Below are 42,440 nucleotides of genomic sequence, written 5' to 3'. Positions count from 1 at the left end.
TATTGGACTCGGGCGCCGGGCCACCGCCCCAGCATCGCCGCGGCGACGAAGGCCACCGCCCATTCCGGGCGGTTGCGCATGGCGATGGCGACCCGATCCCCTGGTTCCAGGCCCTGAGCATGCAGCCAACTCGCCAGCGCATCTGCCTCGGCGAAGAAGCGCGTAAAACTCCAGCGCTCTCCCTGATAGACGATGAAGGTCTTGTCACCGTGAACGCGGCTGGCCCCGATCAAGGCGGGCAGGGAGACCGGCGCCTGACGAAACACCGCCAGGGGTTGCCCGTTCACTTCAACGTCGGTTAGCTCGAAAGGGGCGCCGGGACCGGTCAGCTGTGCTTTCAGAGCAGCAATATCGATGGTTGTTGTTTGCTCGTTTATCGTTTCCACGTCGAACCTCACAGTACGTCGGGTCGTTGCTAGATCGGATCCGGTCAGGCAGACGTTGGCGTCGTGCCTGCTGGGTAAAAGTTGTCGATGTCGCTGCGCTGTCGCCGAATGAGACGCCCCTCGCGACGCAGCCAGTTCAGGTGGGCAATCGCTTCACCCAAGGCCATGAGTTGTTCCATGGCACTCAGCTGCTGAGGGAAAAGGCAGTTCATCGCCTCAAAGGCGGTAAAGCCCGGCGAACGCACCGCCAGCGCCATCACAAGATCGAATTGCCGTGAATGGTGCTCGCGCAACTGCTGCAGGCGCTCAGGCAGCTGGCGGAACACCTCGCCATGGGACGGCATGACCAGGGTGTCTGGGGCCAGGGCATCGAGCCGGTCCAGCGACGCCAGCCAGTCTTTCAAAGGGTCTGCCTCGGGCTGAATATCGCTGACCAGTACGTTCGAGCTGATTTCCGGCAGCACCTGATCGCCGGCAATCAATAGCTTGTCTTCGGCGCAGTACAGACAAACATGCTCCGGAGAGTGCCCTCCGCCCACTATCACGCGCCAGCGACGGCCACCGATACTCAGCTCGTCATTCTCGCGCAGCCGGCGAAAGGCTTGCGGGCAAGGCGGATTGAAAGGGTAGTTGCGCAGCTTTTCGAACATGTGGTCGATGTCGGGGGCAGGCATCCCGGCGCGGGCGAAAAATCCTTTCTGATCATCCTGTATGGGAGCCGCCTTGTCGCTAGCCAGGGCGCGCATGGTGAAGTATTCACCGTAGCTCATGTACAGCGGCAGATTGAAACGCTCCATCAGCCAGTGGGCAAGCCCCGCATGGTCATGGTGGAAATGGGTGCACACCAGGGCCTTGAAGGGTAAGCCATCGATCTGCTGGGCGGCAATCAGCTCCCAGGCCTGCTGACTCTGCTCGCTGTTCAAGCCCGTATCGATCAGCCACCACCCATCGTCGTCGCGCAGCAAGTAGACGTTGACGTGGTTCAAGGCCATGGGCATTGGCATTCTGGCCCATAGCACGCCCTTGGCCACCTCCACTACCTGGCCACTGGCTTGCGGTGTCGAAAAAGGAAAGGACAAGGCCTCTTTTTCCCGGCATTTGCGCTGGGCGCGTTCCCTTTGGCTGACCGCCATCGTCTCTCTCCTGATTGACCGCTTCGCTTGCCTGTTTATCGCTTCGCTTACCTATGACCACCTCGCTTGACCGTGCGGGGGAAGGCAAGTCGTTATCCCGGGCTGTAAGAACAATCTAGAAGCCGAAGGCACTCTTCAATACGTCCAAAAGGACGATGTTGGCGCTCGGCCTGCCATCGAGGATGGCCGAACAGTGGCATGGCGTTTTCACCACCACGCCGACAACGACACAATCACAAGGTGACCCATGGCAGTTTCTTCCACCACGGAACCCGCTGGCCGACACGCTCATCTGAGCCTTTTGTTGCTGGCGCTGATCTATGTCTTCTCGTTCATCGATCGCAACGTGATCGCCATCGTAATCGAACCCATCAAACAGGAGTTCGGCGCCTCGGATACGGTGATGGGGCTATTGACGGGTATCGCCTTTGCTCTGCTTTATGCGCTGCTCGGTGTGCCCCTGGGACGGATGGCGGATCGGGGTGCGAATCGTCGCAATATGGTGGCGATCTGTTGCGGGCTGTGGAGCCTGGCCACCATGGCCTGCGGCATGGCTCAGCAATTCTGGCAGCTGCTGTTGGCGCGCATGACCGTGGCCGTTGGCGAAGCCGGCGGCATGGCGCCTTCGGTGTCCATGGTGGCGGATCTCTATCCCAAGGAGCGTCGCTCCCTGGCGATGAGCCTGTTCATGATGGGGCCGCATTTGGGACTGCTGGTGGCCATGATGCTTGGGGGATGGCTGGCGCAAACCTATGGTTGGCGAACGACCTTCGTTGTCTTTGGCGCACCGGGACTGCTGTTGGCCCTGTTGCTGCTGACCATCACTCGGGAGCCGCGTCGCGGTGCTTATGACGCACCGGGCATCACCCAGGCAACGGAAGCCTCCTTGTCCGGCCAGATTCGATCGCTGCTGAGAATTCGTGGTTTTACGCTACTCTGCCTGGGCTGTGGGCTGGCCGGTGTTGCGGGCTACGGCTATGGCATCTGGGCGCCGACCTTTCTTTTAAGAAGCCACGGCCTGACGCTGGCTCAGGCGGGGCTGCTGTTCGGCTTTGCCAGCGGTCTGAGCGCCATGGCCGGCGCGCTGTTCAGCGGCTGGTATTGCGATCGACTATGCGCCCGGGATTCCCGCTGGCAGATCGGCCTGCCCTTGCTCGGAGTCTTGATCAGTATTCCCATGGGTCTTGCGTTCCTGCTCTGGCCGGCGACCGGTCTCTGGCAGGTAGGCGGATTGACGATTCCTCATGCGATGCTGTTCGCCGCTGGCTTCGGCTTCTTCAACAGCTGGTGGCCGTCGCTTTCCTACGCCGCCATCAGTCACATGCTCACCGCCAATCAACGCGCTCTTGGCGCAGCGCTGCTCAACTTGTGCATCACGCTGCTGGGCGCCGGCTTCGGGCCGCTGATATCCGGCGTGCTGAGCGATGTCTTCACCACCACTTTCGGGGCGGATGGCTTGCGCTATGCCTTGGCCTGTGTGCTTTGCCTGCTGCTGCTGACTGCGCTGCTCTTTACCGTTGCCCTGGCCCACTATCGCCAGCGCCTGGATCAGCTTACCGGCGAGACGATGAGCGGCGCTCAGCCGGCGACGTCCTAGACGTCATTCACTTTCTCTGCCCGTCCAGCGATATCGTCCAAACAGGGGATGAGTGCGAACGGACCAGGCTCGACAATCACAAGAGTATCAATCCCATTCGAGGAGGAACCGATGGCAACTTCCCAGGATTATCGGCTAGGCGACTACACCTTTCCCCGTGGCTGGTTCATGATCGCCACCGCCGACGAGATCAATACGCACAAACCTTTGGCTGTGCGCTATTTCGGCCGAGATTTCGCGCTCTATCGCGGTCAGGAAAGCGGCCGTCCGGTGTTGCTAGACGCCTATTGCCCGCACATGAAGACGCACCTGGCCGCCCGTAACGACACGTCTTACGTGATCATCGACGGCGGCGGCACCAACGTCGAGGGCGACAGCATTCGCTGCCCCTACCATGCCTGGCGCTTCGGCCCGGACGGTCAGTGCAACGACATTCCTTATCACGACGGCCCGATCCCCAAGACCGCCTGCGTCAAGTCCTGGCCGGTGGTGGAAAGCCTTGGCGCAATATGGGTCTGGCATGACCCGGAAAACGGCGAGCCGGAATGGGAGCATCCCTCGCTTCCGGAATGGGACGATGCGGGCTGGGTCAACTGGAAGTTCGACGATCTGGGCGTCCTCGAACAGCACCCTCAGGAAGTCATCGACAATATCTGCGACTACGGCCATCTGGGTCCGATTCACGGCTCCACGGTGCAGCGCTACGAAAACGAATTCAACGGCCATCTCGCCACGCAGCGCCAGGCCGGCCCGCACCGCACCCTGGTCAACGCGGACGGTGGCAGCCCGATCCTGCACACGGACACCACCTACCACGGCCCGGGGGTGCTGATCTCCTATCTGACCGGCTATTACGACAGCGTCTTGATGATCAACCATACGCCGATCGAGGACGGCAGCATCAAGGTCTGGCACGCGCTGCTGGTGAAATCTCCCAGCGGCAGCAGCCCGGTCACCACCCAGGACGAGATTGCCGCTCGTCAGTTCCAGCACGCAAGCCTATTGGCCTTCATGCAGGACTTCGAGGTGTGGACCAACAAGGCGCCCTGCCTCAACGGCATGTTCATTCCCAGCGATGGCCCCTTCATGAAAGCGCGAATCTGGTACAAGCAATTTTACAACCCGCGGGAACGGGCGCATGAGTTTCGCGACCAGTGTGACGGGATTTATGTCCCCCGCGGTGCAGTGGCCTACAGTGAAAGCGAAAGCGCCTGACGGAAAAGCGGATGGATTCAATACGCCGGGATAGCCACGCCATCCCGGCGTTTTTTTATTGCAAGGGCACGGACATCGCTGGCTGGCCGATGACGTTGTAGAGCGTCGATATTGATGATAGCGACTTGTCTATTTCAATTCATGCTAAAACGCTAACTTTATAGTCTAATCGGACGACGTAATGCTAATAAAAGCATTTTATCATACAAGATAATCACCACGTTTTGTTCGACCTGTATGTTCCCAACGGGAGGAAACATGAGCAGAAAGTATCCAGCTCTCGTGTTCAGTTCATTATTCACTCTGGCACTTTTTCCAAGTATTACTCAGGCTGCTGTATCGGCTCAGGAAGTGCAGAAACTGGGTAATGAATTAACCTGTGTCGGAGCAGTGTCAGCAGGTAATAAGGAAGGCACCATTCCCCCTTTTTCAGGCAAATGGCTAGGAACACCCTCGGGAATGAACTACGACGAGAATGTTGGTCAGCATCCAATAAACCCCTACCGCAACGACACTCCCATCTTCGTGATTACCGGTGACAATTGGCGCGAGAACTCGAACAAACTAACGCCAGGGCAACAAGCTATGTTCGAGCAATATCCACAGACGTTCGAAATGCCGATCTATCCGGGCAGACGCGATTTTCGCTATCCCCCGCAAGTCTGTGACATCGCCAAGCGCAATGCCCTGGAGGCGGAGTTAACCGATGGCGGATTAGGCTTTTCGGGCTACAAGGGTGCGGTGCCTTTTCCCGTAACGGAGCAACCGCTGGAAGTACTGATGAACACCTATTTCCTGTATCGCGCCTACACCGAGAGTATGCCGAAGCGGGATATCGCTGATATCAGTGCCAGCGGTAACATTACCTGGGGTCAAACGAAGATCGATGGTCTTAATGTAGTGACTCGTCCAGAAAATATGGGCGAGCCGATAGAAGGGGTGATGGCGTACTACCGCTCGGAGGTCCTACTGCCGACCCGCAATAAGGGTTCCATCACTATCTCTTCGGAGCCTACGAACTTTGTCGAAGGTGATCGACTTGCTTGGAACTATAATCCCGGCACTCGTCGCGTCAGGCAGATGCCAGAATACGGCTTCGACAGCGCCGCCGATGGTACCAGTGGGAAGGTTACCATCGATCAAGACCGGCTTATGAACGGCTCGCCCATTCGCTATAACTGGTCGCTCAAAGGCAAAAAAGAGATCTACATTCCTGCCAATGCCTATCGCATTCATTCAAATGACGTCAGTTACGACGATCTGTTGATCAAACATCATGCCAACCCAGATTACATGCGCTATGAACTGCGCCGGGTCTGGGTATTGGAAGGAAGTCTCAAGCAACAGTATCGCCATAAATACGGTAAAAGAGTCATGTACATCGACGAGGATACTTGGCACGGCATTGTAGCCGATTACTACGACACTCGTGATCAGCTAGTGCAGCATGCTTTCATCAACTACTACTATGCATTCGATGCGAAGGCTTGGCATGCGGGCACGAGTTTTTATCATGATCTGGCTACTGGAGGCTACGTAGCCTTTAACCTTTTCCAAGACCTGGACAAAGGCCCCATTCTCAACAAGGGAGGCTTGAGTCCGGATATGTACACCCCGGCAGCGCTACGTGCCTCGGGTTACTAAAGAGAAATTGCAAACTTTTACCGTTGCTATTCCAGCGCAACAACACAGCTTGATTCAGCCGCTGGGCGATAAATTTAAAAATTTTCTTGCCTAGTCTCAATGGACGACGTTGCTCCTCATACGCTGCGCAATGATTGAAGCACAAGCAAAACAACGCGCTCGATCTCTGTCCCAAACCTTCCCGGTAGGAGGAAGCATGATAAACAGGTATCTGTTAGTCCCCGTCACTTCTGTACTTGCGCTGTCGTTCGCCATGAGCACGGCCCATGCCAAGGTGTCTTCCCAAGAGGCCCAGAAACTCGGCAGTGAACTCACCTGTGTGGGTGCCGAGGCATCCGGCAACGCGGATGGCACCATCCCGCCCTTTACCGGGGAGTACATGGGCAAGTTGCCAGGCAACGTCAACTACACCCCGCATGTGGGGCAGCACCCGGTGAACCCCTTCGCCAACGAACAACCCAAGTTCGTGATCAACGGCAGCAACTGGCGGGACTACCAGGACAAGCTTTCCGAAGGCCAGCAGGCGCTCTTCCAGCGCTACCCGGATAAGTTCGAGATGCCGGTGTATGAGAGCAAGCGAATCTTCAGCTACCCGCAACAGGTGTGCGATATCGCCAAGCGCAACGCGACGGAAGCGGAATTGACGGATGGTGGCCTGGGCTATTCGGGCTACAAGGGCGGCACGCCTTTCCCCATTCCCAGCGGCCCGGACGAGGCCCTGCAGGTGCTGTTCAACCTGACCTTCCCCTATCTCGCCTATACGGAAGTCATGGAGAAGCGTGACATCGCCGAGGTGAGCGCCAGCGGCAACATCACCTGGGGGCAGACCAAAAATACCGGTCTCAACATGACCACGAAACCCGAGGAGATGGGTAAACCCGTAAGTGGCGTCATGGCCTATTCCAACACCGGAACCCTGAAGCCGACTCGAGACAAGGGCACGACGACAGTCTCCTCCGAGCCTGTGAACTTCTCCAATGACCGTCTCGCTTGGACTTATAACCCAGGGACACGTCGCGTTCGCCAGCTACCGGAATACGGCTTCGATAGTCCGGCCAAAGGTACCAGTGGCAAGGTCACCATCGACCAGGACCGGCTGATGAACGGCTCGCCCATCCGCTACAACTGGACGCTCTTGGGCAAGAAAGAGATGTACGTGCCTATCAACACTTATCGTTTACACACCGAAGACGTGAGTTATGACGAACTGCTACAGCCCGGCGTTCCTAACCCCGACTTCATGCGCTATGAGCTGCGCCGAGTCTGGGTACTCGAAGGTGCTCTCAAGAACAACTATCGCCACAAGTATGGCAAGCGCGTGCTGTATATCGACGAAGATAGCTGGCACGGGCTTATGGCCGACTACTACGACACTCGGGGTCAGCTCGTTCAGTATGCCGCCTCCAACTATTACTACACGCCGGATACTGAAGCCTTCCATGCCGGTACCAGCTTCTACTACGACCTGAGCGGCGGCGGATACGTGGCCTATAACCTGTTCCAAGACCTGGACAAGGGCCCGATCCTGAATGCGGGTGGCTTGTCACCGGACATGTACACGCCTGCTTCCTTGCGCGCAAGAAGTTTCTAAGTTCGATTCTGTCAAGGGAACACAACGACAATGAATAATAAATTTCGTCTAAAGCCTCTCGTGGCGGCCCTGCTAGGTGCAGGGCTCTCTCAGACCGCCTTTGCAGGAGAAACCATCGATCTAGGCAAAGGTGTCAATCTGGATTGGCAGGCCACCGCCACTTATACCTTGTCTACCCGCCTGGAAAATCCCGATTCAGAGCTTGAGGACTTTACAAGCGGCAATGACGGCAACAACAATTTCGATCGAGGCGACCTGACGGCCAATCGTCTCAGCCTGTTGCTGGAAACGCGTCTTTACAAGGGAAACAGCGGCCTCGTCGCCTCTGCCAGCACCTTCTACGACGATGTCTATCACAATTCCACCGACAACGACGGCCCGGTCAACTATCCGGGAGATCCGGATGAGTTTACCGACGGCGCCGAGCGCTATCACGGTGGCTATTCGCGGCTTCTGGATTTTTATGGCTACACCACCCAGACCTTCGGCGACGACGTTCTCGCCAATTTTCGTCTAGGTAAGCACGTCGTCTCCTGGGGCGAGGCGTTATTCTTCCCGGGCATTTCAGGCGCTCAGGGGCCTGCGGACGGCACCAAATCGGACATCCCTGGCACCGAGGTCAAGGATATCCTGCTGCCGGAAGACCAGGTCTCCATGCAGATGCAGATCGGCAATGACTGGTCGCTGCTGGCTCATGCGCAATATGGCTGGCACCGTACCATCGTGCCGGAGCCTGGTGCCTTTTTGAGCACCAGCGATGTCATCGGTCGCGGTGGCAAATGCCTGGGTCCTGTTGTGGGAGGCACCTGTACCTTTGCGCCTCGCGGATCGAACGACGAGCCGGACGATTTCGGCCAGTGGGGGGTCGGTGCACGCTATCGTCTTAGCCTAAATACCGAGGTGGGCCTTTACTACCTGAACTATCACGACCGTATCCCGTTGACGGAGGTCAATCCCTTGGCCAATGGGGGTCTGGGTAGTTACAACGTGAACTACTTCGACAATATCGATCTGATCGGCGCCACCTTCACCACGGCCATGGGCAAGGCTTCCATCGCTGGCGAAGTATCCTATAAGGATGGTGCCCCAACGCTGGTCAGCACCGAGATTCTGGGCGCCAACGGCAACTACAACACCATTGCGTCGGCCACCGAGGCCAAGATACTTCAAACCAACCTGAACACCCTGTACAACTTCGGCCGCACCCCCTTTGCGGACGGCGTGCTACTGGCTGCGGAGCTGGCCTACGTCAACGTGCTGGATGCGGACAAGCGTCGCCTGGCCGGCGCCGACAACCTGCCCGAAACCGTGGCGCCAGAAACCGACGATCTGTACTTCTCCAATCACGGACTTGCCTTTTCCACCACACTGACATTGGACTATCCGGGCTTTACCGAAGACTGGGATCTTAGCGTGCCGGTAAGCTACTCCCAGCAGCTCAGCGGTCGTACTCTGACCGGCGGCGTAGGGGGTGAAGGTGACATGCGTGGCAGCGTCAGTGCCAACTTCACTCATCGCACCGGCTTTCAGGCGGGGCTGACCTACGTCGGCTTTTATGGCGGATCGGAAACCGATACTCCAGAAGAACAGCGTCTTCTCACCGACCGAGATTTCGTGGCGCTGGTGTTGAAGAAAGCCTTCTAATTCACGTTAGGCATGGCACTTGATGCCCATCGGCTCAGGCCGATGGGTTTTTTTATGGATGTTTTAATACAGACATGGCCTGAAAAGAAAATGGCTCTTCTCGAGAGCCATTTTGCGAAAAAACCCATCATTTCAATTCAAGAACTTGTGCAAGGCCGCTCGCGCCTCAGGGGTATGCAAATACTCTTCGAAGACATCGAGTTCTTCCTCGACGATCTGACGCAAGCGCTCACGTTGATGATCCCGCAACATGGCCTTACCCTGCCGGACCGCCGCCTGGGGCAACGCGAGAAGCCGTTTCAGGCGTTGCGCAAGCGCGTCCTCTATATCCGCCGCCGACAGTACCGCGTTGACCAGCCCCAGCTGCTGGGCGGTAGCGGCGTCGCAGGTCTCCCCCATTACCAGCAGTTCGAAGGCCTTGAGGTGGCCGATCAGCTGCGGCAGCAGCAGACTACTGCCGCCTTCCGGCACCAGCCTAATCGAGTGAAAGGCAACAGGAAACGCGCCTCTTCCTGGCAGAGCACCAGATCGCAATGCAACAACAGCGTAGTGCCGATACCGACCGCATGACCCTGTACCTTGGCGACCAAGGGTTTGGAGAATGCCGTAAGAATTTTGAACAGGCGCCGGGAGGCAGCGAGCGGGTCGTCGGCTACCAGGAAATCCTGCAGATCGTTGCCGGCACAAAAGCTATCCCCCGCGCCGTCGATCACTACCACTTGAACGGCCGAGTCCTCATCGGCTTGAGCGAGAGCCTCGCTCAGCGCCGCGTACAGGGGGCGGTTCAAGGCATTCTTGCTCTCCGGACGATTCAGGGTCAGGCGTAACACACCTTGCGCTTGCTGGCTGATCAATAGCTGACTCATGCAGGACCTCGTTCGAGCTTTTGTATGGGCACGTCAATCCGGCACGACCTGGGCTTTCATGGCGGCCAGAAAGCCATCGTCGTAGGGCGGCAGCACCCCCCATTCGGCTCGCGGGTCTATCGACGGCGCCTTGAACACCGTGCGCATATGGCTGAATTCACGAAAACCGTCGAAGCCGTGATAGTGCCCCATGCCCGAGGCGCCCACCCCACCGAAGGGCGCCTCGTGCATGGCCGCGTGCATCAAGGCGTCGTTGATCGTTACGCCTCCGGAGAGCGTGTGCTCGAGCACCTGACGCTGTTCGGCGGCGTCTTCGCCAAAATAATAAAGCGCCAAAGGCCGACTGCGATGATTGATATCCGCAATCACCTCATCGATCCGGTCATAGGGCAATACCACCAGCGCCGGGCCGAAGATTTCTTCCTGCAGGATACGGCTGCTGCGCGGCGGATCGACGATCAGATGCAGGGCGCGTCGGCGGCTACTCTCGTCCTCGGTGGTATCCTCCGGGGTAATTTCGATGCGTCCTCCCGCCTGGCGTACTTCATCGATATACCCTTCGATGCGGGTCAGGTGCGCGTCGTTGATCACCGAAACGACGTCCGGGTTCTCCGCGACGCTTGGGTAGAGACTCGCAAAAGCCTGCTTGAGACCGGTAAGCGCTTCCTCCAATCGCTCCCGGGGCACGTATAAGAGGTCTGGACTGATGCATATCTGGCCGCCATTGGTGGACTTGGCCAAGGCGATTCGATGGGTGGCGGCATCCAGGTCGGCGCTACGCCCAAGGATGGTCGGCGACTTGCCCCCCAGCTCCAGGGTGACCGGCACCAGGTTCTCCGCGGCGGCGGCCATGATCTTGCGCCCCACTTGGGTACTGCCGGTGAACACCAGATGATCGAAAGCCTGGGCGGCAAAGGCGGCGCCCACTTCGGCATCTCCAGTGACCACATCGATGATGTCGGGATCGATACGTTCGGCGAAGGCGTTGGCCAGCACCTCGGCAGTGCGCGGTGCGATCTCGGAGGGCTTTAATATCGCTCGATTACCCGCGCCCAATACGCAGGCCAAAGGGCTGAGCAAGGTGAAGACCGGCGCGTTCCAGGTGCCGATAATGCCTACCACCCTTTGGGCTGATACATCACCCAGGCTTCGGCACCCAGCTGATCGTAGGGAAAGAACGGCGGCCGCTTGTCTGCCTGCATCCATTTTTCGAGATGGTCCCGGGTATGCTTGAGCGAGCCCAGGGTGCCGAGGATATCGTTCATGATCGAATAGCCTGGGTGGCGACCGCCGAAATCCTCGCCCATGGCATCGGCGAGCGGCTCGTGATAAGCCACCAATAGATTGATCACCTGTTGCAGGCGGGCGCGGCGCTCCTCGACGCTGACCTCGCCGGCGGCGGTGAAGGCCGCTCGTTGCTGCATGAGTCGCTGTGCTATGTCTTCAGCGTGATTGCGTGTATCCGCCATGTGAAAGCCCTTTTATCGTCATGTTCGTCAATGACTCCCTTGTTAGCCCATCACAATGCTTGAAGCGTCGTCCAATCGGACGACGAGGGGAACCGAGGCGGTGGGAATTCAATTTGAACCTCGCGCAGGATGGGCGCCCTGCCCCCGGCATTACTCACCTTCCTGTTGCCGGCACTGAGATAAAGCCGTAGTCCGGAAAGACGATGAGGCATCGGCAACGGCACAGGATACTGCCAGCAAGACAATAAGGCAGGAGCCCTCGCGATGAGCCAAAGCAGCTTCGATACCCGCGCCTTTCGAAGTGCCCTGGGTACGTTCACCACTGGTGTCACCATCATTACCGCTCAGGCGGAGGACGGCACCCCGGTGGGCATCACTGCCAACAGCTTCAACTCGGTCTCCATGGATCCCCCTCTGGTGTTGTGGAGCCTGGCCAAGAATGCCCAGAGCCTACCGGTGTTCAACTCCACGGATCACTGGAACGTGCATGTGCTGTCGACGGAGCAGGAAGCGCTTTCCGGGCGTTTTGCCTCTCGCGGCGAGGACAAGTTCGCCGAAATAGTGCTGGATGAAGGCATTACTCCTGCCCCCTTGCTGCACGACTGCACCGCCCGCTTTCAATGCCGTACGGTCTTTACCCACGACGGTGGCGATCACCTGATCTTCATTGGCGAGGTGCTGGCCTTTGATCAAAGCGAACTGCCGCCACTAGTGTTTCAGAGTGGACAGTATGCATTCACCGCCCGCAAGCCCCGGGAAACTCCGCGTCTGACCACCGGCACGCCGGCACCGGAATGCGGCTATACCGAGGACCTGGTCGGTTATCTCTTGGGCCGCGCCCATTTCCAGATGCTCTATCAACTGCGCCAGCAGCAGAGCAAAACCTTCAAGGACAAGTTGTTCTACATCCTGTCGGTACTCATCGTGCGCGATAACCAGACCCTGCAGGAGCTAAACGGCTATATCGGCTATACCGGCGATCCGGTGACCCAAGAGGATCTGGATACCCTCGAGACAGAGGGCTGTATCGTTGCCGAGGTTGAAGGTGGCATTACCCGCTACCGTCTTACCGGAGAAGGCCGGGACATTTCCCTGCACCAGATCGCTGCCGCCAAGGCGGTCGAAGAAGACCTTCTGGCCAAACTGGGCCCTGGCGACACCCTGGCCCTGAAGCTGCTGCTCAAGCGCTTGATCAACGACAGCGACCCGGGACTGCCGGATCTATGGTCGACACCTGAAACGATAGGAGACACTCAATAATGACAACGCTTCTGGATCGCTTCTCGATGGAAGGTCAAGTGGCTGTGGTCACCGGCGCCGGTCGTGGGCTGGGCCGCGCCATCGCCCTGGCCTTCGCCGATGCCGGTGCCGATGTGGCCTGCTCGGCGCGCACCTTGGCGGACGTTGAAACCGTCGCCGACGAGATTCGCTCTCGGGGCCGACGTGCCCTGGCGTTGAGCTGCGACGTCAACGACCCCGAACAGCGCCGCATGCTGGTAGCCCGTACCAGAGAAGAGCTGGGCGGTATCACCCAGCTGGTCAACAACGCCGGCGGCTCCGGCCCCAACAGCCCCTTGAAGATGACCCCCGAGGAACTCGATCGGGTGCTGCACTTCAACGTTACCTCCGCCTATGCCCTGACCCAGCTGTGCGTACCGCACATGCGTGAAGCCGGCGCTGGCAGCGTCATCAACATCACCTCCGGAGCGGCCCGTTACGTGCAGCGGCATTTCAGCGCCTACGGCACCGCCAAGGCGGCCTTGACCCACATGACGCGGCTGTTGGCTCAGGATTTTGCGCCTCAGGTGCGGGTCAACGCCATTGCGCCGGGGCCGATTCTTACCGCCGCCCTGGAAAATGCCGCTTCCCCGGAAATGCTGGAGGCCATGGCCAACAACACGCCATTGAAGCGCCTGGGCCAGGTTGAAGACATCGCCGCCGCCGCGCTTTTTCTGGCCACTCCCGCGGCAGCCTGGATCACCGGCAAGGTCATTGAAGTGGATGGCGGCGCCGAAGGCAGTGTCTGGCCGGGTTGAGTCGAGAGACGTCAAAGAGAGAGCCGAGGAGAACCAAGGAGAGCCGCCGTGCATCAAACATTAATTGAATCGTTGGGGGATGAGCTATTTGCCGCCCTGCAGGACGGCCATACGCTGGCGCCCCTGACCAGTCGCCATCCGGAAATCGATATCGACGCGGCCTACCGGATCTCGCTGCATGCGCTGAAACGCCGCGAGGCATCAGGTGAGCGTGTGATCGGCAAGAAGATCGGCGTGACCAGCCAGGCGGTCCAGGACATGCTGAACGTGCATCAGCCGGATTTCGGTTTCCTCACCGATCGCATGCACTACTCCGCCGATACCTGCGTTTCCCTGAACGAAGCGCGCCTGATCCAGCCCCGGGCCGAAGGCGAGATCGCCTTCATGCTCAAGGCCGATCTTCAGGGCCCGGTGTTACCCGGGACGACGTATTGAATGCCACGGAGTGGGTCGCCCCCTGTTTTGAGATCGTCGATTCGCGCATCGAGAACTGGAAGATCCGCATCGAGGACACCGTGGCGGACAACGCCTCCTGCGGCATCTTCGTGATTGGTGAGAATCGGGTCTCCCCGGAGGGGCTGGATCTGGCCGCTCTGGAGATGACGGTATGGCGCAACGGTGAGGCCGCCGGCAGCGGCGTGGGCGCCGCCGTACAGGGCCATCCTGCGGAAGCAGTGGCCTGGCTGGCCAATACCTTGGGGGAATATGGCATTCCCTTTCGCAAGGGCGAACTGATTCTCTCCGGCGCTTGGCACCGCTGGTACCCGTCGTTTCAGGCGATCGATTCCAGCTGCGGATTCGCGGCCTGGGCGACTGCTCCATTACGTTTGGCTAAACATCGGCGAGTGCCCTCGCGTCCCATTTAATAAAGGTAGCCCCATGAACAAGATCAAGTGTGTCCTGATCGGCTCCGGCAACATCGGCACCGACCTGCTTTACAAGCTTGCTCGCAGCTCTCTGCTCGAGCCGGTGTGGATGGTCGGCATCGATGAAAACTCAGAGGGGCTGGAACGCGCCCGACAAATGGGCTTGAAGACCACGGCGGAAGGGATCGACGGACTGCTACCCCACGTCAAGGAAGATGGCGTGCAGATCGCCTTCGATGCCACCTCCGCCTACGTGCACGCGGAAAATTCTCGCAAGCTCAATGCCCTGGGGGTCCTGATGATCGACCTGACCCCGGCGGCGGTCGGGCCATTCTGCGTACCCCCGGTGAATCTGGAAGGCCATCTGGGCAACGGCGAGATGAACGTCAACATGGTGACCTGCGGCGGTCAGGCCACCATCCCCATGGTCTACGCGGTTAGCCGCGTGCAGCCGGTGGAATACGGCGAGATCGTCGCCACCGTGTCGTCCCGCTCCGTGGGACCGGGCACCCGCCAAAACATCGACGAGTTCACCCGCACCACCGCTGGCGCGGTAGAGAAGGTCGGCGGCGCTCAAAAAGGCAAGGCGATCATCGTCATCAATCCCGCCGAGCCACCCTTGATCATGCGCGACACCATTCATTGCCTGACCGTGGACGAGCCGGATCAGCAAGCCATTACCGACTCCGTGCGGGCCATGATCGAAGAGGTGCAGCAGTACGTGCCGGGCTATCGGCTCAAGAACGGGCCGGTCTTCGATGGGCGCAAGGTCTCGGTGTTTCTGGAGGTCGAGGGCCTGGGAGACTACCTGCCCAAGTATGCGGGCAATCTGGACATCATGACCGCCTCTGCCCTGCGTACCGCGGAGTTGTTCGCCAAGGAACTGGTCAGCGGCAATCTGGAACTCACCCCCGTCACTGCCTGAGGAGCGCGACATGAATCTACAAGGAAAGCACGTCACCCTGCACGACATGTCTCTGCGCGACGCATGCATGCCAAGGGTCATCAGATCAGCCTCGAGGAGATGATCGCGGTGGCCACCGGCCTGGACCGGGCCGGCGTGCCGCTGATCGAGGTCACCCACGGCGATGGCCTTGGCGGCGCTTCACTCAACTACGGCTTCCCCGCCCATAGTGACGAGGAGTACCTGCAGGCGGTGGTGCCGAAAATGGAGCAGGCGCGAGTCTCTGCCCTGCTGCTGCCGGGCATCGCCACCCTGGACCATCTGCACATGGCCAAGGATCTTGGTGTCTCGACGATCCGCATCGCGACTCACTGCACCGAGGCGGACGTTGCCGAGCAGCATATCGGCATGGCCCGCAAGCTGGGCCTGGACACCGTGGGCTTTCTGATGATGGCTCACATGATCGAGCCGGAGAAGCTACTGGCCCAGGCCAAGCTGATGGAGTCCTATGGCGCCAACTGCATCTACTGCACGGACTCCGCGGGCTATATGCTGCCGGACGATGTGACCGCTCGGCTGGGGCTGCTGCGCAGTGAGCTGCAGCCGGAGACCGAGATCGGCTTCCACGGCCATCACAATCTGGGCATGGGCATCGCCAACTCCTTGGCCGCCATCGAGGCCGGTGCCGCTCGTATCGACGGCTCCGTGGCAGGGCTTGGGGCCGGGGCGGGCAACACGCCGCTAGAGGTGTTCGTGGCGGTACTCGAGCGCATGGGCGTCAAGCACGGGGTGGATCTGTATCGCATCATGGATGTCGCCGAGGATATCGTGGTGCCGATGATGGACCAGCCGATTCGCGTCGATCGGGACGCCTTGACCCTAGGGTACGCCGGCGTCTATTCGTCTTTTCTACTGTTCGCTCAGCGCGCCAGCAAGAAATATGGCGTTTCTGCCCGGGACATTCTGGTGGAGCTTGGCAAGCGCGGCACCGTGGGCGGCCAGGAGGACATGATCGAGGACACCGCCATGTCCATGGCTCGTGAGCGTCAGGTCGGATAAGCGCCGATGACCCACGCCCCTGCGACCATCTCGCCCTGGCGGCGCCATGCGCTGCTGCTGGTACTGACGCTGCTGTACACCGACAATTTCATCGGTCGTCAGGTCCTGGCGGTGATGATCGAGCCGATCAAGCAGGAGTTCGGGGTCAGCGATAGCGCCATGGGCTTGGTATCAGGGCTGGCCTTCGCCGGCGTCTACGCCATCTTCGGGCTTGCCGGTGGGCACCTGGCAGACCGGGTCTCGCGCACTCGATTGCTGGCGATCTGCGCATTGTGCTGGGGGGTGGCCACCATCCTGTGTGGCTTCGCCGTGGGCTTTTATGTGCTGGTGCTGGCACGCATGCTGGTGGCGGTGGTCGAGGCGCCGGTAACCGCCTCATCGCTTTCGATGATCGCCGACCTTTATCCACCCCAGCGGCGCTCTTTCGCCATTAGCTGCTTTACCACCGCGCCTACATTGGCCGCCATCGTGGCCTTGAGCCTGGGGGCCTGGCTGGTGGAGCTGCAGGGCTGGCGATTTACCTTCATGCTGGTGGGCGTCCCGGCATTGGTGCTATCGCTGCTGCTGGCCTTTCTGGTTCACGAACCCCAGCGCGGCGCCTGGGATCCTGCCCCTAGCCTTGAGGTTCCGGTACAAGGCATGCTAGGGAGCGCCCGCTCGCTATGGTCTCAGCCTGCCTATCGCACCCTGATCATCGCCAGCGCTGTCACCACCCTGGGGGCCAACGCCTATGGCATGTGGAATGCCACGTTCCTGGTCAGGATTCACGATCTGGAACTGCGCGAGGCGGGTACGCTTGCCGGTATAATCGGCGGTGGCTCCGCGGCACTGGGCATGCTGTTCGGCGGCTGGCTGACGGATCGCTTCGTGCGCCGTCATCCCTCCTGGCAGCTTCGCATTCCTCAGATCGGCCATCTGATAGGCATTTTCGCCATGCTCAACTATCTACTGTGGCCCAGCGACTGGGTCATCCTGATCGGCGGTTTTCCTGTACCCGCCGCCATGCTGTGGTGTGGTGTCAACGGTTTCTTTGCAGTGTGGTGGGTGGGGCCATTGCTGGGCTACATCACCCAGCTGGTGACGCCTCACACTCGGGGCACTGCCCTGGCAATTCAGACCATCATGGTCACTCTGTTCGGTGTCGGGCTGGGACCGCTTTCCATCGGCATACTCAGCGATCTCTTGATTCCCTATTTCGATGAACAGTCGCTGCGCTACGCCCTGCTCTTCTGCGTATTCACCACCATAATCGCCATGCTGTTGATCTGGCGAGTGATGCGCATGGCGGCTCAGACGGATTCGGAAAACGCCGTCGACGATAGACTAACGGGTCGGCAGCAACCTGAAACCTCTTAGAGGATGTTTACAAATTACTGCGCTAGGTCACGCTGTGTTGAAATCAGTCTCAAAATGCTCATTTACGCCCAGTAAACTCCGCTTTTTCGACTGATTTCGCCTTGCCTGACCGTCGCTCGTGACTTTCGTAAACACCCTCTTAGATGAACCTGACTTTCTCAACAACACAAAAAGGAGATCGACCATGCCTATCACTGCAGTCACCGGCGCCGCTTCGGGTATCGGCAAAACGGTATGCGAAACATTGAAAGCCGCGGGCCATCGCATCATCGGCATCGACCGCAACAATGCCGATATCAACGCGGATCTTTCCACCGCCGAGGGCCGGGAATTGGCAGTTTCCGCCACCCTCGAGCAGTGCCAGGGGCGGCTCGACGGCCTGGTGTGCTGTGCCGGGGTCGGGGTCACCTTTCCCAGCGACATGATCGTCGGCGTCAACTACTTCGGGGTAACGAAGCTGCTGGAAGGCTTGCAGGATGCCCTGCAACAAGGCGAGCAGCCGGCGGTACTGGTGATTGGTTCCGTGGCGGGCAATCAAATGGTCGGGCGCCCTCACGAGATGGTATCCGCCATGCTGGATGACGACGAAACCGCCGCCAGGCGTATCGCTTTGGATCTCGCCGAGCCCCATACCGCCTACGCCGCCTCCAAGTACGCCGTCAGCAGTTACGTGCGCCAGCAGGCCCCCGCCTGGGGCAAGCAAGGCCTGCGCGCCAACGTGATTGCCCCAGGGGCGGTGGAAACCCCTCTTCATCAGGCCGCCAAGGACGACCCGCGCTTCGGCGAGGCGGTCAAGAACTTCGTCGCTCCGCTGGGTCGCGCCGGCACGCCTCAGGAAATCGCCAATGTCGTCGCCTTCCTGCAATCCGATCAGGCAAGCTTCATCCACGGCAGCGTGTTCTTCGTCGACGGCGGTATGGATGCGATGGTGCGACCAGGACAGTTCTAGCTTTCGAGAATGAACGGGATTGTCGATGTCGTTTTTCCAGGCACTTTTGTCGACGATGCGAAAACGCTGCCCATGTCATGATGAGTCACGACATGGGCAGCGTTTCATGCATCGTACCTCTGACACCCTGCGCATTTGCGTTGACCGGCCAAGCCCCGAATATCAGCCCGGCATGATCCAGCGCGTCAGCATGACCCCCGCCCAGGCGGAAAATCCGGTCAATACCGTACCCCAGACCATATCCGTGGCGACCATTTGCCAATGCCAGCCCTTGAGCACCGAAAACGCCGTGAACTCGAAGGTGCCATAGGCAATCGCTCCAAGAATCGCGCCGTTCAACAATGCCATCATTGGGGCGTTGCCCCGCAGTGCGGGTACCGACACGAAGTAAAGCAGCCCCGCCACGTAGATCAAATAGAAAATCGTTGCCGCCACTATCTGTACATCATCGCGCAGCATGCTTGAGATGTGCGTTTCGAACAGCGGCCGCATGATCTTGCTCAAGCCGACGGCGTCCAGGCCGAGAAATATGACAGCGGTGATGGCATAAAGAACCAGGATCTGCATGATCATCGATCTTCCTTGGTTGGTATGGAACAAGTGCTGACCATACAGCATGTTCTCTCTTCACATTGGCGAACCGCTGAATTACATCGCCTATACAAGATCTCGCGGGATTTCCTCGTCCCAGGACTTGGAGAATATGCGACTCTCCCCTTCATAGGCATCCAGGGTTGCCCGCATGCGAAAGTGCTCGGCGTTTGAGGTCATCAGCGTGCGGGCCACGGTGCGCACCTGCCAGTCGCCCCGGCGGAAGGTGCGCTTCCATTCGGTCCAGCCGCTCAGGCTGTCGTAATGGCCATAGGCATAGCTATAGCGCTCGGTCACCTTGGCGGCGATGGTGAGATCGATATTATCGAGACGATAGCTGCCTTCATCATTGATTACTTCAAGGGTGGTCTTGTCATTGGCCAGATCGCGAATCACCCGCCACTCTTCCTGACTGGGCTGAATCAGGGTACGGGCAAGCGCCGGGGCGCCTTCCGGCTCACCAAAGGCAGGTAGGGCCGCCTCTTCTTCGGGCTGAGGGGCGCGACAGGGTAGAATCAGGTGGCTGGTAGCGGGGTGGATAGTCAATTTGACCGGCACCGGTGCCGGCCAGGCCAGCGGCCAATAGCTGGTGGACAGCGACAAGCGAATGGCATGGCCGGCGGCGAACTGCTGGGCAATATGCTTGAGTTTGACGCGCACACGATAACGCTTGCCCGGCTCGAGCGCCTCGGGAAACTCATGCTGTCGCGGTGAGTCAGGTTGAGCAGCCCATAGGACACCCGGGTGGCTTTATCATCCGTTGCAATATCGCTCAACCGCAGGGCCACCATGGCCACCGGTTGATCGGCTTCGATATCGAGCTCGACTTCGCACTGACCGCAGATCTCCAGCGCCTCTTCGAGCCGTGCGGTCTGAAAGATCAGCGAGCCCCCGTCTTCATCGCGCTGATCGTGGGGCAGATCCGGCGGCGCATTGTAAGAACACCATTTGCCCGCATATAGTCCCACGGAAAGCGGCGAGCGTACCGTCAATGGCACATCGTCGACGGCTTGCATCGCGGGTGCATCCGCCGCTTCAGGCAATAGATCGTGACCGCTGGTCAAGCGAAATATCTGCGACGCGATGCGCGGCGATGGCCAGGTCGGCTCGCTCACCCAGCGTCCCGGGCGCGTATCATAGCGCGCCGAGGGCGGCACGCTATCCTGCATCCAGACCCGCAGCATGGGTTCGTCCATGATGCCGGTCTCCTCACCCTTGAGCCATTGATCCCACCAGCGCAAGGATTCCTGCATAAAGCCGATGGCCGGCCCCGGCACGCCAAGATGCGGGTACTTGTGCGCCCAGGGGCCAACCAGCCCCTTGCGCGGTACATCGAGCCCATCGAGCAGGCGGAACACGGCGTTGCAGTAACCGTCCGCCCAACCGCTGATGGCATAGACCGGGCATTTGATGAGGGAGAAATCCTCGCATACGGACCCATGCTTCCAGTACTCGTCGCGCCGTTGATGCTCGAGCCAGATGGGTAGCCAATGACCGCTGCCATCGAGCCGTTCGAGCCACATGTCGCGCCAGCGCTCGCCGACCAGTGCCGGGTCCGGGGGCGAGGCGTTGCCGTCGAACATGGTCGAGGCCCAGGACAGGTTGTCTCCCAATAGGCAGCCGCCCATGTGGTGAATGTCGTCCGCGTAACGATCGTCCGTGGAGCACAAGGTGATCACCGCCTTGAGCTGCGGCGGTTGTAATGCGGCGATCTGCAGGCCGTTGAAGCCGCCCCAGGAGATGCCCACCATGCCCACGTCGCCGGTACACCAGGGCTGCGCTTCCAGCCAGGCCAGAATCTCGACGCCGTCATCCAGCTCCTGCTGCAGATATTCGTCGGTGAGTACGCCATCGGACTCGCCGGTACCGCGAATGTCCACCCGCACCCCGGCGTAGCCGTGGCCTGCCCAGTAGGGATGTGTCTGGGCATCTCGCACCGCGGTCAGATCACGCTTGCGATAGGGAAGATATTCGAGGATGGCCGGCACCGGATGCGCTTCTGCATCCATCGGCCGCCAGATGCGCACCCCCAGTCGGCAACCATCGGCCAGGGTAATCCAGGTCTCTTCTTCGAAGACCTTTCGGGGAAATTCTGTGATGATATGCATAGACCACTATGACTCCGCTGACGATCGAAAAAGAACCGGATATTGGCAATGGGACACTACCCAACGACCTCTTCGAATTCGAAGAGCAGTTTGTCCGCGAGACGCCGATAGTTGGCTTCCAGCGCTTCGTCGTCATCCGCCCCCATCCAGACATAGGCCAGGGCGAAGCTGTAGCTGTCCTGCTCTGGCAGTGACGACAGCTGGGTACCAGCCTCTACCTGCAAGGCAATGACGGTGCCGGGGAATTCCTGCTGCAGGGCGTCGATCTCCTCATCGCTGGGCACCCGAGTCACCATCGCATCGACGAAGAACACCCGATAGAAAAACTTGCCTGCTACGGCAAAATCGCCGTGGCGCCGTGGCATGTCCGGCGACAGCCCCAGGGCCAGATCGATGGTGACCTGCTGGTTGCTGACCCCGTCGACCTTCTCGAACAGGTCACAGTGGGACTGGGAGATACGGGTATTGATCTCGAGCAGCCAGATGCGGTTCTGCATTTCGTCCCAGAAGTATTCGACGTTGAAGGCCGCATTGTCGTAGCCGATATGGGACATGATGGTATTGGTCAGCTCCCGCATCTTGTCCTGAATATGCTTAGGCAGCTTCGAGGGATAGCGGTAATAAAAGAAGCTCAACACCTGGGGATAGCGAATCGAATCGACGATGCCATAGGATACGACTTCTCCCTGATAGACATAGCCTTCTACGGTGCACTGCCAGCCGCCGATGATCTCTTCCGCCATGCAGTAGCCGCCATCAACCTGGCGCACCTTATCCGGCAGATTGGCTTTTTCGAGCACGAAATTGAACGGCTCGGAGATCAGGCCGATATCCTCCCGCAGTCGCGCCACCGCGGCGGTGAAATCCTCGGGGCTATCGATGCGAAAACCCAGCCGTGAGCCGGAGGACTTGATCGGCTTGACGAAGAACGGGAAGTACAACCCTGCCTCACCGATATGCGCAAGGGCGCTGTCGTCGAAAGGATCGAAGGCGGTAAAACGCGGGATATAGTTGCCGATCACATCCCGTTGAGCCAGACGACTCCAGTACTTGTGCTCGCACTTGAGCAGGCTCTCGAGGCTGGTGGTGCGAGTGTCGAACCTCTCGCACAAAAGCGGCAGCATGGTCGAGACAGGAAAGTCCATGTAGCCGGCAATTGCATCGATGGGTTCATTAAACTCACTCAGCTGCTTTTCCGCGCGCTTAAGCATGTCCTCGATGGGAAAGTGTTCCGTTTCATAGACCTCGGCGGGATCGATGACGCCATGAAAGTTATAATGCTCGGCACCGCGCAGAGTTCGCAGCCGTTCTCGATTGAAGTCGTTGAGCCCTACGATGAAGATATTGCGCTGTTTCATAACGGCCTCTCCCATGCACTTTCGTTTTGTAATGAAGCACTGGTCGATCACGGCGAGGCAGGCAGTTGCCTCTCTCCATCTCGTCACATGCTTCAGAAAACCCCTGGTTTTTGAAGCATAGACCCTTATGGCGTTTGCGTAATACGCAATATGATTATCGCTCTAAGGCTTTTGCGTTTAGCGTGTGGGAAGAAAATAGACGGGTTAGGTCAGGTCAATCGATTATCTCAGACATCTTCATGCTCACTTGCACGCGCCTCCTCGACCGCCGCCTTGCGCTGACGGTTGCGCCGGTAAAGCCGCACCAGCGCAATCCAGATGGCGGCCACTAGCATTCCAGCCAGCGTCGCTCCCTGCCAGGGCCTGGCCGCGTCCCCCAGCCAGGTTTCCAGAGCAATGATCAGCACGAACCCGGTGGCTTGACTGGCAATGGCCAGAGCACGTAAACGATCGGTGGATCGAGCCATGCACGTCTCCAATTCGAGATGAGGATAGCGAGGGGATGACAGCATCGAGGCAGGCCAGTAGGCTGCCCTATTGTAGCGCGATGGCGTCTTCAAGAGGCAACCATCTCCTTCCGACACCCGCCAGTGGATAAAGATCACGCCATGAATGCCATCGCTCTTGGCCCGTTGTTGATTGCCCTGCCTCGCCTGTATGCATTCATTGCAGCGCTTGCGTTATTGCTGGCGAGCATGGCGCTCTTGCGTCTTGGAAAATCCCAGCGCGCAGGCTGGTTCAACGGCCTGGTGCTGACTTGGCTGATCGGTGCTCGCCTGGGGTACGTGCTGACACATTTCGACAGTTATCTCGCCGATCCGCTGGAGATACTCAAGCTCTGGCAGCCCGGCTATAGCGCTCTCTGGGGGCTGTTGGCCGCGGCCGCCTTTAGCGCCTGGAAACTGCGCCGCCAGCTGACAACGCTGATCAAGGCCGAAGCCTTGCTGATGGCAAGTGTCGCGCTATGGCTGGGACTGATGGCCTGGAATCCTCTGGGCCATCAGGCCGGTTTAGACGAATTACCGGATATCGCCCTGGAGGATCTTGAGGGCAATCAGGTCAATTTGCATTCGCTGCAGGGCAAACCCTTGGTGCTTAACCTCTGGGCGACCTGGTGCCCGCCCTGCCGCCGCGAGATGCCCTTGCTGGCAGAGGCGGACAAACGCGAAGACGTCCGCATCGTGATCGTCAATCAGGGCGAAACCCTGCTCACGGCGGTGCGCTATCTGGATGGACAGGGACTAGACTTTAATCATGCGCTGCTTGACCCGGAACAGCGTCTGATGGTTGTCGTCGAGTCCCCGGGGCTGCCTACCTCGCTACTGTTCGATGCCGATGGCCAGCTCGTCAAACGCCATGTAGGTGAGTTGACTCGCGCGCAGCTGACGGCTTGGCTTGAGGAATGATGCTTGTGCTTAAGCCGGCCGCCGTATTGCGGTAGACTACCGCGCCCCGACGCCTGTCGGACGACGATATTGCTTTTTCAACATTCGAGGCAGCATGAGCGTTTTTACACCGGGCCAGCGTTGGATCAGTGACGGCGAGGCAGAGCTGGGTCTGGGCACTGTCTTGAACTGCGACGCACGTAGCGTGACGGTATTGTTCGCCGCGAGCCAGCAGACGCGGACCTACGGCGCTCGCCAGGCGCCCCTGACCCGGGTAGTCTTCGGCAGCGGTGATCGCATTTCCACCGCCGAAGGCGGCCAATTGATCGTCGAGGATGTGCAGGAAGTCGATGGCCTGCTGATCTATACCGGCCAGAACGAAGAAGGCGACGACTGCGAGCTGCCCGAGGCGCGCATTGCCGACAGCATGCAGTTCAATCAGGCACGGGACCGATTGCTTACCGGCCAGATCGATCGCAACGACTGGTTCGACCTGCGCTTTCGCACGCTGCACCACTATCATCGCGTCGAGCAGAATCCTGCCCTTGGCTTGAGCGGCCCCAAGATCGACCTGATTCCCCATCAGCTTTATATCGCCGACGAGGTATCCCGGCGCCATGCCCCGCGGGTGCTGCTGGCGGACGAGGTGGGCCTGGGCAAGACCATCGAGGCCGGGCTGATCCTGCATCGCCTGCTGCTCATTGGTCGCGTCGAGCGGGCGCTGATACTGGTGCCGGACAGTTTGACGCATCAATGGCTGGTCGAGCTGCTGCGTCGTTTCGCTCTGGAAGTGACCCTGCTCGACGAGACCCAGAGCCAGGCCCACGGCGACGCCAATCCCTTCGAGTCTGGCCAGCTCATTCTAGCCAGTCAGCAGTGGCTCTTCGCCAATTCCCATCGTCAAGCCCAGGCCTGTGCCTGCGACTGGGATCTGCTCATCGTCGATGAAGCTCACCACCTCGATTGGACACCCATGACCAGCGGCCCGGGTTATGCCTGCGTCGAACGTCTGGCCAGTCAGACGCCAGGCGTGCTTCTGCTCACCGCCACCCCGGAGCAGATGGGTCTCGAAAGCCATTTTGCGCGGCTACGGCTGCTCGATCCGGATCGTTATCACGATCTGGCGCGTTTTCGCCTCGAGGAAGCAGGTTATGTTCAGGTGGCCGCCGCCATCGATGCTCTGGACAAGCTACCCGGTGACGCTGAGGCGGTTACTGTCATCGAGTCAGAAATCGATGATGCGGATAGCCGGGCGTTGCTCACCACGCTGACCGATCCGGAAAGCGATACCCCCCAGCAGGACAACGCCCGGCACCAGCTACGTGAACAGCTGCTCGATCGCCATGGCACCGGACGGGTGATGTTTCGCAACAGCCGCCGCCACGTAGGCGGCTTTCCCAAAAGACGATTGCAGGTTACGCATCTCGAGCTGCCCTCCGCCTATCACCGTCTGCTGAACAAGTTCAGCAGTAGCGAAGACGCCTTGGATGAGCTGTTGATCGAGACGGATCTCAGCGATCCTGATCTGCATTCCGACGTGCTGCTTTATCCGGAGATTGCCTATCGCCTGCTGAATGATCCAGACGCCCAGGAAGAGTCTTGGTGGCGGTTCGATCCTCGGGTCGATTGGCTGCTGCAACTGCTCAGCGATAGCGCGAACGACAAGCTGCTGGTAATCGTCCACGAGCGTACGACCGCAATGGATCTGGTGGAGGCGCTACGGGTATTGAAAGGCATTCATGCATCGGTATTCCATGAAGACATGACCCTGGTCGAGCGGGATCGTGCTGCCGCCGCCTTCGCGGACGAAGAGTACGGCAGCCCGGTGATGGTGTGCTCGGAAATCGGCTCCGAAGGACGCAACTTTCAGTTCTGTCGGCACCTGGTGATGTTCGATCTACCCTTGCACCCGGACCAGCTCGAACAGCGTATCGGTCGTCTTGACCGCATTGGTCAGCGTCATGCCATCGACATTCATGTGCCGGTATTCATCGACAGCCCCGGCGAACGGCTGCTGCGCTGGTATCAGGAAGGCATGGATGCCTTCAGCGCTCCCCACGGCGTGGGCAGCGATCTTCATGACGCCTTCGGCGATGCTCTAGCAGACGCCCTTCTCGACCCTGATGCCATTGACGAGATCGTTTCTGAAACCCGGGCGCTGTTCGAGACGCGCCTGGGAGAGCACAATGCCGGGCGTAATCGTCTGCTCGAACTCAATGCCTGTCGTCCTCAGCGCGCCGAAGCGGTCATCGCGGCGATTCGCGAACTCGACGACGACAAAGCGCTGATGCGTTATTTCGATCAGGCGCTGGATATCTTCGGCGTGGACAGTCAGGACCTGGGAGAGGATCTCGTGCATCTGCGCGCCGGATCCCACATGCTCGATGGCCTGCCAGGCCTGGCTAAAGGCGAAGAGGGCTTTACCGCCACCGCATCGCGCCAGCAAGCGTTGATTCGAGATGACGTGCAACATCTCTCCTGGGAGCATCCGCTGATACGCGAGATGATGGGTCGCGTCCTCGGTGGTACCTTGGGTAATACCGCGGTGGCGCTGCTTGCTCATCCTGCCATTCCGGCAGGCCGGTTGATGATCGAACTGGTGTTCAGCGCCTATTGCTCTGCCCCTAAACGCTTGCATATCAACCGGTTCATACCGCCTACGGCCATTCGAGTGCTGCTCGACGAGTCCGGTGCCAACCTGTCTTCCAAGGTCTCTTTTACCGGGCTTGCCAAGAACCTGCGCAAGGTCAAGAAAGCGGTGGCTCGAGATCTGGTCAAGTCACGTCAGGAGCAGCTGCGCATGCTGCTGACCCAGGGCGAGGGCGAAGCGGAAAACGAGCTGCCCACCATCATCGAAGCGGCCCAGCAGCGCATGAGAGTCGAACTCGATGGCGAACTGACCCGCCTCAGGGCGCTAGCACAACACAACCCCGCGGTTCGCGATGACGAGATACAGGCATTGCAGGAAGAGCGCGCAGCGCTGGACACGGCCATCGACGGCACCCGCCTGCGTCTGGACGCGGTGCGGGTGATCGTGACGGTAGATGAGAACAGCCGGCGCTAGCTGCCTAAAATCTCCTGCATTGCCTGATCGAGAGTCGGATACTCGAAGGTGAATCCGGCCTCTTCCAGGCGCTTGGGCTGCATGGCGGCGCCGGTCAGCAGCAAATGTGACATTTCGCCCAGCAGTGCCTTGAGCACACCCGCCGGCATTGGAATCATTGCCGGCCGATGAAGATGCTTTGCCAGGGTGTGGACGAACTCGTCGTTGGTGACCGGATTCGGAGCGGAACAGTTGAAAGGACCGCTCAAGGTGTCTTGTTCCAGTAGGAACTCGATGATGCGGACCATATCCAGACGATGAATCCAGGGCATGTACTGTCGACCATCGCCGATGCGCCCGCCCAAGCCCATCTTGAAGGGCGGCAACATCTGCTTGAGTGCCCCGCCATTGCGATCGAGCACCAAGCCGGTACGCAGCAACGCAACACGTACGCTGTAGGCCTCTGCTTCCTTGGCCGCTGCTTCCCAGCCGGCACACAGACGATGAGCGAATTCATCCTGAGGCGTCGTGTCTTCATCGACAGGTCGTTGACCTTGGGCGCCGTAATAGCCCATGGCGGAGCCGGAGACCATCACCTTTGGCGGCGTTTCCTGCTTGCCGCACAGGGTGACCAGATCACTGGTGATCGAAAGACGCGATTCGACCAGCTTCTTTTTTTGCTCTTCGCTCCAGCGCTTGCCGGCGATCGACTCCCCCGCCAGGTTGACGATGGCGTCGATCTGGGTGCCATCGAAATCGTGCACTCGTTGACGGATATCGGTATCCGGCGGCAGCAACCGCCGGGTCTTGTCCGGTGAACGCGAAACCACCAGCAGGCTATGGCTCTGCTCGTGTAGACGTTTGCACAGCAATTGACCGACGAACCCGCTACCGCCGGTGATGAGAATGCGCATCGACTCCCTCCTTGACGCATTGCTATCATGTTATACAACTATTGTACTAAGCTGTTACTGTAACACAGTCTAGCCGGTCTTCGATTTTCACGCCCAACCATAAGGCGATATGTCATGCACGATTCACGTTTCGCCGTTATTGGTGGCGGCATTTCTGGACTAGCCTGCGCTCGGGCACTGATTCGGCACGGTCGTCAGGTACGTCTATTCGAAAAAAGTCGTGGTCCTGGCGGGCGCTTGGCAAGTCGGCGTACACCTTCAGCCACTTTCGATCTGGGTGCCCAATACTTCACCGCACGCTCCCCGGAGTTCCAGCGCGAGCTCGAAGCGTGGCAACAAGCCAATGTGATCGCACCCTGGCCCCAGTCGGTTTGGGTTTGTGACGATGGCGACTGGCATCGCAAGCAAGATGATCACATTCGCTGGGTCGGCACTCCCCGCATGAGCGCACTGACCCGTCATTTATCTCAAGATCTTGACCTGCATACTCAGTGTCGCATCGAACATCTGCATCGAGAAGAATCAATATGGTGGTTACAGGATGATCAAGGACTTAGACATGGCCCTTTTACTCAGATAATCCTCGCCATTCCCTCTCCTCAAGCGCAGCCCTTGCTGGCACCTCACAGCCAAATACTATCCGAGGCTTGTCAATGCGTTGAGATGAGCCCTTGCTGGACCGCCTATGCCCTGTTTGAAGCGCCACTACCCCCGCTTGAAACATCCGCTTCCCAATGGCAGACGGCCTTCATGAATGGCGGCCCGCTGCGCTTCGTGGCCCGTAACGACAGCAAGCCCGGGCGCGGCGAGCAGGGAGAAAGCCTTTCTCTTCTGGCGACGGCCGAGTGGAGTCAGAAGCATCTTGAGCGTGACGCCGACTGGGTCGCCACTCAGCTTCTGGCGGCTTTCGCCGAACGTTATCCGGTACCGCTGCCAGGTACAAAACTTCTGGACGCCCATCGCTGGCGCTTTTCCCAGCCTGCGAGCGCGCCTTCGGTAAAAACTGATACGCAGGATTTTCAGACGGATTCGTGCGGGCTTGCCCTATGTGGCGATGCAATGAGTGCCGGACGTATCGAAAACGCCTGGCTATCGGGCCATCATCTTGGCAATCATCTGAGCACTTCCCTGGAGACCGCTATATGAGCGACCCCTTGATTCTACTGGCCCACGGTTCTCGTGATCCGCGTTGGCGCGCGCCCTTCGACGCCTTGGCGGACTCACTGAGCAGTCGGCTCGAGGCACCCTTGAGACTGGCCTATATGGAACTGTGCGATCCTTCTCTCGAGCATGTTGCCGCCGAACTCGCCGAAGCCGGCTACGCCCGAACGGATGTACTGCCATTGTTCTTTGCCGCCGGACGCCATCTGAGAGAAGACGTACCTCATCAAATCGAAGCTCTGCATGAAAAGCACAGAACCCTGACCATCGAACTGCTGGCGCCGGTAGGCGAACACCCTGCCTTCGTCGATGCCTTAACCAGCATCATCGAAGGACGCACAGGGCACGCTCATCCATCATGAATGGGTACAGACTTCGAATTGACCTGCGCCCTAGTTGTACAAGGCATCCGAATTGTACAATATCGAGTTCAGATGAATGAACTCAAGATTCGGTAAAAACATGACGCGATACTCCAATGCCGAGTACGCGCTCCACAGGGAGGCTGACCACGCATGTGTGACAAGGCGATAAATCCAACCCATGCGCCGCTCTATCCAATTCGAGAAGTCTCGCGCCTCACCGGTGTCAACTCGGTGACGCTGCGCGCCTGGGAGCGCCGCTACGGATTGATTCGCCCTCAGCGCACTCCCAAAGGTCATCGGCTCTATGCGCGTCACGATATCGATCGTATCGAATTGATTCTGCAATGGCTCAACCGAGGCGTTCCGGTCAGTCAGGTCCATGATCTTCTGGATCAACCCGCGAGCGTGGAAATTCCGGTGCCCGAGGCAGGAGACTGGCCCAATCAGCGCGAACAGCTGATCCTGGCAGTGGAAGCCCTGGATTTGGAACGCTTGGAGACGCTATACAATCAGGCTCTGGCCCTCTACCCGGTGGCCATTTGTCTACATGAATTATGGCAGCCGGCGATCCTGCAGCTCGAAGAGCGCTGGAATGGCCAGCTCGGCGCCTTGCTGCAACAGCGTCTACTCGAAGGATTTTTGCGAACCCGCATTGGCACGCGGCTTTATCATGCCAATCTAGCAAGCCACGGCCCCCAATTGCTGATCACTCATCTTTCCGAAGAAAGCGGCGCGCTGTGGCCATTGTTGTTCGCCCTGGCGGCAATAGATTCAGGTTATCGCGTGGTACTTCTCGACGCCCCTCTGTCACCGGGAGAGTTGGGATTGGCGGTAAACCGCCTGCGTTTTTCTGCACTAGTGCTGGCGAGCGGGCAGGCAGAACGCAGTGAACTGATCCGGCGGCAGCTGCCGCGACTTGCGGATCAACTCTCGGTACCGGTGTGCCTGACCGGACCGATCACTCGAATCCGCGCTGGCGAACTCCTCGACAGTGGCGTGGAACTACTCAGCGACGATCCCGTACAGTCAGTCAGCCGGCTTCGTCCACTATTGAGCCAATAAGAGAGCGATCGTTTTTATGCAACGCCAACTCGTCTGGTTTCGTAGCGACCTTCGCACCCTAGACAATACCGCCTTGGCTGCCGCCGCCAAGGCCGGTCCCGTCATCGCGGTCTTTCTTCGCAGCGTGCCCCAATGGCAAGCCCAGGATCATGGCATCAACAAGATCGACTTCTGGCATCGTGGCGTTCGCGCCCTGAGTGACGATTTGAGCGGACTTAACATCCCATTGCTGCACCGCGATATCGAGTCCTTCGATGAGGCGCCCGAGGCACTGTTGAACATTGCCGAAGAGTACGACATTGATGGGGGCCTGCACTTCAATCGTGAATACCCGCTCAACGAGTGGCGTCGGGACGAGGGGGTGATAAAGGCCTTCAAGCAGAAAGATCGCGCGGTACAGCCTCACACCGATGCGGTGGCGTTTGCGCCAGGAGAGCTGCTGACCGGTCAAGGAGACTACTACAGCGTTTTCACGCCGTTCGCCAAGGCCTGGCACCGAGAAATAAATTCTGAGCGTCTCGCACTGCGGGATTCTCCTGAGGCGCAGCAACGCCTCGGCATCGACAACGATCGCATCCCTGCGCTATCCAGTCTTGAAAGCAAACTCGATGATAAGCCAGTGGATACCAAGCACTGGCCCGCGGGCCAGGACGCCGCGGCGGATCGCCTCGAGCGTTTTTTGCACTATCGGGCGCATCGCTATGAGGAGCAGCGCGATTTTCCTGCCATTCGAGGTACCAGTGAACTGTCCGCCTATCTGTCCCTGGGTATGATCTCCCATCGGCAGTGCCTGCAGGCGGTGATGAGCGCCAATGACGGTAGCCTCGCAGACGGCGATGCCGGCCTGACCAGCTGGGTCAGCGAGCTCATCTGGCGGGAGTTCTATCAGCATATCGTGTTCGGCTATCCGGATATCTGTCGCCATAAACCTTTTCAGCGCTACACCGAAAAACTGGCCTGGCGGGATGACGATGAAGCCTTCGCTGCCTGGTGCGAAGGATGCACCGGTTATCCGCTGGTGGATGCCGCCATGCGCCAGCTGGTGCAGCGTGGCTGGATGCACAATCGTTTGCGCATGGTGACCGCCATGTTCCTGAGCAAGCATCTGTTGATCGACTGGCGCCGCGGTGAAGCGTTCTTCATGAAGCATCTGATCGATGGAGACTTTGCCTCCAACAACGGCGGTTGGCAGTGGGCGGCCTCTACGGGCACCGACGCAGCCCCTTATTTTCGAATCTTCAACCCGACGACCCAGTCTCGGCGCTTCGATCCTGAAGGCGAGTTCATCGCCGAATTCCTGCCGGAGCTTGAGAAACTGCCCGAAAAGGCACGCCATGCGCCGCCCAAGGATATGCTCAAGGAGGTCGACTATCCTGCGCCCATCGTCGATCACAAGGCAGCCCGTGCCCGGGCATTGGATGCTTTTAAAGCACTCAAAAGCGACGATTGATCTCCAGGTTATCAGCGATCGGCATGAGTACATATATGTGCCGATCGCGTTTAGCGTCTATCCAAATTAATTATACAATTATTGTACAAAATGCTTATCAGGAGTTTACACTGATGCTATAGGCGACCCGGGCGGGCTCCTTGATTGAACATTCAACTTTGTTTGACGTTCATGGTCTCAAACAAAAACCCCAACCTATCGGCGTGCCATTTCTCCGTCCGTTTCTTCGCTTCTAACGCTTCTTGGCCTTTAGGGAGACGCAACCAGAATGGCTTCATTGACAGGAAAACGGCGTATCTGGCTAATTGGCGCCACTTCGGGTATCGGGTTTGCACTTGCCCAACGCCTGTTGAAAGAGGGACATCGTGTGGCCCTGAGCGCACGAGGCCAAGAAGCGCTTGAGGAGATCGTCAAAGAGTATGACAACGCCCTGGCGGTCCCACTGGACTTGAGCGATCGTCGATCGGTGCAGGCTGCCGGACAAAAGATCGATGAGGAATTCGCTGGTTTGGATCTTGTGATTCATAACGCCGGCACTTGCGAGTATCTCGATGTGCGCCATTTCGATGTCGATCTGATCGAACGCGTTCTTGCCACCAATTTCAATGGCGCCATATACACTCTCGACGCCGCATTGCCGCTTTTGCGCCGCGCCCGAGATAGCGATGGCAGCCAGCCTCTGTTCGCGGCGGTATCGAGCGCCTCGGCCTATGTTCCCTTGCCCCGAGCCGAAGCCTATGGCGCCTCGAAGGCAGCCTTGAGTCATTTTCTCGAATCCCTGCGTCTTGATCTGGCCGCGGAGAACATCGATGTCAGCATCATTCATCCAGGCTTCGTCAAGACACCCCTGACAGAACGCAACGATTTTCCCATGCCTATGCAGGTGAGCAGTGACTTTGCGGCAAAAGCCATCATCAAAGGACTGGAAAAACGCACACTAGATATCCACTTTCCCAAGCGTTTTACCTCTGGCGTCAAACTAATGGGCATTCTGCCGCCACCGCTACGCCGTCGCATCGGCCTTACCATGACACGAAAAAACAATGACTGAACGACACGACGCCTATGCATCGACAAGCGCCATTGACTCGGGACAACGTATCGCCGTGGTAGGCAGCGGTATCAGTGGCATGAGTGCCGCCTATCTGCTTTCTCAGCGCCACCGAGTAAGCCTATTCGAGGCGGCCCCGCGGCTGGGCGGCCATACCGCTACCATCGACGTGCCGCTCGAGGGCAAGACCTATGCCGTAGATACCGGCTTCATCGTTTTCAACGACTGGACCTATCCTCTCTTCCAAGGACTGATGGCACACTTGAACGTGGCCTCTCAGCCTACGGAGATGAGCTTTTCGGTGCACGATGCGCGTCATGATTTCGAGTACAACGGCCATACCCTGGCGACCTTGTTTGCTCAGCGACGCAATCTACTGCGCCCGCGCTTCTATCGCATGCTGGCGGAAATACTGCGCTTCAACCGTCAGGCGCGACAGGATATGGAAACCGAGCATCTCGATACCGCCATTACCTTGGGCGACTATCTGGATCGCGGCAATTACGGCCAAGACTTTCGCGATCGCTACCTGTTACCCATGGGTGCTGCCATCTGGTCCGCAAGCCCTGAGGACTTGAAAGGATTTCCCGCGTGTTTCTTCCTGCGCTTCTTTCATAATCACGGTCTTCTGTCTGTGGATCATCGCCCTCAGTGGTATACCTTGACCGGTGGATCGCGCAGCTATATTCCGGCCCTGACAGCGCCCTATGCCGAGCGCATTCATCTGAACTGCCCGGTTCATACCATTCGGCGCGACGAGGCAGGGGTGACGCTACGTACATCCCGGGGCGAGGAGCGCTTCGATCAGGTGGTACTGGCCTGTCATGCGGATCAGGCGCTGGCGCTGCTGGCGAACGCCAGCAACGATGAGCACAGCATTCTTGGTGCCATGCCCTATCAGGATAACGAGGTGGTACTGCACACGGACGAGCGCCTGTTACCTCGCCGCCGCCGGGCTTGGGCCAGCTGGAACTATCGGGTGGATGGGCGCGGTGATGCGGCTCGGGTTTCCGTGACCTATGCCATGAACATTTTGCAGCACATCGAGGCACCGCACACCTTCTGCGTTACCCTGAACGACAGTGCGGCAATCAACCCGGCCCGGATCATTGAGCGCTTCAGCTACGCCCACCCTTGCTTCACACCCCAAGGGCAACAGGCTCAGGCTCGACATGAGGAAATTTCAACGCTTGAACGCCGTACACATTACTGCGGCGCCTACTGGCGCAATGGGTTTCATGAGGACGGGCTTTGGAGTGCGCTGCGGGTAGCCCAGGCACTTGGTTGCAAGCGCTGGGACGACGCACAGGAAAACGATACCCAGGCAGCGAACACCTCTGTGGTCGAGGAATCCCTATCATGATGACCGAGCCGCGTAGCCGTATCTACCAGGGCACCTTGCGCCACCGACGTTTCACACCCACTGGTCACCGATTCTCCTATCGCCTATGGATGGCCTGGCTCGATCTGGACGAACTGCCCCGACTGTTCGATAAGGTGCCGGGATTCAGCGTGCGGCATCGTGCCCTGGCACGCTTTCGCCGTGAGGACTATCTGGCGCCTCACCACCTGCCCCTCAAGCAAGCGGTGCGGCAACGCCTGGGCCAAGAGCTCGGCCAGCCGTTTGCGGCCAAGGCGGATGGCGCTGTTTTTGTGCTTACTCAGCTGCGTCTATGCGGCATCGTTTTCAATCCCATCACGCTTTACTACGTCTATGATCGCAGCGAGCGGCTTCAGGCAGTGCTGAGCGAAGTCAGTAACGTCCCCTGGGGCGAGCGTCAATGTTATGCCTGCGCCGTTGATCCGAGGCGTCATAGTCATTCGGCCCGGTTTGCCAAGGCCATGCACGTCTCACCGTTCAACCCCATGGACATGGACTATCGCTGGCGCTTTAACACCCCACGCGATCGTCTTTATCTGCACATGGAGAACTGGCAGGGCGAGCAGCGTCATTTCGACGCGACCCTGACACTGAAAGCACAGCCGGCAACTCGAGCCGTGCTGCTGGCCACTTTAGCCCGTCAGCCCTGGATGAGTATCAAGACCTTGGCCGGGATCCATTTCGAAGCACTTCGGCTGTGGCTAAAGCGTGTGCCGATATTCGACCATCCCAAGCGCAGGGAGATCTCACCATGACCCCCCTTCCCTCTGCCACTTCCCGCGAGCCAACGATCTCAGGCGATCGTCTGGCGCGCTGGCTGAGACCACGACTTCTCGCACAGCTTGACCGTCTTGAAGGCGGTAATATCACCCTGATCGAGGGCGAACAAAGCTGTTGTCTGGGTCAGGGCGGCCCCCTTCAAGTGTGCGTGATCGTGAATCAGGAGCGCATCTGGCGGCGTCTGGCCCTGGGCGGAACCGTGGGTGCAGCGGAGGCCTACGTCGAGGGTGACTGGGAGACGGATGATCTGGTAATCCTGACCCGACTGTTTGCCGCCAACCTGGAGCAGGTCAATGGCGAGGTAGAGAACGGCAGCGCCCGGGTGGCACGCTGGCTACTGAAGGCACTTTATTCCCTGCAGCGTAATACCCAGCGTGGCTCGAAGCGCAACATCGGCGCCCATTACGATATCGGCAACGACCTGTTCGCCACTTTTCTCGACAGTGAGCACTGGCTGTACTCCAGCGCTGTCTTTCCTCACCGCGATGCAAGCCTTGAAGAAGCCTCGACCTACAAGCTCGAACGCCTGCTCGATAAGCTCGACGTTCGTCCCGAGCATCATCTGCTCGAGATCGGCACCGGTTGGGGCGGTCTGGCGATTCACGCTGCCAAGACTCGGGGCTGTCGGGTGACTACCACCACCATCTCGGAAGCCCAATACACCCATACTGCAAGACGTATCAAGGAAGAGGGGCTTGAGGCGCGCATTACGCTGCTCAAACAGGACTATCGTGAACTTGAGGGTCGTTACGATCGATTGATCTCCGTGGAGATGGTTGAAGCAGTAGGACATCAGTATCTTGGCACTTATCTCGCTACCCTGGATCGCCTGCTGACGAACGATGGGCTGGCAGTGCTGCAGGCGATCACCATTCGCGATCAGCGTTTCGAGGCGGCCAAACGCGAGATGGACTTCATCAAACGTTATATCTTCCCCGGTGGCTTTCTACCCTCTCACACAGCCATCTTGAATAGTGTCGCGCGTAAAACATCTCTCAACCTGTTGTCTCTCGATGAAATCGGGCTGCACTATGCCCGCACGCTGCATGAATGGCGAAAACGTTTCGAGGCGAATTTGGAGCGGGTACGCCGCCTGGGGTATGACGAACGCTTCATTCGCATGTGGCGCTATTATCTATGCTACTGCGAAGGGGGCTTTCTCGAGCGCTCGATCGGTACCTGTCATCTGCTGCTGGCCAAGCCCGGCGCCCGACCGGCGACTTTGATTGGCGCTGTGTAAAGCCAGGATGGTACTCACGCTGTTCAATCTAATCGCCTTCGAGGTTGGCTGGTTGGCCTGCGTATTGGGAGGCTCGTTGATCGGCGGTCTGGTCGCCAGCCTGATTATAGCAGTACATTTGATCTGGTTGGCGCACCCCGGGGAATGGCGCTGGCTGGTGGGGTTTGCCCTGATGGGATTGATCCTGGATGGCGGGTTAGCTCTGATAGGCGGCTTCACCTTCGCAAATCCGCCTTGGTGGCCATTACCACTGCCCCTTTGGCTATGGGCTTTGTGGCCACTGTTTGCAACGCTACTGCTGCATTCCTTGAGCTGGCTCTGGCGCTATCCTGTACTCGCCATGCTGTGTGGCGCCATCAGCGGCCCTTTGTCCTATTTTGGCGGCGCTGAACTCGCCGGAGTCATGCTGGCCCCTTGGTTACTGCCCGCCCAAGCAGTGATCTGGGCACTGCTGTGCCTATGGCTATGTCATCGCTTGAAGCATCGAGTTTAAATTTTGCGGATCATGGGCTGATGGGATAGCGGGCCTCGATGCCACTTGCGGTTTCCGGGCACGAAAACAAGAAACCCTGACATAGCTGACACCCTTCCACCGACAAATGATCCCGCTGAGCCAAGGTTTCCACTCCTTCGGCGATGACTTCCAGCTTCAATCCGCGAGCCATGGCCAGTACGGCTTTGACAATGGCGGCGTCGCCGGAATCCTCGGGCAAGGCACGAATGAACATGCGATCCAACTTGAGCTTGTCCACCGGCAAATGCTTTAGATAGGCCAAGGAAGAGTAACCGGTCCCGAAATCATCGATGGCAATGAGATGGCCACTGTCACGCAGTGCGTTGAGTCGCGGCGAGATATCGCCGGCACGCTCGTCCAGCAGCACGGACTCGGTCAACTCAAGGCCTATCAATCGAGCCGGCACCCCATGCTGAGCCAGTGAGGCCGCAATACGCGACTCGAGATCTCCCTGGATCAATTGCAACACCGAAATATTGATCCATATAGGCACGCAGGCCTCTTTCCTGACAAGCCACTTGGCCTGCTGTGCCACGGCCTGTTCGATCACCCAGCTACCCACGGCATTCATCAAGCCATGACGTTCCGCCAGGGGAATGAAATCGACAGGCGATATCATGCCGTGTTCAGGATGACGCCAGCGTAATAGCGCCTCCATGCCCACCAGGGAATCATCTGCAAGCCGGTGCTGCGTCTGATAATGAAGCTCCAGCTGATTGCCCTGAATCAAAGCGCGGCGCAGATCATTGACCAGCGTCAGCTGCCGGTCCCCCTTGACCTCAAGAGAAGGCTGGAAGCGTTGATCATGGCTACGGCCATGATGCTTGGCGCTGTAAAGCGCTGACTCAAGACGCTGAAACAAGAGCCCTGGATCATTGCCATCTTCCGGCACTCGGCAACTGCCAATGGAAAAGCCAAGACGCAAGGAGTGATCGTTGTACTCGAAGGGCTCACTGAGATGCTCACGCAGACCAGCAATCCATTTCTCGTGATCGTCAAAGGTCGTGGTGCGAATCAGCATGAATTCATCGCCGCCAAGGCGACCCACCGTCGCTTGAGCAGCCACGGCGGATAAGCGCTGGCCGAAGCGTGCCAGCAATCGATCTCCTCCATCGACTCCGAGTCCATCGTTGACCGACTTGAAACCATCAATATCGATCAACGCCAGATCAAGCCCTTCACCGGCGCGAAGATGCTGCAACCGAGACGTGAGAATATCGTGTAGCCGCCGCCGATTAGGCAGGCCGGTCAAAGGGTCTTCGAAGCCAACACGTTTGAGATCCTGTTCTCGTGCCTTGTGTTTGGAAATATCGGTAAATAGCGCAATGTAGTGTTCTGCGCGGCCACGCCGATTCGGACAGCTCTGGACTCGCAGCCATTCAGGATACTGCTCACCGCGTTTGCGCTGGTTCCATATTTCACCTTCCCAGCGCCCGGTGGTGTTGAGAGCATGCCAATAGCGCTCATAAAACGCCTTATCGTGACGTCCAGACGACAATAACGAGGGATTGAAGCCTAGTACCTCTTGATGCTGGAAACCGGTAATGCGGGTAAAGGCAGCATTAACGCTGATGATACGGTTGTTGGCATCGCAGATCATCACGCCATCTTCGCAAAGCTCTAGCGCTTTCTCGCTTAGCCGCCGACGATGGTGCTCCTGACGTATCTTTCGCATTACATACACCAAGGCCAGGATCACGACCGCCAGCGCTATCAACCGCAGCGTCATGAGAGGCAACAAAGGCAACATCCCTAAGGCGATGATGCCCAGCCAGATCAGTGGACGGTTAAGAGAAAAGGGAGGCCACATAATTTTTCATTATAATACTAGGTTGCGGACTGAGCGGGCATCATGCCCTGCAGGCTTACTCGGGCGCAAGAGCAGGCGTTACAACGATTGTAAAGTCGAATTAACGTTTGCGCCTCAGTGTCAACCGATCCCGGGCTCCAATGATACTTCCATTGGTCGACGTGCATTCATTCCCCACTGCCAGTAAACTAATCGCGTCCGCGCGCAGCGTGGTACATGACACTTCTGACACTTGGAATGACTCAGTGACCGAGCAACACTCCTTTGCATATGAAGAGCTGCTAGCCTGCAGCCAGGGCAAGCTATTTGGCCCCGGCAATGCCCAATTGCCGGCCCCCAATATGCTGATGTTGGATCGCATAATCCGTATCGAAGAAGCCGGTGGCCGCTATGACAAAGGTGAGCTGATCGCCGAGCTGGATATTCGCCCCGATCTATGGTTCTTCGACTGCCATTTTCCTGGTGACCCGGTAATGCCGGGATGCCTGGGGCTGGATGCCATGTGGCAGCTGGTCGGCTTTTACCTGGGCTGGCTTGGCCACCCAGGACGTGGACGCGCTCTAGGCTGTGGCGAAGTCAAGTTTTCTGGCCAGATCATGCCGGATGCTGAAAAAGTCACTTACCATATTCACGTGAAACGGATCATTACGCGCCGCCTCATTCTGGGCATTGCTGACGGCACTGTCGCAGTCGATGGTCGCGAGATTTACCAGGCCAACGACTTGCGTGTCGGTCTGTTCACCTCCACTGCGAACTTCTGATCAGGAGGCTTCCATGCGACGAGTGGTCGTCACTGGCCTGGGCATCGTCTCCTGTCTTGGCAATGATCAGCACCAGGTGCTGGACGCGCTCAAGGCAGGCCGTTCAGGTATCCGCTTCAAAGAAGAGTACGCCGAGCGAGGCTTTCGTAGCCACGTGGCTGGCACAGTCGATATCGACCTGGATGCTCTGGTCGATCGTAAGCAACGCCGCTTCATGGGCGATGCAGCAGCATACGCCTATGTCTCCATGCTCAGGCCATAGAAGACGCGGGGCTGACGCCGGAGCAGGTTTCCAATGAGCGCACCGGCTTGATTGCAGGCTCCGGCGGGGCTTCCAGCGCCAATCAGGTCGAGGCCGCAGACGTACTGCGTGAAAAAGGACTGCGCCGCATTGGCCCTTATCGTGTTACCCGTACCATGGGCAGCACGGTTTCTGCCTGCCTGGCCACCCCCTTTCAAATAAAGGGCATCAACTATTCGATTTCTTCCGCCTGTGCTACGTCGGTGCACTGTATCGGCAATGCCATGGAACAGATCCAGATGGGCAAGCAGGACATCGTGTTCGCCGGTGGCGGCGAAGAGGAGCACTGGACGCTGTCCTGTCTGTTCGATGCCATGGGGGCTTTGAGTAGCAGCTACAACGCCACGCCTGAGAAGGCGTCACGTCCCTACGACAAGGCACGAGACGGCTTCGTTATTGCCGGCGGTGGAGGCATGTTGGTACTTGAAGAGCTAGAACATGCAAAAGCACGTGGTGCAAAAATTTACGCGGAGCTTGTCGGTTACGGCGCCACGTCGGATGGCTACGATATGGTTGCCCCCTCCGGAGAAGGCGCCGTGCGATGTATGCGTCAGGCGATGGCCGGGCTGAAAGGCAACATCGACTATATCAATACCCACGGCACCTCCACTCCGGTAGGCGATATTTCCGAACTCAGAGCGATCCGCGAAATATTCGGCGACCAGACGCCGGCGATAAGCTCCACCAAATCCTTGACCGGTCATTCACTGGGCGCCACCGGCGTGCAGGAAGCCATCTACTCTCTGTTAATGATGGAACATGGGTTCGTCGCCGCTTCGGCAAACATCGATGAACTCGATGAACAGGCCCAAGGCATCGATATCGTGCGCACACGACGTGACAATGTGACCATAGAGAGAGCAATGACCAATAGCTTCGGCTTCGGTGGTACCAACGCCTGTCTGGTCATGCAGCGTCTAAATACCTGATTGACGCATCACCAATAAATAGTTAAATAGCTTAAGGGCGCCTCGTTGGCGCCTTTTTTTATATTCGAATAGACTCGTCTAGGTAGACAGTCGTGATGTAGGCGTGTCAGTAACGCGTGATGGCCGTGGAACGTCTGAAATCAGGGTCAGCTGAGACTCGATCCATTCTTCAACCCTCACCAACACCTCTTCCGGGGTGCGTCCCTGCGTCGCGATAGGCTCACCCACCACTACTGTCAGACGCCCGGGATTCTTGACCCAATGTCGACCCGGCCAGCGTTCACCGCCATTGTGTGCCACCGGCATCACAGGAACTCCAGCGCGACAGGCGATGACCGCACCGCTCTTGTTATAACGTCGCCGCTGTCCCGGCTCGACCCGGGTTCCTTCAGGAAATATCAGTACCGATAGCCCTTCTTTCAGTCGCATGGGCCCTTGAGACAACACCTGTTTCATAGCGCGAGCAGGACGCGAGCGATCCAACGCAATGGGGTGAAGCAGTCGCAGCGCCCAGCCGAACAGCGGTAGACGCAGGAGCTCTTGCTTGAGCACGGTGCATACCGGGGGTTTGAGCACCTGTAGGAAAAGCGTTTCCCATTCACACTGATGATTGGCCAGAATCACGACGGGGCCTGTGGGTACATGTTCTCGTCCATGCACCTCGTAGCGTACCCCGCAGATGAGTGCAAACCAGGCAATGATGAAATGATTGTAGAGATTGAGCAGCTTATAGCGAGCCCGCAAGGGCAGCAGCGGCGTAATCGGTAGGCATACCAATCCAAAGAATAAAATGGCAAGAAAATAGACTAGGTAAAATATCAGGCTGCGTAGCATATTCATGTGCTTTTCTCCCTAGCCTGATAAGCGTGACACCAGGTGTCCAGCATCCGGCCCAACTCAAGCCGCCAGAGTTTTTGATGCACACCGAAGACGTCGAGTACGCGCTGACAGTTGAGCACGCGACGCAGTGGCTGATCATGGTGATGATTAAGGGCCTTGAGATCGCCCAGAGCCACTTTTTCACCTAACCCAGCCAGGCGCGTATCAAGCTGCATGCGCACCGTCGATGTGAAGGTATAGGCGCTGACAGGTTCGATGCCTGCCAGATGGTAGGCACCCCAGGCCGTCGCGCTACAGCTCAATTGCTGCAGCATGCCGATCAATGCCATGGCCACGGCATCCGCTGAGATCGGGCAGAAAACGATGTCTTCCGCAACGCGAACACTATGCCCCTGCAAAAGCTGCTCAATCAGTGTAGCTAACCAGGCATCGCTACCCTCAAGGGCAAACAATGGCCCCAGCGTACGATCAAATGCTCCGGCAAATCCGCTCGAATACGATTGCCGGTGACAATCAACCGACGCAGACTCTCATCCCGTGGATGAGGAATTACATGCTCATCAATGGGTAGCTCGGCACCATCTTCATAAAGCTCATCCGAGACACACCACACCAAGGGAACACCGGCATGGCGACATAGTGCCAGACAGTGCTCCACGGCTTCAGCATGAGATTCCACCA

General features: G+C 58.5%; 34 protein-coding genes and 5 pseudogenes. 26 read left to right on the top strand and 13 right to left on the bottom strand.

Going from position 1 to position 42,440, the window contains the following annotated elements:
- Both CH74_RS13245 and CH74_RS13240 read right to left on the bottom strand, forming a co-directional pair.
- Positions 1-386: AMP-binding protein (locus tag CH74_RS13245; RefSeq protein ID WP_216594768.1), on the bottom strand; the 386-nt coding region annotated here is incomplete at its 3' end.
- Positions 387-430: 44 nt separating this feature from the next.
- Complete coding sequence (locus CH74_RS13240; RefSeq protein WP_053070764.1) at positions 431-1,519, bottom strand: MBL fold metallo-hydrolase; 1,089 nt, start codon at positions 1,517-1,519, stop codon at positions 431-433.
- A 247-nt stretch (positions 1,520-1,766) separates the two neighbouring features.
- Between CH74_RS13240 and CH74_RS13235 the strand changes: the two genes are divergently transcribed.
- From CH74_RS13235 to CH74_RS13215, 5 genes are all read left to right on the top strand, one after another.
- On the top strand, positions 1,767-3,116 hold the full coding sequence (locus CH74_RS13235) for an MFS transporter (protein ID WP_048308017.1): 1,350 nt from the start codon (positions 1,767-1,769) through the stop codon (positions 3,114-3,116).
- A gap of 111 nt (positions 3,117-3,227) precedes the next feature.
- Positions 3,228-4,331 carry a Rieske 2Fe-2S domain-containing protein gene (locus CH74_RS13230; RefSeq protein WP_048308016.1) on the top strand — a complete coding sequence of 368 codons (1,104 nt, stop codon included), beginning with the start codon at positions 3,228-3,230 and terminating at the stop codon, positions 4,329-4,331.
- 258 nt (positions 4,332-4,589) lie between these two features.
- Entirely contained in the window at positions 4,590-5,975 is a 1,386-nt protein-coding gene (locus CH74_RS13225) for a DUF1329 domain-containing protein (RefSeq protein WP_048308015.1), read from the top strand.
- A gap of 196 nt (positions 5,976-6,171) precedes the next feature.
- A complete protein-coding gene (locus CH74_RS13220; protein WP_048308014.1) occupies positions 6,172-7,566 on the top strand; it encodes a DUF1329 domain-containing protein in 1,395 nt (464 codons plus the stop codon).
- Between the two features lie 30 nt (positions 7,567-7,596).
- A complete protein-coding gene (locus CH74_RS13215; RefSeq protein ID WP_048308013.1) occupies positions 7,597-9,210 on the top strand; it encodes a DUF1302 domain-containing protein in 1,614 nt (537 codons plus the stop codon).
- Between the two features lie 132 nt (positions 9,211-9,342).
- Here the strand turns inward: CH74_RS13215 and CH74_RS18345 are convergent.
- The 3 genes and pseudogenes from CH74_RS18345 to CH74_RS19015 form a co-directional block, all read right to left on the bottom strand.
- Positions 9,343-10,076 (bottom strand): annotated as a pseudogene (locus tag CH74_RS18345) (enoyl-CoA hydratase-related protein).
- Positions 10,077-10,109: 33 nt separating this feature from the next.
- Positions 10,110-11,198 carry an aldehyde dehydrogenase family protein gene (locus CH74_RS13205; protein WP_216594767.1) on the bottom strand — a complete coding sequence of 363 codons (1,089 nt, stop codon included), beginning with the start codon at positions 11,196-11,198 and terminating at the stop codon, positions 10,110-10,112.
- Positions 11,192-11,545: a hypothetical protein gene (locus CH74_RS19015; RefSeq protein WP_216594766.1), complete on the bottom strand. Its 354-nt coding sequence runs from the start codon at positions 11,543-11,545 to the stop codon at positions 11,192-11,194. The genes CH74_RS13205 and CH74_RS19015 overlap by 7 nt, the downstream gene beginning before the upstream one ends.
- A 264-nt stretch (positions 11,546-11,809) precedes the next feature.
- Here CH74_RS19015 and CH74_RS13200 point away from each other — a divergent pair, with 264 nt between their 5' ends.
- From CH74_RS13200 to CH74_RS13170, 8 genes and pseudogenes are all read left to right on the top strand, one after another.
- Positions 11,810-12,805, top strand: coding sequence for a flavin reductase family protein (locus tag CH74_RS13200; RefSeq protein WP_048308012.1), 996 nt, complete (start codon positions 11,810-11,812; stop codon positions 12,803-12,805).
- Entirely contained in the window at positions 12,805-13,581 is a 777-nt protein-coding gene (locus tag CH74_RS13195; protein WP_048308011.1) for a glucose 1-dehydrogenase, read from the top strand. The genes CH74_RS13200 and CH74_RS13195 overlap by 1 nt, the downstream gene beginning before the upstream one ends.
- 48 nt (positions 13,582-13,629) lie before the next feature.
- A complete protein-coding gene (locus CH74_RS19845) occupies positions 13,630-14,016 on the top strand; it encodes a hypothetical protein (protein ID WP_301280858.1) in 387 nt (128 codons plus the stop codon).
- Positions 14,013-14,447, top strand: coding sequence for a fumarylacetoacetate hydrolase family protein (locus tag CH74_RS19840; RefSeq protein ID WP_301280857.1), 435 nt, complete (start codon positions 14,013-14,015; stop codon positions 14,445-14,447). The genes CH74_RS19845 and CH74_RS19840 overlap by 4 nt, the downstream gene beginning before the upstream one ends.
- 13 nt (positions 14,448-14,460) lie before the next feature.
- Complete coding sequence (locus CH74_RS13185; RefSeq protein WP_048308010.1) at positions 14,461-15,372, top strand: acetaldehyde dehydrogenase (acetylating); 912 nt, start codon at positions 14,461-14,463, stop codon at positions 15,370-15,372.
- Between the two features lie 10 nt (positions 15,373-15,382).
- Positions 15,383-16,410: pseudogene (gene dmpG, locus CH74_RS13180) on the top strand (4-hydroxy-2-oxovalerate aldolase).
- A 6-nt stretch (positions 16,411-16,416) separates the two neighbouring features.
- Positions 16,417-17,766 carry an MFS transporter gene (locus CH74_RS13175; protein WP_048308009.1) on the top strand — a complete coding sequence of 450 codons (1,350 nt, stop codon included), beginning with the start codon at positions 16,417-16,419 and terminating at the stop codon, positions 17,764-17,766.
- Positions 17,767-17,950: 184 nt separating this feature from the next.
- The gene (locus CH74_RS13170; protein ID WP_048308008.1) at positions 17,951-18,715 is read left to right on the top strand and encodes an SDR family oxidoreductase; all 765 of its coding nucleotides are present in this window, start codon (positions 17,951-17,953) and stop codon (positions 18,713-18,715) included.
- Positions 18,716-18,877: 162 nt separating this feature from the next.
- Here the strand turns inward: CH74_RS13170 and CH74_RS13165 are convergent, their stop codons facing one another.
- From CH74_RS13165 to CH74_RS13150, 4 genes and pseudogenes are all read right to left on the bottom strand, one after another.
- A complete protein-coding gene (locus CH74_RS13165) occupies positions 18,878-19,288 on the bottom strand; it encodes a DUF2177 family protein (protein WP_216594765.1) in 411 nt (136 codons plus the stop codon).
- Between the two features lie 84 nt (positions 19,289-19,372).
- Positions 19,373-21,414 (bottom strand): annotated as a pseudogene (locus CH74_RS13160) (CocE/NonD family hydrolase).
- Positions 21,415-21,470: 56 nt separating this feature from the next.
- Positions 21,471-22,772, bottom strand: coding sequence for an acetyl-CoA carboxylase biotin carboxylase subunit family protein (locus tag CH74_RS13155; RefSeq protein WP_048308020.1), 1,302 nt, complete (start codon positions 22,770-22,772; stop codon positions 21,471-21,473).
- Between the two features lie 227 nt (positions 22,773-22,999).
- Complete coding sequence (locus tag CH74_RS13150) at positions 23,000-23,239, bottom strand: hypothetical protein (protein ID WP_048308019.1); 240 nt, start codon at positions 23,237-23,239, stop codon at positions 23,000-23,002.
- Between the two features lie 141 nt (positions 23,240-23,380).
- Between CH74_RS13150 and CH74_RS13145 the strand changes: the two genes are divergently transcribed.
- Both CH74_RS13145 and rapA read left to right on the top strand, forming a co-directional pair.
- Complete coding sequence (locus CH74_RS13145; protein WP_048308007.1) at positions 23,381-24,178, top strand: TlpA disulfide reductase family protein; 798 nt, start codon at positions 23,381-23,383, stop codon at positions 24,176-24,178.
- A gap of 94 nt (positions 24,179-24,272) precedes the next feature.
- Complete coding sequence (gene rapA, locus CH74_RS13140; protein ID WP_048308006.1) at positions 24,273-27,221, top strand: RNA polymerase-associated protein RapA; 2,949 nt, start codon at positions 24,273-24,275, stop codon at positions 27,219-27,221.
- On the opposite strand, the gene CH74_RS13135 is transcribed toward rapA, so the two are convergent.
- On the bottom strand, positions 27,218-28,114 hold the full coding sequence (locus CH74_RS13135) for a TIGR01777 family oxidoreductase (RefSeq protein WP_048308005.1): 897 nt from the start codon (positions 28,112-28,114) through the stop codon (positions 27,218-27,220). The two genes, rapA and CH74_RS13135, sit on opposite strands and share 4 nt — an antisense overlap.
- A 114-nt stretch (positions 28,115-28,228) precedes the next feature.
- Between CH74_RS13135 and CH74_RS13130 the strand changes: the two genes are divergently transcribed.
- From CH74_RS13130 to CH74_RS13090, 9 genes are all read left to right on the top strand, one after another.
- Complete coding sequence (locus CH74_RS13130; protein WP_048308004.1) at positions 28,229-29,260, top strand: NAD(P)/FAD-dependent oxidoreductase; 1,032 nt, start codon at positions 28,229-28,231, stop codon at positions 29,258-29,260.
- On the top strand, positions 29,257-29,637 hold the full coding sequence (locus CH74_RS13125; protein ID WP_048308003.1) for a sirohydrochlorin chelatase: 381 nt from the start codon (positions 29,257-29,259) through the stop codon (positions 29,635-29,637). Before CH74_RS13130 ends, CH74_RS13125 begins: the two co-directional genes overlap by 4 nt.
- Positions 29,638-29,790: 153 nt before the next feature.
- Complete coding sequence (locus CH74_RS13120; protein WP_048308002.1) at positions 29,791-30,702, top strand: MerR family transcriptional regulator; 912 nt, start codon at positions 29,791-29,793, stop codon at positions 30,700-30,702.
- Between the two features lie 16 nt (positions 30,703-30,718).
- Positions 30,719-32,152, top strand: coding sequence for a deoxyribodipyrimidine photo-lyase (phrB, locus tag CH74_RS13115; RefSeq protein WP_048308001.1), 1,434 nt, complete (start codon positions 30,719-30,721; stop codon positions 32,150-32,152).
- A 268-nt stretch (positions 32,153-32,420) separates the two neighbouring features.
- Entirely contained in the window at positions 32,421-33,203 is a 783-nt protein-coding gene (locus CH74_RS13110; protein ID WP_048308000.1) for an SDR family oxidoreductase, read from the top strand.
- A complete protein-coding gene (locus CH74_RS13105) occupies positions 33,196-34,566 on the top strand; it encodes an NAD(P)/FAD-dependent oxidoreductase (protein WP_048307999.1) in 1,371 nt (456 codons plus the stop codon). The genes CH74_RS13110 and CH74_RS13105 overlap by 8 nt, the downstream gene beginning before the upstream one ends.
- Positions 34,563-35,339 (top strand): DUF1365 domain-containing protein, encoded by a 777-nt coding sequence (locus CH74_RS13100; RefSeq protein ID WP_048307998.1) that lies wholly within the window; start codon positions 34,563-34,565, stop codon positions 35,337-35,339. The genes CH74_RS13105 and CH74_RS13100 overlap by 4 nt, the downstream gene beginning before the upstream one ends.
- A complete protein-coding gene (locus CH74_RS13095) occupies positions 35,336-36,604 on the top strand; it encodes a cyclopropane-fatty-acyl-phospholipid synthase family protein (protein WP_048307997.1) in 1,269 nt (422 codons plus the stop codon). The genes CH74_RS13100 and CH74_RS13095 overlap by 4 nt, the downstream gene beginning before the upstream one ends.
- Positions 36,591-37,097, top strand: a complete 507-nt coding sequence (locus CH74_RS13090) for a DUF2878 family protein (protein ID WP_367379123.1) — start codon at positions 36,591-36,593, stop codon at positions 37,095-37,097. The genes CH74_RS13095 and CH74_RS13090 overlap by 14 nt, the downstream gene beginning before the upstream one ends.
- Before the next feature lie 10 nt (positions 37,098-37,107).
- Here the strand turns inward: CH74_RS13090 and CH74_RS13085 are convergent, their stop codons facing one another.
- A complete protein-coding gene (locus CH74_RS13085) occupies positions 37,108-38,928 on the bottom strand; it encodes a bifunctional diguanylate cyclase/phosphodiesterase (protein WP_048307995.1) in 1,821 nt (606 codons plus the stop codon).
- Positions 38,929-39,173: 245 nt separating this feature from the next.
- On the opposite strand from CH74_RS13085, the gene fabA reads away from it, so the two are divergent.
- Both fabA and fabB read left to right on the top strand, forming a co-directional pair.
- Positions 39,174-39,689 (top strand): 3-hydroxyacyl-[acyl-carrier-protein] dehydratase FabA, encoded by a 516-nt coding sequence (gene fabA / locus CH74_RS13080; RefSeq protein ID WP_048307994.1) that lies wholly within the window; start codon positions 39,174-39,176, stop codon positions 39,687-39,689.
- Between the two features lie 13 nt (positions 39,690-39,702).
- Positions 39,703-40,919: pseudogene (gene fabB, locus CH74_RS13075) on the top strand (beta-ketoacyl-ACP synthase I).
- A gap of 78 nt (positions 40,920-40,997) precedes the next feature.
- Here fabB and CH74_RS13070 read toward each other — a convergent pair.
- Positions 40,998-41,759 (bottom strand): 1-acyl-sn-glycerol-3-phosphate acyltransferase, encoded by a 762-nt coding sequence (locus tag CH74_RS13070; protein WP_048307993.1) that lies wholly within the window; start codon positions 41,757-41,759, stop codon positions 40,998-41,000.
- A pseudogene (locus CH74_RS13065) lies at positions 41,756-42,440 on the bottom strand (sugar nucleotide-binding protein); the annotation flags it as partial. The gene CH74_RS13070 and the pseudogene CH74_RS13065, both read right to left, overlap by 4 nt.

It is taken from the genome of Halomonas sp. PR-M31 (genome assembly GCF_001039575.1).
GTDB lineage: Bacteria > Pseudomonadota > Gammaproteobacteria > Pseudomonadales > Halomonadaceae > Modicisalibacter.
Note: the sequence above shows the minus strand (reverse complement) of the source record. Positions and strands in the feature narration are given on the sequence as shown.

What these genes read in the sequence shown, in the direction of transcription:
- CH74_RS13240 (WP_053070764.1), bottom strand. Translation starts at nt 1,519, where the DNA reads ATGGCGGTCAGCCAAAGGGAACGCGCCCAGCGCAAATGCCGGGAAAAA.
- CH74_RS13235 (WP_048308017.1), top strand. Translation starts at nt 1,767, where the DNA reads ATGGCAGTTTCTTCCACCACGGAACCCGCTGGCCGACACGCTCATCTG.
- CH74_RS13230 (WP_048308016.1), top strand. Translation starts at nt 3,228, where the DNA reads ATGGCAACTTCCCAGGATTATCGGCTAGGCGACTACACCTTTCCCCGT.
- CH74_RS13225 (WP_048308015.1), top strand. Translation starts at nt 4,590, where the DNA reads ATGAGCAGAAAGTATCCAGCTCTCGTGTTCAGTTCATTATTCACTCTG.
- CH74_RS13220 (WP_048308014.1), top strand. Translation starts at nt 6,172, where the DNA reads ATGATAAACAGGTATCTGTTAGTCCCCGTCACTTCTGTACTTGCGCTG.
- CH74_RS13215 (WP_048308013.1), top strand. Translation starts at nt 7,597, where the DNA reads ATGAATAATAAATTTCGTCTAAAGCCTCTCGTGGCGGCCCTGCTAGGT.
- CH74_RS19015 (WP_216594766.1), bottom strand. Translation starts at nt 11,545, where the DNA reads ATGGCGGATACACGCAATCACGCTGAAGACATAGCACAGCGACTCATG.
- CH74_RS13200 (WP_048308012.1), top strand. Translation starts at nt 11,810, where the DNA reads ATGAGCCAAAGCAGCTTCGATACCCGCGCCTTTCGAAGTGCCCTGGGT.
- CH74_RS13195 (WP_048308011.1), top strand. Translation starts at nt 12,805, where the DNA reads ATGACAACGCTTCTGGATCGCTTCTCGATGGAAGGTCAAGTGGCTGTG.
- CH74_RS13185 (WP_048308010.1), top strand. Translation starts at nt 14,461, where the DNA reads ATGAACAAGATCAAGTGTGTCCTGATCGGCTCCGGCAACATCGGCACC.
- CH74_RS13175 (WP_048308009.1), top strand. Translation starts at nt 16,417, where the DNA reads ATGACCCACGCCCCTGCGACCATCTCGCCCTGGCGGCGCCATGCGCTG.
- CH74_RS13170 (WP_048308008.1), top strand. Translation starts at nt 17,951, where the DNA reads ATGCCTATCACTGCAGTCACCGGCGCCGCTTCGGGTATCGGCAAAACG.
- CH74_RS13165 (WP_216594765.1), bottom strand. Translation starts at nt 19,288, where the DNA reads ATGATCATGCAGATCCTGGTTCTTTATGCCATCACCGCTGTCATATTT.
- CH74_RS13155 (WP_048308020.1), bottom strand. Translation starts at nt 22,772, where the DNA reads ATGAAACAGCGCAATATCTTCATCGTAGGGCTCAACGACTTCAATCGA.
- CH74_RS13150 (WP_048308019.1), bottom strand. Translation starts at nt 23,239, where the DNA reads ATGGCTCGATCCACCGATCGTTTACGTGCTCTGGCCATTGCCAGTCAA.
- CH74_RS13145 (WP_048308007.1), top strand. Translation starts at nt 23,381, where the DNA reads ATGAATGCCATCGCTCTTGGCCCGTTGTTGATTGCCCTGCCTCGCCTG.
- rapA (WP_048308006.1), top strand. Translation starts at nt 24,273, where the DNA reads ATGAGCGTTTTTACACCGGGCCAGCGTTGGATCAGTGACGGCGAGGCA.
- CH74_RS13135 (WP_048308005.1), bottom strand. Translation starts at nt 28,114, where the DNA reads ATGCGCATTCTCATCACCGGCGGTAGCGGGTTCGTCGGTCAATTGCTG.
- CH74_RS13130 (WP_048308004.1), top strand. Translation starts at nt 28,229, where the DNA reads ATGCACGATTCACGTTTCGCCGTTATTGGTGGCGGCATTTCTGGACTA.
- CH74_RS13125 (WP_048308003.1), top strand. Translation starts at nt 29,257, where the DNA reads ATGAGCGACCCCTTGATTCTACTGGCCCACGGTTCTCGTGATCCGCGT.
- CH74_RS13120 (WP_048308002.1), top strand. Translation starts at nt 29,791, where the DNA reads ATGTGTGACAAGGCGATAAATCCAACCCATGCGCCGCTCTATCCAATT.
- phrB (WP_048308001.1), top strand. Translation starts at nt 30,719, where the DNA reads ATGCAACGCCAACTCGTCTGGTTTCGTAGCGACCTTCGCACCCTAGAC.
- CH74_RS13110 (WP_048308000.1), top strand. Translation starts at nt 32,421, where the DNA reads ATGGCTTCATTGACAGGAAAACGGCGTATCTGGCTAATTGGCGCCACT.
- CH74_RS13105 (WP_048307999.1), top strand. Translation starts at nt 33,196, where the DNA reads ATGACTGAACGACACGACGCCTATGCATCGACAAGCGCCATTGACTCG.
- CH74_RS13100 (WP_048307998.1), top strand. Translation starts at nt 34,563, where the DNA reads ATGATGACCGAGCCGCGTAGCCGTATCTACCAGGGCACCTTGCGCCAC.
- CH74_RS13095 (WP_048307997.1), top strand. Translation starts at nt 35,336, where the DNA reads ATGACCCCCCTTCCCTCTGCCACTTCCCGCGAGCCAACGATCTCAGGC.
- CH74_RS13085 (WP_048307995.1), bottom strand. Translation starts at nt 38,928, where the DNA reads ATGTGGCCTCCCTTTTCTCTTAACCGTCCACTGATCTGGCTGGGCATC.
- CH74_RS13070 (WP_048307993.1), bottom strand. Translation starts at nt 41,759, where the DNA reads ATGAATATGCTACGCAGCCTGATATTTTACCTAGTCTATTTTCTTGCC.